At 68.8% G+C, this 57,671-nt stretch carries 50 protein-coding genes (1 of these 50 running past the window's edge); 17 read left to right on the top strand and 33 right to left on the bottom strand.

The window, feature by feature from the left end:
- Positions 1–43 precede the first annotated feature (43 nt).
- The 3 genes from dmpG to ACWFRB_RS00015 are packed head-to-tail and all read right to left on the bottom strand — an operon-like array spanning position 44 to position 2,834.
- Positions 44–1,072, bottom strand: coding sequence for a 4-hydroxy-2-oxovalerate aldolase (gene dmpG / locus ACWFRB_RS00005; RefSeq protein WP_452637917.1), 1,029 nt, complete (start codon positions 1,070–1,072; stop codon positions 44–46).
- Positions 1,069–2,013: an acetaldehyde dehydrogenase (acetylating) gene (locus ACWFRB_RS00010; RefSeq protein WP_452637918.1), complete on the bottom strand. Its 945-nt coding sequence runs from the start codon at positions 2,011–2,013 to the stop codon at positions 1,069–1,071. The genes dmpG and ACWFRB_RS00010 overlap by 4 nt, the downstream gene beginning before the upstream one ends.
- Positions 2,010–2,834 (bottom strand): 2-keto-4-pentenoate hydratase, encoded by an 825-nt coding sequence (locus ACWFRB_RS00015; RefSeq protein WP_452637919.1) that lies wholly within the window; start codon positions 2,832–2,834, stop codon positions 2,010–2,012. The genes ACWFRB_RS00010 and ACWFRB_RS00015 overlap by 4 nt, the downstream gene beginning before the upstream one ends.
- A 69-nt stretch (positions 2,835–2,903) precedes the next feature.
- Here ACWFRB_RS00015 and ACWFRB_RS00020 point away from each other — a divergent pair, with 69 nt between their 5' ends.
- The 5 genes from ACWFRB_RS00020 to ACWFRB_RS00040 all read left to right on the top strand — a co-directional run bounded on the left by ACWFRB_RS00020 (position 2,904) and on the right by ACWFRB_RS00040 (position 7,991).
- Positions 2,904–3,665, top strand: a complete 762-nt coding sequence (locus tag ACWFRB_RS00020; protein WP_452637920.1) for an IclR family transcriptional regulator — start codon at positions 2,904–2,906, stop codon at positions 3,663–3,665.
- A 115-nt stretch (positions 3,666–3,780) separates the two neighbouring features.
- Complete coding sequence (locus ACWFRB_RS00025; protein ID WP_452637921.1) at positions 3,781–4,458, top strand: PaaI family thioesterase; 678 nt, start codon at positions 3,781–3,783, stop codon at positions 4,456–4,458.
- Positions 4,459–4,576: 118 nt separating this feature from the next.
- Positions 4,577–6,940, top strand: a complete 2,364-nt coding sequence (locus tag ACWFRB_RS00030; RefSeq protein ID WP_452637922.1) for an ATP-binding protein — start codon at positions 4,577–4,579, stop codon at positions 6,938–6,940.
- 207 nt (positions 6,941–7,147) lie between these two features.
- On the top strand, positions 7,148–7,432 hold the full coding sequence (locus tag ACWFRB_RS00035; protein WP_452637923.1) for a hypothetical protein: 285 nt from the start codon (positions 7,148–7,150) through the stop codon (positions 7,430–7,432).
- Positions 7,433–7,439: 7 nt separating this feature from the next.
- The gene (locus tag ACWFRB_RS00040; RefSeq protein WP_452637924.1) at positions 7,440–7,991 is read left to right on the top strand and encodes a TetR/AcrR family transcriptional regulator; all 552 of its coding nucleotides are present in this window, start codon (positions 7,440–7,442) and stop codon (positions 7,989–7,991) included.
- Between the two features lie 36 nt (positions 7,992–8,027).
- Here the strand turns inward: ACWFRB_RS00040 and ACWFRB_RS00045 are convergent, their stop codons facing one another.
- The 3 genes from ACWFRB_RS00045 to ACWFRB_RS00055 form a co-directional block, all read right to left on the bottom strand.
- A complete protein-coding gene (locus tag ACWFRB_RS00045) occupies positions 8,028–8,759 on the bottom strand; it encodes a MerR family transcriptional regulator (RefSeq protein WP_452637925.1) in 732 nt (243 codons plus the stop codon).
- Between the two features lie 126 nt (positions 8,760–8,885).
- Entirely contained in the window at positions 8,886–9,377 is a 492-nt protein-coding gene (locus tag ACWFRB_RS00050; RefSeq protein ID WP_452637926.1) for a carboxymuconolactone decarboxylase family protein, read from the bottom strand.
- A 107-nt stretch (positions 9,378–9,484) separates the two neighbouring features.
- Positions 9,485–10,918, bottom strand: coding sequence for a serine hydrolase domain-containing protein (locus tag ACWFRB_RS00055; protein ID WP_452637927.1), 1,434 nt, complete (start codon positions 10,916–10,918; stop codon positions 9,485–9,487).
- A gap of 220 nt (positions 10,919–11,138) precedes the next feature.
- Here ACWFRB_RS00055 and ACWFRB_RS00060 point away from each other — a divergent pair, with 220 nt between their 5' ends.
- Together ACWFRB_RS00060 and ACWFRB_RS00065 are read left to right on the top strand one after the other, a co-directional pair.
- Positions 11,139–12,734: a GMC oxidoreductase gene (locus ACWFRB_RS00060; RefSeq protein ID WP_452637928.1), complete on the top strand. Its 1,596-nt coding sequence runs from the start codon at positions 11,139–11,141 to the stop codon at positions 12,732–12,734.
- A gap of 58 nt (positions 12,735–12,792) precedes the next feature.
- A complete protein-coding gene (locus ACWFRB_RS00065; protein WP_452637929.1) occupies positions 12,793–14,127 on the top strand; it encodes a lipase family protein in 1,335 nt (444 codons plus the stop codon).
- A gap of 19 nt (positions 14,128–14,146) precedes the next feature.
- Here the strand turns inward: ACWFRB_RS00065 and ACWFRB_RS00070 are convergent, their stop codons facing one another.
- From ACWFRB_RS00070 to ACWFRB_RS00110, 9 genes are all read right to left on the bottom strand, one after another.
- The gene (locus ACWFRB_RS00070; RefSeq protein WP_452637930.1) at positions 14,147–14,824 is read right to left on the bottom strand and encodes an SDR family oxidoreductase; all 678 of its coding nucleotides are present in this window, start codon (positions 14,822–14,824) and stop codon (positions 14,147–14,149) included.
- 33 nt (positions 14,825–14,857) lie between these two features.
- A complete protein-coding gene (locus ACWFRB_RS00075) occupies positions 14,858–15,619 on the bottom strand; it encodes an ABC transporter permease (RefSeq protein ID WP_452637931.1) in 762 nt (253 codons plus the stop codon).
- Positions 15,616–16,584, bottom strand: coding sequence for an ATP-binding cassette domain-containing protein (locus tag ACWFRB_RS00080; RefSeq protein ID WP_452637932.1), 969 nt, complete (start codon positions 16,582–16,584; stop codon positions 15,616–15,618). Before ACWFRB_RS00080 ends, ACWFRB_RS00075 begins: the two co-directional genes overlap by 4 nt.
- A 42-nt stretch (positions 16,585–16,626) precedes the next feature.
- A complete protein-coding gene (locus ACWFRB_RS00085) occupies positions 16,627–17,748 on the bottom strand; it encodes a sulfate/molybdate ABC transporter ATP-binding protein (protein WP_452637933.1) in 1,122 nt (373 codons plus the stop codon).
- Positions 17,745–18,587 (bottom strand): ABC transporter permease, encoded by an 843-nt coding sequence (locus ACWFRB_RS00090; RefSeq protein WP_452637934.1) that lies wholly within the window; start codon positions 18,585–18,587, stop codon positions 17,745–17,747. The genes ACWFRB_RS00085 and ACWFRB_RS00090 overlap by 4 nt, the downstream gene beginning before the upstream one ends.
- Complete coding sequence (gene modA, locus ACWFRB_RS00095; protein WP_452638311.1) at positions 18,584–19,384, bottom strand: molybdate ABC transporter substrate-binding protein; 801 nt, start codon at positions 19,382–19,384, stop codon at positions 18,584–18,586. The genes ACWFRB_RS00090 and modA overlap by 4 nt, the downstream gene beginning before the upstream one ends.
- Positions 19,385–19,401: 17 nt before the next feature.
- A complete protein-coding gene (locus ACWFRB_RS00100; RefSeq protein ID WP_077039980.1) occupies positions 19,402–19,806 on the bottom strand; it encodes a TOBE domain-containing protein in 405 nt (134 codons plus the stop codon).
- Between the two features lie 59 nt (positions 19,807–19,865).
- Entirely contained in the window at positions 19,866–20,447 is a 582-nt protein-coding gene (locus ACWFRB_RS00105) for a molybdopterin-dependent oxidoreductase (RefSeq protein ID WP_452637935.1), read from the bottom strand.
- A gap of 87 nt (positions 20,448–20,534) precedes the next feature.
- Positions 20,535–24,701, bottom strand: coding sequence for a molybdopterin-dependent oxidoreductase (locus ACWFRB_RS00110; RefSeq protein ID WP_452638312.1), 4,167 nt, complete (start codon positions 24,699–24,701; stop codon positions 20,535–20,537).
- Between the two features lie 281 nt (positions 24,702–24,982).
- Here ACWFRB_RS00110 and ACWFRB_RS00115 point away from each other — a divergent pair, with 281 nt between their 5' ends.
- The 3 genes from ACWFRB_RS00115 to ACWFRB_RS00125 all read left to right on the top strand — a co-directional run bounded on the left by ACWFRB_RS00115 (position 24,983) and on the right by ACWFRB_RS00125 (position 28,457).
- Positions 24,983–25,195: a TOBE domain-containing protein gene (locus ACWFRB_RS00115; protein WP_027502128.1), complete on the top strand. Its 213-nt coding sequence runs from the start codon at positions 24,983–24,985 to the stop codon at positions 25,193–25,195.
- 93 nt (positions 25,196–25,288) lie between these two features.
- Positions 25,289–26,926, top strand: a complete 1,638-nt coding sequence (locus ACWFRB_RS00120; protein WP_452637936.1) for a GMC family oxidoreductase — start codon at positions 25,289–25,291, stop codon at positions 26,924–26,926.
- A gap of 31 nt (positions 26,927–26,957) precedes the next feature.
- Positions 26,958–28,457, top strand: coding sequence for an aldehyde dehydrogenase family protein (locus ACWFRB_RS00125; RefSeq protein WP_452637937.1), 1,500 nt, complete (start codon positions 26,958–26,960; stop codon positions 28,455–28,457).
- 54 nt (positions 28,458–28,511) lie between these two features.
- On the opposite strand, the gene ACWFRB_RS00130 is transcribed toward ACWFRB_RS00125, so the two are convergent.
- The 8 genes from ACWFRB_RS00130 to ACWFRB_RS00165 all read right to left on the bottom strand — a co-directional run bounded on the left by ACWFRB_RS00130 (position 28,512) and on the right by ACWFRB_RS00165 (position 38,982).
- Positions 28,512–30,011 (bottom strand): MDR family MFS transporter, encoded by a 1,500-nt coding sequence (locus ACWFRB_RS00130; RefSeq protein WP_452637938.1) that lies wholly within the window; start codon positions 30,009–30,011, stop codon positions 28,512–28,514.
- A 192-nt stretch (positions 30,012–30,203) separates the two neighbouring features.
- Positions 30,204–30,983, bottom strand: coding sequence for a hypothetical protein (locus ACWFRB_RS00135; protein ID WP_452637939.1), 780 nt, complete (start codon positions 30,981–30,983; stop codon positions 30,204–30,206).
- Positions 30,926–31,354: a hypothetical protein gene (locus ACWFRB_RS00140; RefSeq protein WP_452637940.1), complete on the bottom strand. Its 429-nt coding sequence runs from the start codon at positions 31,352–31,354 to the stop codon at positions 30,926–30,928. Before ACWFRB_RS00140 ends, ACWFRB_RS00135 begins: the two co-directional genes overlap by 58 nt.
- A 209-nt stretch (positions 31,355–31,563) precedes the next feature.
- Complete coding sequence (locus ACWFRB_RS00145) at positions 31,564–31,749, bottom strand: hypothetical protein (RefSeq protein ID WP_452637941.1); 186 nt, start codon at positions 31,747–31,749, stop codon at positions 31,564–31,566.
- Between the two features lie 7 nt (positions 31,750–31,756).
- Positions 31,757–32,530 carry a thioesterase II family protein gene (locus ACWFRB_RS00150; protein WP_452637942.1) on the bottom strand — a complete coding sequence of 258 codons (774 nt, stop codon included), beginning with the start codon at positions 32,528–32,530 and terminating at the stop codon, positions 31,757–31,759.
- A 2-nt stretch (positions 32,531–32,532) separates the two neighbouring features.
- The gene (locus tag ACWFRB_RS00155) at positions 32,533–36,924 is read right to left on the bottom strand and encodes an aminotransferase class I/II-fold pyridoxal phosphate-dependent enzyme (protein WP_452637943.1); all 4,392 of its coding nucleotides are present in this window, start codon (positions 36,922–36,924) and stop codon (positions 32,533–32,535) included.
- Positions 36,921–37,208, bottom strand: coding sequence for an acyl carrier protein (locus ACWFRB_RS00160; RefSeq protein ID WP_452637944.1), 288 nt, complete (start codon positions 37,206–37,208; stop codon positions 36,921–36,923). Before ACWFRB_RS00160 ends, ACWFRB_RS00155 begins: the two co-directional genes overlap by 4 nt.
- A gap of 37 nt (positions 37,209–37,245) precedes the next feature.
- Complete coding sequence (locus ACWFRB_RS00165; RefSeq protein WP_452637945.1) at positions 37,246–38,982, bottom strand: fatty acyl-AMP ligase; 1,737 nt, start codon at positions 38,980–38,982, stop codon at positions 37,246–37,248.
- Between the two features lie 210 nt (positions 38,983–39,192).
- On the opposite strand from ACWFRB_RS00165, the gene ggh reads away from it, so the two are divergent.
- The 3 genes from ggh to ACWFRB_RS00180 all read left to right on the top strand — a co-directional run bounded on the left by ggh (position 39,193) and on the right by ACWFRB_RS00180 (position 42,333).
- Positions 39,193–40,533, top strand: a complete 1,341-nt coding sequence (ggh, locus tag ACWFRB_RS00170; protein WP_077039987.1) for a glucosylglycerate hydrolase — start codon at positions 39,193–39,195, stop codon at positions 40,531–40,533.
- Between the two features lie 106 nt (positions 40,534–40,639).
- Positions 40,640–41,515 (top strand): TIGR03619 family F420-dependent LLM class oxidoreductase, encoded by an 876-nt coding sequence (locus ACWFRB_RS00175; RefSeq protein WP_452637946.1) that lies wholly within the window; start codon positions 40,640–40,642, stop codon positions 41,513–41,515.
- A gap of 74 nt (positions 41,516–41,589) precedes the next feature.
- Positions 41,590–42,333, top strand: coding sequence for a glycoside hydrolase family 25 protein (locus tag ACWFRB_RS00180; RefSeq protein WP_452637947.1), 744 nt, complete (start codon positions 41,590–41,592; stop codon positions 42,331–42,333).
- Between the two features lie 28 nt (positions 42,334–42,361).
- Here ACWFRB_RS00180 and ACWFRB_RS00185 read toward each other — a convergent pair whose 3' ends face one another.
- Together ACWFRB_RS00185 and ACWFRB_RS00190 are read right to left on the bottom strand one after the other, a co-directional pair.
- Positions 42,362–43,474 (bottom strand): serine hydrolase domain-containing protein, encoded by a 1,113-nt coding sequence (locus ACWFRB_RS00185; protein WP_452637948.1) that lies wholly within the window; start codon positions 43,472–43,474, stop codon positions 42,362–42,364.
- A gap of 168 nt (positions 43,475–43,642) precedes the next feature.
- Positions 43,643–45,721: a PhoX family protein gene (locus ACWFRB_RS00190; protein WP_452637949.1), complete on the bottom strand. Its 2,079-nt coding sequence runs from the start codon at positions 45,719–45,721 to the stop codon at positions 43,643–43,645.
- Between the two features lie 203 nt (positions 45,722–45,924).
- Between ACWFRB_RS00190 and ACWFRB_RS00195 the strand changes: the two genes are divergently transcribed.
- The gene (locus tag ACWFRB_RS00195; RefSeq protein WP_452637950.1) at positions 45,925–47,082 is read left to right on the top strand and encodes a Rieske 2Fe-2S domain-containing protein; all 1,158 of its coding nucleotides are present in this window, start codon (positions 45,925–45,927) and stop codon (positions 47,080–47,082) included.
- Between the two features lie 67 nt (positions 47,083–47,149).
- Here ACWFRB_RS00195 and ACWFRB_RS00200 read toward each other — a convergent pair whose 3' ends face one another.
- The 5 genes from ACWFRB_RS00200 to ACWFRB_RS00220 form a co-directional block, all read right to left on the bottom strand.
- Complete coding sequence (locus ACWFRB_RS00200; RefSeq protein ID WP_452637951.1) at positions 47,150–47,890, bottom strand: amino acid ABC transporter ATP-binding protein; 741 nt, start codon at positions 47,888–47,890, stop codon at positions 47,150–47,152.
- A gap of 3 nt (positions 47,891–47,893) precedes the next feature.
- Positions 47,894–49,696, bottom strand: a complete 1,803-nt coding sequence (locus tag ACWFRB_RS00205; protein WP_452637952.1) for an ABC transporter substrate-binding protein/permease — start codon at positions 49,694–49,696, stop codon at positions 47,894–47,896.
- Between the two features lie 64 nt (positions 49,697–49,760).
- Positions 49,761–50,555 carry an LLM class F420-dependent oxidoreductase gene (locus ACWFRB_RS00210; protein ID WP_452637953.1) on the bottom strand — a complete coding sequence of 265 codons (795 nt, stop codon included), beginning with the start codon at positions 50,553–50,555 and terminating at the stop codon, positions 49,761–49,763.
- 86 nt (positions 50,556–50,641) lie between these two features.
- Entirely contained in the window at positions 50,642–51,469 is an 828-nt protein-coding gene (locus ACWFRB_RS00215) for a class I SAM-dependent methyltransferase (RefSeq protein ID WP_452637954.1), read from the bottom strand.
- Positions 51,470–51,490: 21 nt separating this feature from the next.
- A complete protein-coding gene (locus tag ACWFRB_RS00220; protein WP_452637955.1) occupies positions 51,491–52,702 on the bottom strand; it encodes a low temperature requirement protein A in 1,212 nt (403 codons plus the stop codon).
- A 232-nt stretch (positions 52,703–52,934) separates the two neighbouring features.
- On the opposite strand from ACWFRB_RS00220, the gene ACWFRB_RS00225 reads away from it, so the two are divergent.
- The gene (locus ACWFRB_RS00225; protein ID WP_452637956.1) at positions 52,935–53,807 is read left to right on the top strand and encodes an alpha/beta hydrolase; all 873 of its coding nucleotides are present in this window, start codon (positions 52,935–52,937) and stop codon (positions 53,805–53,807) included.
- Between the two features lie 21 nt (positions 53,808–53,828).
- On the opposite strand, the gene ACWFRB_RS00230 is transcribed toward ACWFRB_RS00225, so the two are convergent.
- The 3 genes from ACWFRB_RS00230 to ACWFRB_RS00240 form a co-directional block, all read right to left on the bottom strand.
- Positions 53,829–54,512, bottom strand: a complete 684-nt coding sequence (locus ACWFRB_RS00230; protein ID WP_452637957.1) for an Rv1157c family protein — start codon at positions 54,510–54,512, stop codon at positions 53,829–53,831.
- A 155-nt stretch (positions 54,513–54,667) separates the two neighbouring features.
- Positions 54,668–55,090 (bottom strand): YybH family protein, encoded by a 423-nt coding sequence (locus ACWFRB_RS00235; protein WP_452637958.1) that lies wholly within the window; start codon positions 55,088–55,090, stop codon positions 54,668–54,670.
- Positions 55,080–55,748, bottom strand: a complete 669-nt coding sequence (locus ACWFRB_RS00240; protein WP_452637959.1) for a maleylpyruvate isomerase family mycothiol-dependent enzyme — start codon at positions 55,746–55,748, stop codon at positions 55,080–55,082. Before ACWFRB_RS00240 ends, ACWFRB_RS00235 begins: the two co-directional genes overlap by 11 nt.
- 156 nt (positions 55,749–55,904) lie before the next feature.
- On the opposite strand from ACWFRB_RS00240, the gene ACWFRB_RS00245 reads away from it, so the two are divergent.
- Both ACWFRB_RS00245 and ACWFRB_RS00250 read left to right on the top strand, forming a co-directional pair.
- Positions 55,905–56,978: an ABC transporter ATP-binding protein gene (locus ACWFRB_RS00245; protein ID WP_452637960.1), complete on the top strand. Its 1,074-nt coding sequence runs from the start codon at positions 55,905–55,907 to the stop codon at positions 56,976–56,978.
- 146 nt (positions 56,979–57,124) lie between these two features.
- Positions 57,125–57,671, top strand: partial view of an ABC transporter substrate-binding protein gene (locus ACWFRB_RS00250; RefSeq protein WP_452637961.1) — the start only. 731 nt of this gene lie beyond the right edge of the window; 547 of the gene's 1,278 nt are visible here — the first part of the coding sequence; the start codon lies at positions 57,125–57,127; the stop codon falls past the right edge of the window.

Here is a 57,671-nt window from a genome sequence, read left to right on the forward strand (position 1 = left end):
GTGACCGAAACGGTCACAGCGCCCGAGAGGAGGAATGCCTGGGTCAGGCGGTGGCGCCCTCGCGCTCCGCGACCAGGTTCAGGGCGATGTCGACGAGCATGTCCTCCTGGCCGCCGACCAGCTTGCGCTTGCCTGCCTCGAGCAGCAGGGTGCGGACGTCGATGCCGTAGCGGGCAGACGCAGTCTCCGCGTGCCGCAGGAAGCTCGAGTACACACCGGCGTAGCCGAGGGTCAGGGTCTCGCGGTCGACGCGCACCGGCCGGTCCTGCAGCGGACGGACGATGTCGTCCGCGGCGTCCTGCAGGGCGAACACGTCGCAGCCGTGCTTCCACTCGTACAGGTCGGCGACCGCGATGAACGGCTCGATCGGGCAGTTACCCGCGCCGGCACCGTGTCCGGCGAGGGACGCGTCGACACGGTAGACGCCCTCCTCGACCGCGACGACGCTGTTGGCCACCGACAGCGAGAGGTTCTCGTGGGCGTGGATGCCGATCTCGGTGCCCTCGTTGAGGACCTCCTTGTAGGCGCGGACCCGGTCGCGGACCCCGCCCATGGTCAGGCGTCCGCCCGAGTCGGTGACGTAGACACAGTGCGCGCCATACGATTCCATCAGCTTTGCCTGCTTCGCGAGCTCCTCCGCGGGCGCCATGTGGCTCATCATCAGGAAGCCCGAGACGTCCATGCCGATCTCGCGGGCGGTCTCGATGTGCTGCGCGGAGACGTCGGCCTCGGTGCAGTGCGTCGCGATGCGCACCGACCGCACGCCCAGCTTGTAGGCGTGCTTGAGCTCCTCGATGGTGCCGACACCCGGCAGCAGCAGCGTGGTCAGCCGAGCGTTCTTGATCGAATCCGCCGCGGCCTCGATCCACTCCCAGTCGGTGTTCGAGCCGGGACCGTAGTTCACCGATCCGCCGGCGAGACCGTCGCCGTGCGCGACCTCGATCGCGTCGACGCCCGCGGCGTCGAGGGCGGTGACGATGCGCTTGACGTCCTCCGGCGAGATCCGGTGGCGCACCGCGTGCATGCCGTCCCGGAGGGTGACGTCCTGGACGAAGATGGTGGGGTTGCTCATCGGGTGGCTTCCTTCTTCTGTGCGATCCGCTCCGCGATCTGCTGTCCGGCGGAGGTCATGATGTCGAGGTTGCCTGCGTAAGCGGGCAGGTAGTGTCCTGCGCCCTCGACCTCGAGGAAGATCGACACCTGGTGGGTCGGGCGGTTGCCGTCGACGACCAGCGTCTCGACCGGCTGGTCGGCGGGGATCTCGGTGATCTGGACCTGCTGCTTGAGGCGGTATCCGGGGACGTAGGCCGAGACGTCGCCGACCATCTTCTCGATGGACTGGCGGATCTCGTCGTGCGTAGCCGGGTCCGGCGCGTCGACCAGGCAGAACACCGTGTCGCGCATGATCAGCGGCGGCTCGGCGGGGTTGAGGATGATGATCGCCTTGCCGCGCTTGGCGCCACCGACGGACACGATCGCGCTGGACGTGGTCTCGGTGAACTCGTCGATGTTGGCGCGGGTACCCGGGCCGGCCGACTTGGACGCGATCGACGCCACGATCTCGGCGTACGCAACAGGGACCACCCGGGAGACGGCCGCAACCATCGGGATGGTGGCCTGGCCACCGCAGGTGACCATGTTGACGTTCGGGGCGTCGAGGTGGTCGTCGCCGTTGACCGCGGGGATCACGAACGGGCCGACGGCGGCGGGGGTCAGGTCGATCATCCGCTTGCCGAGCGGGACGAGACGGTCGTTGTTCACGACGTGTGCCTTCGCCGACGTCGCGTCGAAGACGATCTCGATCTCGTCGAAGTTCGGCAGGGCGACCAGGCCCTCGACGCCCTCCGCGGTGATCGGCACGCCGAGCTTCGCGGCCCGTGCCAGACCGTCGGAGGCGGGGTCGATACCGACCATCGCGCCCATCTCCAGGTACTCCGAATGGTTGAGCACCTTGATCATCAGATCGGTGCCGATGTTGCCCGATCCGATGATCGCGACCTTGACTTTGCTCATGCTTCCTTCTCTCCCACGAAACGGGCGGTCACGGTGCCGAGACCGGACACGGTGACGGTGACGGTGTTGCCGGCGGCGACGGTCGCCATCGGGCCGAGGGCGCCGGACAGGATGACCTGACCGGCGAGCAGCGGCTGGCCGAGGTCGCGCGCCGCGCGGGCGAGCCAGACCACGGCCTCGATCGGGTCGCCGAGGCAGGCGGCGCCGTTGCCGGAGGAGACCTCCTGGCCGTCGACGGCCATCGACATGACGACGTCGACCGGTGCGACCTCGTCGAGGGTGCGGCGCTCGGTCCCGAGGACGTACACGCCGGACGACGCGTTGTCGGCGACGGTGTCGCCGAAACGGATGTCCCAGTTCTCGATGCGGCTGTCGCATACCTCGAGTGCGGCGACGGCGTACTCGATCGCGCCCCGGACCTGGTCCGCGTCCAGCGGGCCGTCGGCCAGGTCGGCGCCGAGCACGAAGCCGACCTCGCCCTCGATCTTCGGCTGGATCAGCAGGCTCATCGGGATGTCGGCGCCGTCGGGGTACGCCATGTTGTCGAACAGGACGCCGAGGTCGGGCTGGTCGACGCCGAGCTGCTGCTGGACCGCGACCGAGGTCAGGCCGATCTTGCGGCCCACGACCTTGGCGCCGGCCTGCTGCCGGAGATCGTTGACGCGCTGCTGGACGGCGTAGGCGGCGGCGAGGTCGTCGGCGCCGATCAGCTCCCGCACCGGCGCGCATGGCGCACCGGCCGCGGCGGCGGCCGCGAGGCGGTCCGCGGCGGCGGCGATGTCGGTCTCGCTCGCCGCGATGGAGTTCGTGGGCTGGCTCATGGCCCCCACTGTTACGGGATCCGTGCTGCCGAACCAGCCCTTCGTCTCACTCAGCGATACGCTCGAACGATGACGGCCGCCGCGAACCTCGACACCGTGCTCGGCAAGGCGGTGACGATCCTGCGCGCCTTCCGGCCCGACGACCACGCCCTCGCCCTCGCCGAGCTGGTGCGCCGGACCGGACTGCACAAGGCGACCGTGCACCGTCTGTCCGGCGAACTGGTCGCGAACCGGCTCCTCGACCGCGTCGACGGCGGCTACCGGCTCAGCGGCGGGCTCTTCGAACTGGGGATGCGGGCGTCCCTCGAACGCAGCCTGCTCGAAGTCGCGATGCCGTTTCTGCAGGACCTGTACGAGCGGACCCACGAGACCGTGCACCTCGGCGTTCGGGAGGGTCACGACGTCGTGTACATCGCGAAGATCGGCGGCCACCGCCAGGCGAAATCCCCCTCCCGGGCCGGCGGTCGGAATCCGTTGCACTGCACTGCTATCGGTAAGGCCATGCTGGCGTATGCAGCACCGGGGATCCAGCGGGAGGTGCTCTCGTCGCCGATGGCCCGGCGCACGGCGCACACCGTGGTGGCACCAGGACTGCTGCGCCGCCAGCTGACGCGGATCGTGGAGACCGGCGTGGCGTTCGAACACGAGGAATCCGCGCTCGGCCTCAACTGTGTGGCCGCGCCGGTGCTCGGACAGGGTGAGGAGCCGCTCGCAGCCATCAGCGTCACCGGGCCGACCGGACGGTTCCGGCCGGAGAGTCAGGTCGAAGCCGTACGCGCGGCGGCCGCGGGGCTGGGGAGCACCTTGGCGCGGCGCGAGCGGCTCCGGTAGCGCGCGGAACGTCGTCCGCACCGTATGTAGAGTGCACATCGCACCGCATGACGCTCCGTGCACCAGGACCGTTGCCCTCGTGCCCGGTGTCGACTTACCGCATTAGTGAGGCACTGTGACTGACTCGATCGCTCACCAACAGCAGTTCTACGTCGCGGACGGAATGTCCGACGACGAGATCGCGCGGCAGGCGGACCTGTACGGGCCGCTGACCGCCAGCGTCAGGGAGCTGATCGAGATCGCCCTGCTGACCGAGGTCGACGACCAGGAGGTGCGTGCCGCGCAGGAGCACATCGAGTCCGCCAAGCGGTTGCTGCGGCAGCGGGCGATACCCGGACCGTACGGCGTGCGCTGGGGCGCCTCGGGCCAGAAGCGGGCCTGGGGCAACGCCGCGGCCGGGCTCCGCAACGCGGTCGCGCCGCCATTGGTCGTCGAGTGTGAACCGGACGGTCGCGCGTGGGCCGACTTCCATCTCGGTGCCGCCTACGAGGGACCGGCAGGACTGACCCACGGGGGTGTGTCCGCCCTGGTGCTCGATCAGGTTCTCGGTGCGGCGGCCGAGGCCGGTGGTGCTCCCGGCATGACCGGGACGCTGACCCTGCGCTACCGCCGCCCCACCCCGCTCGGCGCCCTGCACGCCGAGGCGCGTATCGATCGCCTCGAGGGCGTCAAGACCATCGTCACCGGGCATCTCGCCGGGCCGGACGGTGTCTGCGTCGAGGCAGAGGGGGTCTTCATCCTGCCGCGCTGGGCTCGGGGCAAGGACAGCGCCACGGTCTCCGATCCGGTCTGAGGGTTCATCCGCAACCCGATGATCACGAGTGCGCAGCACGGTTGCCGCCTTGGATACCGTCCTGACCTCCTCGGGGTAGCGTAAAACACATCAAATCCGGTGAACCAGAGGACGTGCGATGACGACCTCCGTGAAGGACAGGCCAGGAAACCTGCCGCTGGAGCTGACCAGTTTCGTCGGTCGGCGGCACGAGGTGGCCGAGGCGAGGCGGTTGCTGGGGAACTCGCGGTTGGTGACGTTGGCCGGGATCGGCGGGGTCGGCAAGACCCGGTTGGCGTTGCGGGTCGCCGGGGATTCGCGTCGGGTCTTCGCCGACGGGGTGTGGTTTGTCGCCCTCGGCGACCTGCACGATTCGGAGTTGTTGGCGGAGACCGTTGCCGCCACACTCGGGTTGCCGGATCGCCCGGGACGGTCGGTGTCCGGCGCGCTGGTCGATCATCTCTGTTCCAGGCAGATCTTGTTGGTCCTGGACAACTGCGAGCACGTGCTGGGCGCGGTCGCGGAGTTGGTGCAGACGCTGCTGCGAGCGTGTCCGGAACTGCGCATCCTGGCGACGAGCCGCGAGCTTCTAGGGGTGGACGGGGAGCGGGTGTTGCGGGTGCCGCCGTTGACGGTGCCGGATTCAGAGCAGAGCACGCCGCTCGAGGCGTTGCCTCGGTACGAGTCGGTGGCGCTGTTCGTGGCGCGGGCGGGCGCCCGGCTGCCCGACTTCGTGCTCACCGACGGCAATTGTGCTGCGGTGGTGGGGATCTGTGGTCGGCTGGACGGGTTGCCGTTGGCGATCGAGTTGGCGGCGGTGCGGATCAGGGCGATGTCCGCCGAGCAGATCCTGCAGCGGCTGACGGACCGCTACCGCCTGTTGACGGTCGGTTCCCGGGTCGCGCCGTCCCGGCAGCAGACGTTGCGGTCATGTGTCGACTGGAGCTACGAACTGTGCGACCCGCGCGAGCAGAAGCTGTGGGCGTGGTTGTCGGTGTTCGTGGGTGGTTTCGAGCTGGATGCGGCCGAGAGCATCTGTCCCGAGGAGCTGGTCGCCGACGATTTCCTGGACGCGGTGGCTTCGCTGGTGGACAAGTCGATCCTGGTCCGCGAGCAGGTTTGCGACGTCGTGCGCCTGAGCATGGTCGAGACGATCCGCGAGTACGGCGGGGAGAAGCTGCGAGAGTCCGGCGAGCACCACACCGCTCGGTTGCGGCACCTCCAGTGGTATCTGCGCTTGGTGTTGCGGACCGAGTACGAATCGATCGGCCCCCGTCAGACCGACTGGATTGCCCGACTCGATCGGGAACAGCCGAACCTGCGCGAGGCGCTGGCCTTCAGCCTGACCACACCGGTCATCGATACCGATCCTGACACCAATGCGGTCCTCACCAACACCATGTTCGTTGCGTTCTGGCTGTCCCGCGGCCACCTGGCAGAGGCCAGGCACTGGATGGACCGCTCCCTGGCGAGCGCCGTCACCGCGCAGCCCAAGGAACGCCTGAACTCGCTGTACAACGACACCGTATTGGCGGGCATGCAGGCCAAACCCGATGACGCGGCAGCACGAGTGGCGCAATGCGGCGAGCTCGCAGCGCAATTGGGAGATCCGGAGTCACTCGAGACCGTGAACTACGCGCGCGGCTATCTCGGGTTGTTCAGTGGCGACCTCGCCGGCGCGGTCGAACCGTTCCGGGCCGCCCTCGCCAGCGCCCGGGAGCGGGATGAGGTCGGCCCTGCCCCGAAGAGGCCCGGATACGAGATCACTCGCCAGTTGGCCGGACTCCTCGGCCTGGCGGCAGCGAGCGGACTGTCGGGGGACGAGAAGACGGCCGCCGACTGCCACGAGCGGATTCTTGCGCTCACCACCCCACGGGGAGAGTCCTTCTTCCGCGCGCATTCTTCGTGGGCTCTCGGCCAGACAACGTTGCAGGCGGGAGACCTCGATAGGGCAACCACGCTGATCGAACAGGCGCTGCGGCTGAGCCGGCCGATCAACGACCCGGCGATGACGGGCTGGTGCCTCGAGTCCCTGGCCTGGATCGGGATTCGAGCAGACGACCCGACGCGTGCCGCCGTCCTGATGGGTGCGGCCGACACGCTCGCGCGGACGGTGGGAAGCGCGTCGGTGACCCTCACCTTCCTGCAGGGGAATCACGACGAATGCGAGCAACTCACCCGCGCCGCACTCGGGGACCGCGCCTACGGTGAGGCATTTCGCGCTGGTGGCGCCATGAGTGTGGACGAGTCCGTGGCGTACGCGCTCGGGGACAGCCACAGCGACAAGCCCCGGGCGACACCGGTCGCCTCCGTGTTGACCCCACGCGAAACCGAGGTCGCACACCTGATCGCCGCGGGCCATTCGAACAAGGTGATCGCCTCGACGCTTGTGATCTCGCCCCGCACCGCCCAGGGCCACGTCGAGCACATTCTGTCCAAACTCGGGTTCACCTCGCGGACACAGGTCGCGGCCTGGGTCGCCGAGAACCAATCGAGTCCGTGAAGCGGTTGCTACGGCAGCGGATGATCCCCGGGACCGTGACGAGGGGATGGCTGATTTCACCACTGGTGGTGATGGGCATTCGTACATCGACGAACGAGACTTGTAGGCGGCGGCGCGGACACGATCCCTCCGAAAATTTCTCTGGCGCAGCCGCTTCCGCTCCGAGACCCCGGGGTGGTTCGCCGACCCCGAAAGAGCGTGATCGCCGTGGACAATGCAGCAGCACATACCATCGAACCGCGGGATTCCCGTCGTGGCGTCATCGGTGGCATCGCCCAGTTCCTGATCCTGCTCGCCCTGCTCGGTGCGGTCACGTTGTGGGCGGGTCGAGTGGCCTCCCATGAGGTGTCGGCGCCCGTGGGCGGCGCCGAGATCGACACCGTTGCGCCCGGCGGCCTTGGGCCGCGGCACCTCGATCCGGGGACGGGAGTCATCCAGTTCGACCTGACCCCGGACACCGCGGAGGTGTCCACGGCCGGGGCTACCCGATAATGGTTGTGTGCGGTCCCGGAAGAAGGTCTTGGATGCCACGCTCGGGCTGATCGAGAGCGATGGCTTCGGAGGCGTCACCATCGCAGCTGTCGCCCTCGCCGCCGGCGTCACGCGGCAGACCGTGTACTCCATCTTCGGGTCCCGTGAGGAACTCGTATCCCAGGCCGTCGGCGGCCTCGCCATCCAGGTTCTCGGCGACATCCGCGCCCGGCTGGAATCGGTCGACTCACCGTTCGAGTACGTGCTCGAACTCATAGTCGCCGGCCGGGCGGCGGTCCGCGACCATCCGGTCCTGACCACCCTGCTCGAGGCGGACGGCGACAACCCGCTGTTCGACTCCGGCATGATTGCGCGCGCCAGACCCATTGCCCGCGAACTACTCTCCCCACTCGCCGATCGGGAGCCGGATCTGCGGCCGGGCCTGGACGAGATCGTCGAGATCGCGCTTCGGCTGGGGATCTCGGTGATCCTCTTCGACGACGACACCGTCCACAGCGACGACGACCTGCGTGCGTTCCTCACCCGCTGGCTGCGGCCCGCGATGACCTCCGGCGCCTAGGGATAGTCTCCCAACCTGAGCTTCCCGGTCCCGCTGCTATGAGTTGGGTGAGCCCTTCACGAGTTGGGCGAGGCGGTCCCACGCCGGGGACGAGGCTCCCGGCTGGGACAGTGCCGCCAGTCTGGCGATGGTCGGGTTGTGAACGGGGCGGGTCTCGGACCGGCTGTCGTGGTTGGCGAACCAGTTCCGGGTGCGGTCCGCGAGGGCGGGGAGACGGGGATCGCTGGGCGACCAGTCGTAGGCGGCGTCATGTTCGAGGTAGACGAGGCGGAACTCGGGATCGGTGATGAGTTCGCGTTTCTCGTCGATCCACACGGCGGCATCCTCGGGTGAGGCTGTCTGCATGAGGATCCAGCCATCGCGTTCCAGTCGCAACTGGCGTTCGCTGACGCCGAGTTCGCGCAGATCGTCGAGATAGTCGGCGACGTCCTGGGTGACGAAAAGCCTGTCGCCGCCGCGTAACTGGGTGAGTTGACCGCGGGTTCGCCGCAGCTGCGCGATGCGGTCTCGGAGGTTGCGATCGATCTCGGCGATGGCTGCGGTGAGCGCGTCCGGGCCGGCGTCGAGGAGGTCCTTGATACGGGCCAGTGGCACGCCCGCATCGGCCAGTGTCCTGATCTTGACGAGGTCGATGGCGTCTTGGGCGGTGTAGCGCCGGTAACCGGACGAGTCGCGATCGGGCTCGGCGATCAGACCGCGCTCGTGATAGTGGCGGACGGCTTTGGTGGTCACCCCGGCGTAGTCCGCGAGCTGGCCGATCGTGATCATGCTGGACATCCTTCCACTGGGCGCTCGGCGCCGCGCCGCTCGCGGGCCGGCCGATGGCGGGGCTTCACCCCGGGAGGGTGCAGCCCCGCCATCGGCGATGAGAGCCCTCGTGGCGGAGCGATCAGGTCAGTCCCACTGCTCGTCCGCCAGCGAGGCGACCGGCTGGGGCTTGCCGATCAGGGCCAGGGCGATGAAGAAGTTGATCTGGCCGATCGCGATGGTGAGGGTGGCCAGCGCCTTCTCGTCGTAGTGCCTGGCGGCCTCCGCGTACAGCTCGTCACTGACGCGCTCCTTGCCGCGCGGGGCGGGCTGGAGGACCGCCTCTACAAGGGCAAGCGCTGCTCGTTCGGCCTCGGTGAAGTACGGGGCGTCCTGCCAGGACGACACGGCCGTGATGCGCTCCTCGGACTCCCCGGCCTTGCGGAGGAAACCGGTGTTCAGGATGGTCAGGTAGGTGTTGCCGACGATCTGCCCGGCGCGCAGGTGAACCAGGCTCATCGTGGCGCGGGGAACCGAGTGGTTCCCGGTCGCACGGAACAGGGCAGCGCTGATGTCCTTCAGCTCCGGCACGAAATCGCCGGGGTTGGGCATCCGTGAGATGGAGGCGGTGTTCGTCATGGCGTCTGTTCTCCTTCGGTTGGGGTCTACACATCACTGACGGACGGGGCGGCGGGAATGTGACAGGTTCCGGGAAATCTCTTTGCTGCGACGCGAATTCCTGGCGGTCAGGCCCGTCGGGTCAGGCGGCCGCCGCCGTTGCGGAAGCGCGCCTGGCCGTCGCGGACGTCGTGGTAGGAGACGAGCAGCAGTCGCAGGTATCCGTCGAACGCCTCGAGTGGGTATCCGGCGGGTGCGAAGAGGCCGGGCCGGATCGGCACGTAGCGCTGCGGCGGGGCGGAGGTCGTGCCGCCGGCGAACTCGGTGAAGATCCGGTCTTGCGATTCGTCCACCGGTTCGTAGGTCACCCGCTCCTCCAGCTGTCCTTCGACGATGCTGACGTCGATGCGGAGCTGATTGGAGCGGTAGGTGCCCACGTACGGGGTGAGATCGACGTCCTGTTCCAATTCGTTTATCACCGTGGGGATCTGGACGCCGAGATGCTCGCTCAGGAGCCACTGCAGGATCTGGTCCTGCAGCATGATCGCCCCAGGCGTATTACCGAAAGCGGTGAAGACCAGGTCGTGTTCGGGCACGACGCACAGGATGGACACTCCGCCCGGCGACGCGCCCGACATGGCGAGGACGGTTGTGTCACCGAACGGGTACAGCACCCAACCCAGGCCGATCGGCGGGACGTTCGGGCTGGCCATGTCGTAGGCGACCTGCTGCATCAGCGCGGTCGACTCGGTCGAGAGAACCCTTGTGCCGGAAGGGGACACGCCCCCCGCGAGGTGAGTGCGTCCGAATGCGAGCAGGTCTGCGACGGTGCCGATCGGCGTGCCGCCTGCCGGCCCCCAGGTGTCGGGCAGCGTGAACATGCCGGTGGGGCTGGCTGCCATGGTCTCGGGGTCATTGAAGTGGCCGACCGCGGTGCTGCGGAGGATGGCCTGCTCGGCGGAGGTGCTGGAGTCCCGCATGCCGACCGGTGCGTAGACATCGCGCTCGAGCAGGTCGGGGAAGGGCAAGCCGGTCACCACTTCCAGCAGACGTCCCGCGACGATCATGCCGCCGTTGGAGTAGCTCAGCTGCTCGCCGGGTTCGAACAGGGTGCCGCAGTTGCTCGCGAGGCCGTCGGCATAGACCTTCAGGGCGTCGCGGCCCTTGGCATCGGGGAAGAACAGGTCAGCGTCGATGCCGTTGGTGTGCGAAATCAGGTGCCGGACCGTGATGTTGTCCGCCGCACCCGGTGCGGTCAGGGCGAAGTCGGGTAGGTACTTCACCACCGGCACGTCGAGGTCGAGGAGTCCGAGCTCGACCTGTCGGAGGACCAGGGTGGTGGTCAGGACCTTGGTGACGGATCCAAAGAGGAATCCGGTGTCTTCGAGCATCGGTGCGCCGGTGGCTATGTTCGCGCTGCCGTGCGCGACGACGATCTGCTCGCCTGCGTGGTGGATGCCTGCGACGAAACCGGGAACGTTGTTCGACTCGCAGTAGGCGGCGGTCTGCTCGCGGATCTGGGCTTCGACGGTGTGCAAGGCGTTGTTGTTCATGCGATCCATCGTCGAACCTTGCCCTAGGGGCAATGTCAAGCCCCGAGCAAAGAAGCCCGTGCAATCCAACTTCTTGACACTTCTCAGTCCAAGTGTCTAGTTTTAGCTCGCTCTTGGGGGTGAGTCCGATCACTCCGCCTGCCTTGCCGACCGGCTGCACGTGACGAGCCGGGCGGGCCGAGGCCGATCGTTCGTCGAGTAGTCGTATCCGTGACTGGGGGGAACTGCTGTGCCCGAGATCAAACGCCGGTCCTTCCTGGCCGGTGCCGCCGCGGCGGGAATCGCATGGGCGACACCGCGCACTGCCCAGGCCTCCCCCGGGATCGCGGCCAGGGTCGGCAACGTTCCGGTGACCCGCGAGGAGCACCGCGTCGTCGTGATCGGCTCGGGATTCGGCGGCGGGGTGACGGCGCTGCGCCTGGCCGAGGCCGGCGTTCCGGTTCTTGTGCTCGAACGCGGGATCCGTTGGCCCACAGGGCCGAACGCCGAGACCTTTCCCCATCCGACGGCGCCCGACAAACGCATTCTCTGGCACCGGTCCGCGCCGGAGCTGTTCGGCAGGCCGGTCGCCCTCGAGCCCTACACCGGGCTGATCGAGGCAGTCCCGGGTGAGAACATGACGGCGCTGTGCGCCGCGGGTGTTGGCGGCGGTTCGCTGATCTACCAGGGGATGAGCCTGCAACCCGCGGAGGCGGTGTTCAACACGCACTTCCCGGAGGAGCTCGACTGGGCAACGATGGGCAGGGTCCACTACCCCCGGGTCGCGCGGATGCTCCGACTCGCCGTTGCCCCCGACGAGCTCGTCGACAGCCCGAGCTACCTGGCGCCGCGCATGTTCGCGGAGAACGTCCGGCGGGCGGGACTGCCGCTGTCGAAGATCCCGATGCCGATCGACTGGAACTACGCACTCGACGAGATCCGCGGCCTGATGAAGCCGTCGTACACCAACGGTGACGGCGCGCTCGGGGTCAACAACGGCGGCAAGCACTCGGTCGACGTCACCTACATCGCGGCTGCCGAGGCGACCGGCCGGGTGACGGTGCAGACCCTGCACGAGGTCACCGATGTCGAGCGGGCGCCGGACGGCCGCTGGACGGTCTACGTCGACCGGATCGACACGACGGGCAGGGTGCTCGAGAACAAGATCCTCACCACCAGCGCACTGGTGATGGCGGCGGGCAGCCTCAACACCACCACCCTGCTGGTGCGTGCGGCGGCTCAGGGTCGCATCCCCGACATGCCCGACGGGCTCGGCGGCGGCTGGGGCACCAACGCCGACCGCATCTACGTATGGACAAGCCTGGAGCGCGAATTCGGCGCCACCCAGGGCGGACCGGTCGTCTACGGCAGCTTGAACTGGGCCGACCCGTCCAGTGCCCACACGGTCATCCAGGCCTCGATCCCGTCGCTCTCCGTCGACGTGCGCAGCACCATGCTGGTCGGCTACGGCGTCAGCGAGGGGCGCGGCAGTGTCGTCTACGACTCGGTCACCGACTCCGCGGTGCTGCGTTGGCCGAGGGATGGTGACTCGGCGATCCAGAACGGCCACATCGGGCCGACGGTCCAGGCGATCGCCGGATCGGCGAGCGTGCTCACCGACACCAATGCGGTGTTCCCCTCGACCTGGCACCCGCTCGGTGGCGCGTCGATGGGTCCGGTGTGCGACCTCGAGGGCCGGGTGCACGGTCAGCCGGGCCTGTACGTGCTCGACGGTGCCCTGATGCCGGGCAACACCGCCGCGTGCAATCCCTCGATGACGATCGCCGCGGTAGCCGAGCGTGCGCTGGACCGCATCGTCGCGCGAGATGTCGGTGCGGTGATCTGACCCGCGCCTGAAGCATCCGAGCGATCTCGCCCCGACCACACGAGCGGAAAGCCACGCCATGACCATCTCGCCCCGACACCGCCCCTTCCAGGCCCCGCAGCTCACCAAGATCGCGGCTGTCGCGCTGATCGGCTGCGTGACAAGTGCCTTCGCCCTCATCGGGTCAGGCCCGGCACTCGCCGATCCGGGTACCGACTTCTACTCGCCGCCGGCTCAGCTGCCGCAGGCCGAGGGCGCGATCCTCCGCACGGAGGCGATGCCGTTGTTCGCGTCGATTCCCGGCGCCGACGGGAGCTGGCCGGCAGCGGCGCAGCGCGTCATGTACACCTCACGCCTGCAGGACGGTTCGCCGACCGCGGTGACCGGCACCTTCATCGAGGGGAACCATCCGTGGCGCGGATCCGGACCGCGCCCGACCGTGGTGATCGCCCCCGGCACCGCCGGTCAGGGCGACCAGTGCGCGATGTCACGCGCCTTCGCCGCCGGGATGTACGCGACCACCGATCCGCTGTCGCTCTCGGCCAACCAGGAAGCGCTGTCGGCGGGTGTGTGGACCGCGCTGGGAGCGCGGGTCTTCGTCACCGACTACATCGGGCTCGGCACACCGGGCGTCCACACCTACGCCAACCGGGTCGAGCAGGCCCACGCCGTGCTCGATGCCGCCCGCGCCGCCAACACCCTCGGCGGCAGTGGCGTATCGACACCGCTTGCGCTGTGGGGGTATTCGCAGGGCGGCGGGGCCGCGGCGGCCGCGGCGGAGCTCGCGGATACCTACGCCCCCGAGCTGAACGTCAAGGGCACCTGGGCAGGCGGGCCGACCGCGGACCTGGAACGGGTGCTCGAGCAGATCGACGGGAACCTCATCGGGGGCGCCATCGGGTTCGCGATCAACGGCTTCGTCGCACGCAATCCGGAACTGGCCTCGATCCTCGACGAGCGCCTCACCCCCGCCGGGCGGGCGGTGCTCGGCGACCTCGGCACCGAGTGCATCGCGGACGTGATGGCCCGCCAGCCCTTCCTGCGGACCGATGCGTACACCAAGGACGGCAAGTCGCTGCTCGAGAACATGCGCAGCGCACCCGAGGCCACGCGCGTTCTCCGTGAGCAGCGTCTTGGCACCCGTGCACCGCAGGGTCCGGTGCTGATCACCAGTGGCCGCAACGACGACACCGTCCCCTACGGGCAGGCAAGGCAGCTGGCCCTCGACTGGTGCGACCGCGGCGCCGACGTGACGTTCCGTACCAACGACCTGCCGCCGATCGCGCCCGGCACCACCTTCGCCAATCACTTCGGCCCGGAGCTCATCGACGGCTACCGAACCAACGGCGCCGTCTCGTACATCCTCGACCGGTTCAACGGGATCCCGCTGAACCCGGGCTGCGACCTGACATGAGGGTCCGCGGCGGAACGTCCTACCGTGCGATCGGGCGCAGGATGATCTCGGTCGGATGTGCGTCGCGCGGCGTCTCGATCGCGCCCCGCACCGCGCCCGCGACGGTGCCGGCCTTGAGGAACTCGCCCGGGTCGTACGCGCCGCCCTCGGTCCCGATGATGTCGCGCTGCATGTCCGTGTCGATCCGTCCCGGGTGGATCGAGGTCACCCGCAGGGCGGGCTCCTCCAGCCGCAGCGCATCGCCGAACGCGCGCAGGGCGAACTTGCTGGCCGCGTAGGCGCCCCAGCCGGCGTTGGCGCGGATCCCGGCGCCCGAATTGATCAGCACCACATGCCCGTTCGCGGCACGTAGTGCGGGCAACAGCAGGCGGGTCAGTTCCGCGACGGCCACCACGTTCGACTCGAACGAGCGGCGCCACGCCTCGGCTGGGGTCTCGGCGATCGGGCCGAGCTCGGCCACACCCGCGTTGTGCACCAGGACGTCGAGGCTCTCGATTCCCGCCGCCGCGGCGGCGACCGCGTCGTGCTCGGTGAGGTCAGCAGGCAGGCCGACGGCACCGGGCAACTCCGCGAGTATCGGCTCCAGCGATTCGGGGCTGCGAGCGCCGAGCAACAGGTGGTGGGTGGGCGCGAGCTCGCGGGCGATGGCGGCGCCGAGCCCGCGGCTCGCCCCGGTGATCAGTGCAGTCGGACGCATGGAGTCGAGGCTAGCCGAACTGCCACGGGCGCCCTATGCGTTCTCCTTGGCAAAGGTGCGGGCCCCGATCAGGCCCAGCACCAGAGCGAGGCTGACGGTGACGAGGGTGCCGATGTAGACGTCGGAGGACCCGAAGTCGCCGCGGAACAGGGCGCGGGCGGCGTCGACGGTGTGCGAGAGCGGGTTGAGCCGCGCCAGGGTCTGCAGCCACCCGGGGCCGAGGGTCATCGGCAGCAGGATTCCCGAAAGCAGCAGCAGCGGAACCGAAACCATGTTCAGCACGGAGGCCAGCGAATCCTCGGAGCGCGTCGCCAGGGCGAGCGCGTACGAGGCGGAGGACATCCCGGCCGCGATGATGGCGACCAGGATCAGCGTCAGCACGAAGCCGAGCGGGTTGGGCCGCAGGTCGAAGAGGACCACCGCCACCAGGGTCAGGATGGAGGCCTGGACCATGAGCACCACCATGTCCTTGAGCACCCGGCCGAGCAGCAGTGCCCCGCGGCTGGCCGGGGTGACCCGCTGCCGCTCGATGATCCCGGCGCGCAGCTCATAGACCATGGCGAAGCCCGCGAACATCGAGCCGAACAGTCCGATCTGCATGATCAGTCCGGGCGTGAACACCAGCCAGGGGTCGGTGCCCGCGCCCATCGAACCGGCGACGCCCTCGAGCAGCGGACCGAACAGCACCAGGTAGAGGATCGGCTGGGTCAGCCCGATCAGGACCCACAGCGGGTTGCGCAGGTTCGCGCGCAGATGCGCCCAGAAGATCAGCCCGGTCTCGTTGAAGAAGGTCATGCTTGGTCTCCATCCCGAAGGGATCGCCCGGTCACGGTCAGGAACACGTCGTCGAGGCTGGGTCGTTTGACGGTGAGCGAACCGGGCACGATGCCTGCCCCCTGCAGCGCGTGCAACAGGGGGATGACCGCCGCGTCACCGTGCTCGACGGTCAGGTGCACGTGATGGCCCTCGGTCAGCTGCGAGCGCAGGTCGAGGGCGTCGTCGGCGACCGCGATCGCGCGGGCCGCCAACTCGGGGGCGATCTCGAGGCTGATCACGTCGCCCGAGATGCGCCGCTTGAGCTCGTCCGGGGTGCCCTCCGCGACGATCTCCCCGTGGTCCATCACCAGGATGCGGTCGCAGAGGGCGTCGGCCTCGTCGAGATAGTGCGTGGTGAGCACGATCGTGGTGCCGCGGTCGCGCAGGGAGCGGATGTGGTCCCACAGGTTGGCGCGGCTCTGCGGGTCCAGGCCGGTGGTCGGCTCGTCGAGATAGATGAGATTCGGCTTGTGCACGAGTCCGAGCGCGATGTCCACCCGTCGGCGTTGACCGCCCGAGAGCTGCTTGCACTTTCGGCCGCCGAGCCCGTCCAGGTCGAGGGCGGCGAGCAGCGCCTCGGCGTTCGCGACGGCAGCGGCCTTGCTCAGCCCGAACAGCCTGGCCTGCAGGATCAGTTCGTCGAGGACCAGCTCCTCCTCGTTGGTCGACCCGCCCTGCGCGACGTATCCGATCCGGGAACGGACCCCGCGTGGATCCCGGCGCAGGTCCGCGCCGGAGACCGTGGCCTCGCCCGCGGTCGGGTTGATGAGGGTGCTGATCATGCGCAGCGTGGTCGTCTTGCCCGCACCGTTGGGACCGAGCAGTCCGAGGATCTCGCCCTCGTACACCTGGAAGTCGATGCCCTTGACGGCCTCGACGGGTCCGGTCTTGGTCGAGAACGTGCGCGCGAGTCCCGAGACGCTGATCATGGCTGGGATGCTCATGGGCCCACGATAAGCAGACCCACCGACATCCGGCGACCGATATCAGCGCGCCAGGGCGGGATGCAGCTCCATTTCCTGGGTCTTGACCACGAAGTAGACGTGCTGCCCCGGGGCGAGGTCGAGGTCGGCGACCGCGGCCGCCGTGACGTCGGCGGCTGGGCCGGTGCTGCCGTCCGGATGGTCCGCTCCCCTGACCCGGACGGTGGCCCCGTGCACGTCCAGCTCCGCGATGGTCACCGCGATCACGTTGCGGGGGCTGGCGTGCGGCGGCGGCTCGAGGTGCACGGCGACCGCGCCCGGCCGGAACAGGGCGACGGCGTCGGACCCCACCGTGGTCTCGCCGATACCGGACAGTGTTGTGCCCCAAGAGGTCCGGAGAAGTCCCGGCTCCTCGATCGTCCCGGACACCAGGTTGACCCCCGCCATCCGGGCGGCGAAGGCGCTGCGCGGCGAGGTCAGCACGTCGCGCACGCTCCCCCGTTCGACGATCCGCCCGGCCTCGAGGACGACCACGTGGTCGGCGAGCGCGAGGGCGTCGAGCAGGTCGTGCGTGACGAGCACGGCGGTGCGCTGTTCCTCCCGCAGGATCCGGCGCAGCAGTCGACGCACCGCGGGCGCCGAGCCGACGTCGAGGGCAGCCATGGGTTCGTCCAGCAGCAGCAGTCGCGGGTCGGCGGCGAGGGCGCGGGCTATCGCCACTCGCTGGGCCTGCCCGCCGGACAGCTGCGACGGCCGCCTGCCCGCGAGTGGTTCGGCCTCCACCTCGCGGAGCCATCGCTCGGCGATCCCGCGTGCCGCGGAACGGGTTTCGCCCCGGCTGCGCGGGGCGAACGCGACGTTCTCGGCGACGCTCAGGTGCGGGAACAGCAACGCCTGCTGCGAGAGCATTGCCACGCCGCGCGCGTGGGCGGGTACGAATGCCCCCGATGCCGTGTCGGTGAGCACCCGTCCCCCGAGCTCGACGCGGCCCCGGTCGGGCCGGACCAGCCCGACGATCAGCGAGAGCAGCGTCGACTTGCCCGCCCCGTTCGGGCCGAGGACGGCGAGCACCTGCCCGGGTTCGAGGTCCAGGTCGAGGTCGACGCCTCGATGGTCGAGGCGGGCATGGACCAGGAGCCCGTCGTGGCAGGACGCAGGCGCCGTGGTCCCGGCGGCCCGGTTCACAGCACACCGCCGGACCGGCGCCTGCTGGTGCCGATCACGATCAGCGCGGCGACCAGGACGAGCAGCAGGGACAGCGCCACCGCGGCCTCCGGATCGGTCTCGCGCTGCAGGTAGATCTCCAGGGGCAGGGTCCGGGTGACGCCCTGCAGCGAGCCCGCGAAGGTGAGGGTGGCGCCGAACTCACCGAGCGAGCGCGCGAAGGCCAGCACGGCGCCGGAGATCAACCCGGGCAGCACGAGCGGGAGGGTGACCCGGCGCAGCACGGTGGTCGGCCGGGCGCCGAGGGTGGCGGCCACCGTCTCGTAGCGCCTGCCTGCCGTGCGCAGCGCACCCTCGAGGCTGACGACGAGGAACGGCAGCGCGACGAAGGTCTGCGCGAGGACCACCGCGGTGGTGGTGAACGCGATCCGGATCCCGAAGGCCTCGAGCTGATGCCCGAGCAGGCCCTGCCTGCCGAAGGTGTAGAGCAGCGCGATACCGCCGACGACAGGCGGCAGCACGAGCGGGAGCAACACCAGCGAGCGAAGCACCGACTGGCCGGGAAAGCTGCTGCGGGACAGGACGAGCGCCATCGGGACCCCGATGAGCACGCACAGAACCGTGCTCGCAGTGGCGGTTCGCAGGCTCAGCAGCAGTGCGGCCCTGGATGATTCGGAGGTGACGAGAGGCACGAAGTTGGCCCAGTCGATCTCCAGCAGCATCGCCACCAGCGGCAGGATGACGAAGCAGGCGCCCAGTAGAGCGGGCAGGTACAACCATCGGGGCAGTCCCACCGCGACCTCGCCCCCTGGTCCCCGGGAGCGGGTCACGGTGCGGAGCACCACCCCGATGGGGGTCATGGTGCGGCGAATCCCGCCCCGGCGAGCACCTGACGGCCGGTGGGCCCGGTCACGAGTTCGACGAACTCCGCTGCGGTGGGGCTGTTCTCGGAGCTCTTGAGCTCGGCGATCGGGTATGTGTTCACGGCACCCGAGGACTCGGGGAACGGGATCGTGGTGACGGCGGCACCGGCGCCCGCGGCGTCGGTGACGTAGACCAGCCCGGCGTCCGCCTGGCCGGAGGTGACCTTCCCGAGCACGTCGGTGACCGAGGACTCCTCGCTGACCGGCGTGATGTCGGTGCCGGTGGCCTCCTCGATCTTCTGGGTCGCCGCCCCGCACGGCACCTGCGGCGCGCACACGACCACCTGGTTGCCCGGGTTCGCGAGATCGGCGAAGGTGGCGATGTGCTTCGGGTTGCCGGGCGGGGTCACGATGGTGAGCGTATTGGTCGCGAAGTTCACCGGGGCGGTGGCGGTGAGCCCGGCTTCGACGGCCTTGGTCATGTTCTTGGTGTCGGCGGAGGCGAACACGTCGGCGGGCGCACCCTGGGTGAGCTGGGCGACCAGGTCGGACGAGCCGGCGAAGCTGAACTCGACGTTGGTGCCGGGGTGCTCGGCCTCGAACTTCTCGCCGAGCTCGGTGAACGTCTTCTTCAACGAGGCCGCGGCGAAGACGGTGATGTCGCCGCCGACCGGGGAGGCGGCCGCGGAGGTGGTGGCCTCCCCGGCCGGCTCGGAGTCCGAGCTGGAGCAGCCTGCGACGAGGGTGGCGGCGGTCAGCGCGGCGAGCGCGGCGGCCGTCGGGCCGACGCGCATCGCGCGGGAAGTGCGGGTCAAGACATTCCTCCTGGGGTTTCGACGATCACGGTGGTCGCCTTGACCACCGCCACGGCGACCTTCCCGGGCTCGAGCCCGAGTTCGGCCGCGGATTCACTGCTCATCAGCGAGACGACGGTGAAGGGGCCGCACTGCATCTGGACCTCGGCCATCACCTTGTCGGCGGTCACCTTGGTGACCAGGCCGACGAGGCGGTTGCGGGCGGAGCTGCCGACCCCGAGCGGGTCCGGCGGGGGCGTCGCGTGCTCGCGGGCGAAGTCGGCGAGAGCCTTGCCGTCGATGACCTTGCGCCCCGACTCGTCCTTGGTGGCGGCGAGGCTGCCGCCGTCGATCCAGCGACGGACGGTGTCATCGCTGACCCCCAGCAGCGCGGCCGCGTCCTTGATCCGTATGGACGACACGTGAATCCTTCCGTTGGAACGGCTTTCGATGCCGTTGGTATCCGTGAGCGTTGTGGTGATCAGTTCACGCCGAGGTCGAACACCCGTAGCTCGGTCAGTCCGCTCACGTAGCGACCACCCTTGCCGTCGCCGGGGACCACCAGCCGTGGCTGCTCCAGCGGCCTGCCGTCCTCCGCATAGGCCACGAGCACCGGCGTCGCGGCGAAATCCGGGGCGAACTCGCCCCAGGACACGGCCGCGCGGTATCCGTCCGATCCCGTCGCCAGCACGGCCAGCCGCAGGGCGGGATTCTTCGCACTGGGGTCGGTGACGACGCCGAGGCTGTTCACGACGTCGGCGAGGGCGGCACCGTCGTAGACGTGCGACTGCCTGCCCTTGCTGCTGTCGAACTCGACCGCCTGGGTCTGGGCGGGAAAGGACCGCAACCGCTCCGTGGTCAACGTGACCGGTTCGCGGACGGCGCCGACGATCCTGACGCCGCTGGTCTGCTCCACGGCCGCTTCCCGGGCGACGGAGGCGGAGGAAACCGGCCCCGCCGCGGACACGACGACCACCCCCTCGTCGGACGAGCAGGCGGAACCGACGGCCGCGACGCCCATCAGGAGAAGGGCAGAGAAGATCCTGTTCCGCGTTCGCGTCATGCTATGAACTCTAGAACAGGGTTTGCGTTGATTCGATACATGATTCTCCGCAACTGCGGTTTGGATTGGTTCAGAATCGCCGTTGGGTCAGTAGACATCACGCACGTACCTCTTGTCGGCGGACAGGGACCGCACGTAGGCCTTCGCCTCTTCCGGGTCGAGGCGCCCGTGCTCCCCGGCTATCTCGACAAGGGCCCGGTCCACATCCTTGGCCATTCGGCTCGCGTCCCCGCAGACGTAGAAGTGGGCGCCGTTCTGGAGCCAGTCCCACAGTTGCGCGCCGCGCTCGAGCATCCGGTCCTGGACGTAGACCTTTTGTTCCTGATCGCGCGAGAACGCCAGCTCGAGCTCGGTGAGGAAGCCGTCGCGGTGCATCGACTCGATCTCGTCGCGGTAGTAGAAGTCGGTCGCCGCGTGCTGCTCGCCGAAGAACAGCCAGTTCGGCCCGGAGTGCCCGAGCGCGCGGCGCTCGTGCAGGAACCCGCGGAACGGGGCGATGCCGGTGCCGGGGCCAACCATGATCATCGGCGTATCGGAACCGCTCGGCGGTCGGAAGTGGCTCGACTTCTGCACGTAGATTCCGATCTGCCTGCCCTGCGCGTGATCGGCCAGGAACGTCGAGCACACCCCCGTGCGCGCGGCGCCCGCGACGTCGAAACGCACCGCGGAGACGGTCAGCTGGACCTCGTCGGGGTTGTGTTTGGAGCTCGAGGAGATCGAATAAAGCCGTGGCTGAAGGGGTTTGAGTGCGGTGAGCCATTCGTTCGGGTCGGCGCGGGTGGGTAGCTCTGCGAGCACGTCGACCGATTGGCGTCGCCAGATCCACCGCTCGAGGTCGGCCTTGTTCTCGGGCTGGAGCAGGGCGCCGAGATTCTCGTCTCGGGTGCGCTCGGACACGAAGCGGAGCAGATCCGGGGTGATCCGGGCGATCTCCAGACGTTCGGTCAGCGCGGTCCGCAACGACATCTCCCCGTATCGGGGGACGTCCACCACGGACTCGCCGTTCGAGCCGGTGACCGACAGCCACTCGTCGACCAACTGCTCGCTGTTGCGCGGCCACACCCCGAGCGCATCGCCGGCGTCGTAGGCGAAGTCCGGGTCGGAGGTGTCAAAGGCGAACTGCCGCACATCCTTCGATGATCCGGCCCCGCTGAGCGCGACGTTCGTGACCAGCGTCGTCAGCAGCGGGTTCTTCTTCCCGAACGGGGCGATCGCCGGCTGCACCCGAGGTGCGGGCGCCACCGCAGGCGCGGGCGCGGGTGCACCGACGGAGACCAGGCCCCGCTCGCGGACCTCCTCGACGGACAGGGCGGTCAGGACGGTGTCGAGCCAGGCCGCGGCCGAATCCTCGTAGTCGGGTTCGCAGTCCACCCGCGGAGCGATCCGGGTCGCGCCCAGCTCGACCATCCTGGCATCGAGCTTGCGGCCGTGCCCGCAGAAGTCGTCGTAGCTCGGGTCCCCGAAGGCGAGCACCGAGAAGCGGGTCTGCGCCAGCTGTGCGGCGCCCTCGGTGGTGAGCGCGGTCCACAGTCCGCTGCCGTTGTCCGGCGGATCCCCGTCGCCGGCCGTGCTGGTGATCAGCAGCAGCTCGCGCACCTCGGGGAGGGCGCTGTGGTCGTACTCGTCCATGCCGTGCAGCGAGGCCGGGTGGCCCGCCGCTGTCACCTGCGCGGCACAGGCCGTGGCGAACTCCTCCGCCGTTCCGGTCTGGGAGGCCCAGAGGATCACGACCGGCGGACGCTCGGGCGTGGGCGCGGCGGCACCCTGTGACGCCGGTGCGGGTCGGGGCGCGGCCACGGCGAGCTCGGTGGCCATGCCGCCGGGAACCGGACTGCGCGAGAACATCCCGGCCAGCAGCCCGTCGATCCACGCCCGGTTCTCCGGCTCGAACGGCGCACTGGCGGGCAGCGTCGGCACGCCTGTTGCGCGGCGGGCCCCGTCGGACCCGAGGGCCGTGAGCATGCCGCCGAGATACCGCCGTTCGAGGGCGCCGAATGCGGCCGCGGGCTCCGCGTCCAGCCCGAGGATGCGGGCGAGAGTGTCGACCTGGGGCAAGGTTGATTCCTCCGTGCGGGGCGCTGCGGGCTCGGGGCTCGGAACCCCGGCGACCTCCAGCGGCGATTCGTCGTCGACGCCGGAGGGCACTCGTGTGAGGGTCACGGCGCAGGCCTTGAACTCGGGCTGCTGGGAGATGGGGTCGATCGCGTCGTTGGTGACCGCATTGATGCTGAGGTACTCGCCGAACGCGTCGTTCCAATGGAAGGGGGCGAAGCAGTTCCCCGGCCGGACCCGGTCGGTCACCACGGCGGGCAGCACCGCGCGGCCGCGCCGGGAGGCGACCTCGACCCGGTCGCCCTCCGCGATCCCGAGCCGGTCCGCGTCCTCGGGGTGGACCTCGACGAACGGTCCGGGGTTGAGCTTGTTCAGCTTCGCGACCTTGCCGGTCTTGGTCATCGTGTGCCACTGGTGCGGGAGCCTGCCGGTGTTCAGCAGGATCGGGTAGTCGTCGTCGGGCATTTCCGACGGCTCGATGTGGGGGCGGGCGAAGAACACCGCCCGGCCGGTCGACGTCGGGAAGGCCACCCGCGGGGTCGTCCCGTCCTCGCGCACCAGCAGCGTCTGGCTGACTCCGTCGTTGAGGTAGCGGATGGGGTTGCGGTCCTCCTCGCGGCCCGGCGGAGCAGGCCACTGCACCGGGGTCTCGCGGAGCCGGTCGTAGCTGATACCCCGCAGGTCGTAGCCGGTCTTGGGGTTCCAGAAGCCCTTGATCTCCTCGAAGATCTCCTCGGCCGAGCCGTAGGTGAAGGCCTCCGCGTAACCCATCTCGCAGGCCACCCTTGCGATGATCTGCCAGTCCGGCAGGGACTGCCCGACGGGATCGAGGGCCTGCCGGAACAGCGTCAGGTTCCGCTCGGAATTGACCATCACCCCGTCCGACTCGGCCCACAGCGCGGCGGGCAGCATGATGTCGGCGTAGTCGTTGGTCTCGGTTTCGAGGAAGGCGTCCTGTGCGATCACCAGTTCGGCGGTCTCGAGGCCCTCGATGACGGTCTTTCGATTGGCCACCGTGGCAACGGGATTCGTGCAGATGATCCAGCACGCCTTGATCTCGCCCGCCGCCATCCGCCCGAACATCTCGATGGTGCCGCCGCCGACCTCCGTGCGCAGCGATCCCCGCGGGATGCGCCACCGGTCCTCGACGAACTCCCGGTCCGCGTCGGCGATCGCGGACCGTTGTCCGGGCAGGCCGGGCCCCATGTAGCCCATCTCGCGTCCGCCCATGGCGTTGGGCTGGCCGGTCAGTGAGAACGGGCCGCTGCCGGGCTCGCAGATCGCACCGGTGGCCAGGTGAAGGTTGCAGAGCGCGTTGGTGTTCCAGGTGCCGTGGGTGCTCTGGTTGAGCCCCATCGTCCAGCAGCTCATCCAGTTCCGCGCGGATCCGATCCACTCGGCGGCCTGGCGGATCCGGTCCTCGGGGATGCCGGTGATCTCGCTGACCCGCTGCGGCGAGTAGTCGTCGAGGAAGCTCGGCATGACCTCCCAGCCCTCGGTGAACTCGTCGATGAACTCCTGGTCGGTGTGTCCGTTCGCGACGAGCAGGTGCAGCAGGCCGTTGAGCAGCGCGAGGTCGGTACCCGGCTTGATCTGCATGAACAGATCGGACTTCTCGGCCGTCGTCGTGCGCCGCGGGTCGACGACGATGAGTTTTGCCCCGGCCTTCACCCGGTCCATCAGCCGAAGGAACAGGATCGGGTGGCAGTCGGCCATGTTGGCCCCGATCACGAAGAAGACGTCCGCGTGATCGAAATCCTGATAGGAGCCGGGCGGGCCGTCCGCGCCGAGGGACAGTTTGTAGCCGCTACCCGCGCTGGCCATGCACAGCCGGGAATTCGACTCGATCTGGTTGGTGCCGATGTAGCCCTTGGTGAGTTTGTTGGCCAAATACTGTGCCTCGAGCGACATCTGGCCGGAGACGTAGAGTGCCACCGCGTCGGGGCCGTGCTCGTCGACGATCGACCGCAGCCGCCCCGCCGCCTCGCTGATCGCGGCGTCGACGTCGCGGGGCTGGGGCGGCTCACCCCGCGACGGGCGGACCTGGGCGCTGTCCATGCGCCCCCCGGCGGCGAGCATGTCGGCCGTGGTGGCGCCCTTGGTGCACAGGCGTCCGGAGTTGGTGGGATGCGACTTGTCCCCGGCGGCCTTGGCGACAAGGCGCAGTCCGGTCGTGGCGTCTCGGCGGACGTCGAACGTCATGCCGCATCCGACTCCGCAGTATGCGCACACCGTCTTGACCACGGAGTCGGCCTGCTGCTCCGTCACCGCCCCTCCTTCCGGTCACAGTCGGTGCCAGGCACCCGGTCAGGCGACCGCCGCGGGTCGCACGCAAATCTTGATCCTCGGGTATTTCGGGGAGTGAACTCCGCTGTTGCCGATATATGAACTAGTTCTCTCCGCCAATGCGGTTTCATGTGTGCCGGTCCCCGTGCCACCTTCGGTAGCGTGGCGTGGTCATCCCATCGACCTGGAGGCCGTTCATGCGTCTGTCCACCCGCAACCAGCTGACCGGGGTCGTCACCGAGGTAACCGTCGGCGCCGTGATGGCGACCGTGAAGGTGCGCCTCGACGGCGGCGAGCAGATCGTGACCGCCTCCATCACCAAGGAGGCCGTCGAGGAGTTGGGTCTCGCGCCGGGGGTGCCGACGACCGTTCTCGTGAAGTCGACCGAGGTCATGCTCGCCGTCGAGTGAACGGCTGTGGCGGCCGCGAGGTGTTCCTAGACTGGGTGGTGCGATGAGACGCCCGTCACATTGCGGCGGCACGACCGAGGTCGAGGAGCATCCGTGGCTGGAGAAACCGCATCGGAGCAGGCTGGGTTGGAACAAGACGTGTTCAACTACGTCATCGTCGGGGCGGGTAGCGCCGGATGCGTGCTGGCGGCCCGTCTGACGGAGGACCCGAGCGTCTCCGTGCTGCTGCTCGAGGCCGGTGGCGAGGACGTCGCCGACGAGATCAAGATCCCGGCGGCCTTCCCGAATCTGTTCAAGACCAAGTGGGACTGGAACTACGAGACCACCCCGCAGAAGCACCTGGACGAGCGCCGCGCGTACTGGCCGCGGATGAAGGCGCTGGGTGGCTGCTCGTCGATGAACGCGATGATCTACATCCGGGGCAACCGCGCAGACTACGACGGCTGGCGAGACGAGCACGGTGCGCAGGGCTGGGGGTACCAGGATGTGCTGCCGTACTTTGTTCGCGCGGAACATAATTCGCGCCTATCGGGCCCGTATCACGGCACCGACGGCCCGCAGCGTGTTGAGGATCGCCGCTACACGCACGAGCTGACCGACGCCTGGGTCGCCGCCGCCGTGTCGGCGGGGATCAAGCCGACCGAGGACTTCAACGGCGCCGAACAGGAGGGGGCGGGCCGGTACCAGGTCACCTCCCACAAGGGCAGACGCTGGTCCACCGCTGACGGCTACCTCAGGCCGGCGCTCGGGCGGCCGAACCTCACCGTGCGTACCGGCGCTCACACCACGCGGGTGTTGCTGCGCGGAGACCGCGCCGTCGGTGTCCGTTACCTGCGTGGCGGTATCGAGGGCACCGCCCATGCGTCCGTCGAGGTGATCCTGAGCGGCGGGGCCATCAACAGCCCACAGCTGCTGATGCTCTCCGGTATCGGCCCCGCCGAGCACCTGCGTGAACTGGGCATCGACGTGGCGGTGAACCTGGCGGGGGTCGGGGAGAACCTGCAGGACCACCCGGTCACCCCGATGCTGTGGAACACGAGGAACACCACCGACCTGGCCGACTTCTCCACCCCACTGCGGCTCGCGCAGTGGCAGGCCACCGGGCGCGGACCGCTGGCGTCCAACGTGGGAGAGGGCGGTGCCTTCTTCGCCAGCCGTGACGGTCTCCCGGCGCCGGACCTGCAGATCCTGGTGGCCGCCTCCGGCTTCTACGACAACGGCCTCAGGGAACCGGTGGGCAAGAGGTTCACGGCCGGGGTCACCCTGGTCGACGTCGCCAGCCGCGGCCGGCTGCGGCTACGTTCGGCGGACCCGTTGTGGCGGCCCGAGATGGACCCCGCGTACTTCGAGGAGCAGGTCGACATGGATGCGATGCTGGCCGGCTGCAGGCGCGCCGTCGACATCGCCGGTGAGTCCGCCATCGCGGCGTTTCTCGACGGGCCGAGTCTGCCCAACCGGATGGACAGCGACAGCGATCTCGCCGATCACATCCGCGCCTGGTGCCAGACCCTGTACCACCCCGTCGGCACCTGCGCGATGGGCGACGGCGAGGACTCCGTGGTGGATCCGCAGCTGCGCGTCCACGGGGTCGAGGGGCTACGGGTGGTCGATGCCTCCGTGATGCCGACCGTGCCCCGCGGAAACACCAACGCCCCTACCATGATGATCGCCGAGAAGGCCGCGGACCTGATCCTCGGCAAGTCGGCGATCGACACACCGGTACCGCGATGACCATCTCTACCAACAGATTCGAGGACATCACATGACCACGCTCGAGACCGACCCCACCACCGATGCGGGTGCCACCTTCGACTCGTTGGATCCCGGGACGGGTGAGGTCGTCGGCACCTACCCCGTGCAGGATGCGGAGGCGGTCGCCGCGACGGTCGAGCGCGCGCGGGCCGCGGCGAAGTGGTGGTCCGGGCTGAGCTTCGCGGAGCGCCGGACCCGCCTGGACGCGTGGGCCGGAGTGCTCACCCGCCGGATCGCCCAGCTGGCCGAGGTGATGCACGCCGAGACCGGCAAGCCGCATTCCGATGCTCAGCTCGAGGCCGTGATGGCGATCGGCCATCTCGCCTGGGCGGCCAAGAACGCACCGAAGGTGCTGGGGCGCAAGCGTGTTCCTTCGGGCCTTGAGATGATCGACCACGCCGCGAGCGTGGAGTACCTCCCTCTCGGGGTTGTCGGCGTGATCGGGCCGTGGAACTATCCCGCGTTCACGCCGATGGGCTCGATCGCCTATGCGCTCGCGGCAGGTAACGCGGTGGTCTTCAAGCCCAGCGAGTTCACCCCGGGCGTGGGGGCCTGGCTCGTCGACACCTTCACGCAGGTGGTTCCGGATCATCCCGTGCTGCAACTGGTCACGGGTCTCGGACCGACCGGGGAGGCCCTGTGCCGCTCCGGCGTCGACAAGCTCGCGTTCACGGGGTCGACCGCCACCGGCAAGAAGGTGATGGCCGCCTGCGCGGACACCCTCACGCCGGTGGTCATCGAGGCGGGTGGCAAGGACGCGCTGCTGGTGGACGCCGATGCGGACCTCGACGCCGCCGCCGACGCGGCGCTGTGGAGCGGTATGTCGAATGCGGGGCAGACCTGCGTCGGCACCGAGCGGGTGTACGTGCACGAGCGGGTGTACGAGCCGTTCCTGGCCAAGCTCGTCGCGCTCGCCGATGGCGTGCGGGCGGGCACCGATCCCGAGGCGAAGATCGGCCCGATGACCATGCCGACCCAGTCCGGTGTGGTGCGCAGCCACGTGCTCGACGCCATCAACCGGGGCGGCCGCGCCGTGGTCGGTGGCCCGGACTCGGTGGGAGACAGGCTGGTCCAGCCGACCATCCTCGTCGATGTGCCCGAGGACTCGATCGCGGTCACCGAGGAGACCTTCGGCCCGACGCTGACGGTCGCGCGGGTTCGCGACATGGACGAGGCGATCGAGCGCACCAACGCCTCGCGTTACGGCCTGGGGTCGGCGGTGTTCAGCAAGCGTCGCGGCACCGAGCTCGCCCGCCGGATCCGGTCGGGGATGACGGCGGTGAACTCGGTGATCGCGTTCGCGGCGATCCCCTCGCTGCCGTTCGGCGGGGTCGGCCAGTCCGGCTTCGGTCGCATCCACGGCCCGGACGGGCTCAAGGAGTTCACCTACTCGAAGGCCGTCGCCCGCAGGCGGATGCCCGCGCTGATGGCGCTGACCAGCTTCACCCGCACCGCCAAGACCGACAAGATCCTCACCACCATCGTGTCTCTGCGGCACGGCCGGGGGTGAACTGAACCGCCGTTCGCGCCCCTGAAGGGTTACCCCTTCAGGGGCGCTGAGCAGCTACGCCACAGGTGCGGTGGCTGTGTGGTCTCCCGTGCCGTCTGCCGGTTCCACCGAGTCAGCCGGCTTGCGAACGAAGAGGCATGCCGCGATCAGCACGAACGACAACATCCCGGCGACGAGAAAGACCGACCGCACGCCCTCGACGATGGCCTCGGGTGAATCGGCAGGCTCGCCGGATCGCGAGGCGACCACCGTCATCACGGTGACGAACAATGCCGTACCCGCGGCACCGGCAACCTGCTGGAACGTGCCAACCACCGCCGAACCGTGCGCGTAGAGGTGAGGGGCAACCGATCCCAATCCCGACGTCATCAGCGGTGTGAACGTCGCCGACAGACCAAGGCACAGAGCCATGTTCGACAACAGCAGCCACCACAGCGAGGTCGAAGTGCTCAGCGCCGTCAGCATCCACACGCCGATGCTGACGAGGATCGATCCGGGGATGACCAGCACGAGTGGACCCCGCCGGTCGTAGACGCGGCCCACGATCGGTCCGGCCAGACCCATGAGAAGGCCGCCGGGGAGTGTGATGAGACCCGTCTCGAACGGGTTCAGGTGAATCACCGATTGCGCGAAGTACGGGACGATGATGAAGGTGCCCATCATCGTTCCCATGCCGACCAGCATCGCGACAACAGAGATGGTGAACTGCCGGTAACCGAACACGCGCAGGTCCAGCAGGGCGCGATCTTCGCGTTGCAGCCTGGTCTGTCGGGCGATGAAGCCGAACAACGCGGCCGCACCGATGAGGAACGGCACCCACACCGGGGTCGTCGAGGATCCCTGCGCCGATTCGCCGATACTCACCAGGCCGTACACGAGTCCACCGAATCCGAGTACCGCGAGTGGGACCGACAAGAGGTCGATGCGCGCCGTCGTGGTCTCGGACACCGAAACGAGGAATCGTGCGCCGACGACCAGTGTCACCAGTGCGAACGGGGCCACGAATCCGAAGATCCAACGCCATCCGAAGTGGTCGAGGATGAATCCCGACACGGTGGGGCCGAGGGCAGGCGCAACCGCGATCACGATGGAGATGTTGCCCATCATCGCCCCCCGGCGAGCGGGCGGTACCAGCGTCATGATCGTTGTCATCAACAGCGGCAGCATGATGGCCGTCCCCGATGCCTGCACGATGCGGGCGATCAGCAGCACACCGAAGCCGGGTGCGACGAACGCGATGAGAGTTCCCGCCGTGAACAGCGACATGGCGAGCGTGAACAGGGTGCGGGTGGGGATGCGCTGGATGAGATAGCCGGTGAGCGGGATGATCACCGCCATCGTGAGCATGAACGCGGTTGTGAGCCACTGCCCCACGCTCGGGGGTACGCCCAACTCGACCTGCAGGACCGGGATGGCGATGGTCATCACCGTCTCGTTGAGGATCACCACGAAGGTGGCCACCAACAGGACACCGATCACTCGGAGGTGGCGCCGATCTATTCGGTCGCCGGCGACCGCGACCTCATCGGTCTCGAGACGGGTGGACTCGGTCACGGTGGACCTTTCGGATGGTGGGAACAGGGGTCACGCCGGCGGCCGACGGGACAGTGTGGGGATGGATACCGAACTTACTGGTCTCTTAAGCGGCCTGCCACTCTATTTTCGGTGCCGGGTTCGTTACCGGAGGCGAGGCATTGAATCCCGCGACTGCGCCCGAGTTGTAGGCCGAGTGATCTCAGTTCGTCGTCAAGCGATCGCGGGCGGTGTCGTGATAGCGAGGCTCTGTGTTGGTTGGTCGGGTGTGGTGCCGGTGACGCGCTTGTACCAGCGCGATATTCGAGCGAGACGACCGAGCGCCGTGTTTGCCGCCTCCTGGCCCTCCTTCTGCCCCGGCAGGTTCACCAGCCGTCCATGGCGCTTCTTCAGTGCGGCGTGCAAATTGGGGCGTGCGGATGAGCCGGGCAGCCGGCTGGAGGTTTGCTCGCGCAGCCCCACTGCGATCAATGCCGGTGGTAAGAACGCGAACCATGCGATCCCGGCAGTGAGGCCGAGCTTCAGCGGAACTCCGGCCCCCGAGGTCCAGGCCATCCCAGCTATCCAGACCAACGACAGATACCAAAATGCTCCGACGAAGGCGCAGTTCAGAAAGCTGAAATGGTTCTTGGTGACAAAGTGAAGAACTCCTCCATAGGTGGAGAACACCGTCAGTGCCACCGAGAAAGTGCCACACACCATCGCAATGCCGAGTTTGACGAGACGTTCACCACCCGTACTTGACTCGGTGGTCGTGGTGACGAGGACTATCAGTGGTGCAGAGGTGAGCGCGACGACCTTCGCGAGATCCCACAGTGTGGTGGTGACGGTCGTGTTCCTGGTGGTGTTCCACCGTTTCGCGAGCAGCTCCGATGCCGCGGCGTCGCGTTTGCGGCTCGCATCACCTACCGCCTGGTTGATCGCCGGGTCGGAATTCAGAACGGATTGCATGTCGATCGCGAACACGGCGATGACGACGGCAGCGATCGCCACGGCGAGCTGACCGACGCCGATCTGTCGGGGGCGCCGTGCAGGAGCGTCGCGGCACCCGTTGTCATGGCAATGAAGCCGAGCGGGCCGGCGACCTGGCCGAGGAGCCGTCGTCGCGCATGTGCCAGATTGGCGAGTGGGCCGGATGGTTTGATCTGCCATGCCACCACGTGCAGGGCGATCATCAGGGTCGCCAGCAGGCTAAGCACGGTGGCGCCGTCGCCGAGATCGACGGTGAAGGCGAACCGGGGGGCCACCGGGTCATCGTCGCTGGGGTCGGTGATACGCAACCACCACGCGATGAGTGCGACGATGCCTGCGAGGCTCGCGTATCCGACCACGCCCATGACGGCGTAGACCGCGATATCGCGCACGGATCTCTCGTAGTTGTCTACGACTTGCTCGGCGTCGTAGCCGATGGCCTCCGAATCGTGAATGTCCGTCACTATTCCCCCTGGTCGAGTGGCGCCCCCCCTGGCAACCTGTCGAGAGATTGCCAGAGGGCTCTGACATGTTCCGGTGACTACTCAAGCGCGCGAGCGGTGCCCCCGACATTCGCTCCCGGTACGCACTTGGGCACCGCCTACGAGATCGCGGCCCATTTCACGGGGGTTGGATGGACCGTCGCCCGCCTGTACCTGAAGCCGCCGACCTTCAGGTGGCTCGTCACGCCCGCGCCGAACACCTCCGCCGCGACGAGGAACAGAAGTGCAGCGGTGAGGACGAGGCGCGGACGCGCGACGACGGCGGTGGCGAGGCGTCTGAGCATGATCCGATCACTCCTTGCGGGCGGCGGCGCGCGCGTACCCGCGGAGCAGCGGCCGCAACCGGCGGAAGAGTTCGTCGGGCGACCCGTCGAGGTAGAAGTGATCGCCCTCGAGGATCTGCGGGTCGGTCGGGTGGGTGGTGTGTCGGCTCCAGGCGCGGAGGTCGAGCTCGCCCACCAGTGGATCCGCATCGGCGCCGAACAGGTGCATCGGGCAGGCCAGCGGCGCCTCGCCGGGATCCCGGTGGTCCGCGCACATCCGGACGTCGTCCCGGATCACCGGCAGCGTCGCCTCCAGCCAGGCGGGCCAGCTGAGGATCTCGGCGGGCAACCCGCCGATGGCGGTGAGGAACCGCGCGAGAAGGGCGTCGTCCAGGTGGTCGATCGGTGGCAGCGGCTCAGGCAGGTGCGGGGCCGCGTACGCCGAGAGCAGCAGCGCCTCGGGTAGCCGGTGTCCGCCCGCGTCGCGACGGCGCGCCAGCCGGTAGGCGACGAGTGCGCCCATGCTGTGCCCGAAGAACACGTGCGGGCCCGAGAGGTGTTCGGCGAGATGGTGTTCGAGGTCGTCCAGGAGCAGCTCGAGGTCGACGAATCGCTTGTCCCCCGCGCGCCTGCCCCGACCTGGTAGATGCACGGGGACGACGGTGACGTGGGGGCCGAGGGCGCGATGCCACGCCCGGTACATCGACGATTCGCCGCCGGCATGATGGAAGCAGAACATCCGCAGCGCCGTATCGGATCCGACCTCGTCCTCGAGATACGGCGTCAGGGGCGCGGTCTCCATGATCAGTGCCCCTCGTCCAGCAGGGCGAGCTCCTCGGCCGTGGTCTTCACCGTGTAGCGGATCTGATCCTCGGTGTGGCACGACGTCACGAAGAAGCGCAGCCGGGCCTGATCCTCCGGCACCGCCGGATACAGGATCGGGTTTACGTTGATCCCCCGTGCGAGCAGCGCGTTGGACAGTTTCAGGGTCTTGATCGAATCGCCCACGATGCAGGGGATGATCGGGGTGTCGCAGCTGTCGCCGGTGTCGAGCCCGGCCTCGACGGCCAGGGTGAGGAAGAGCCGGGAGTGTCGGTGTAGGCGCTCGAAAAGCTCTGGCTCGGAACGCATCTGCCGCATGGCGGCCAGCGAGGCGGCGGCGTTCGACGGTGTCATGCCGACGCTGTAGATGAACCCTGGCGTGGTGTATTTGAGGTATTGGATCAACGCCCGGCTGCCGGCCACGTAACCCCCGCATCCCGCCAGGGCCTTCGACATCGTCCCGGACCACAGCTCGACGTCGGCGCGGTCGACGGCGAAGTGCTCGCCGATACCGCCGCCGGTGGACCCCAGCACCCCGACGCTGTGTGCCTCGTCGATCATGAGCAACGCGTGATGCTTGCGCTTGACCGCGATCACGGCAGGCAGATCCGGGATGTCGCCGTCCTGGCTGTACACGCCCTCGATGAGGATCAGCACCCGGCGAAATCGCGGCCGGATCTCGGTGAGGATGGCGTCGAGTGCGGCGTGATCGTTGTGCGGGAACGACCTTCGGGTGGCGCCGGAGAGTTTGCAGCCCTGCAGGATGCTGTCGTGGGCCAGGCTGTCGTGGATGACGAGGTCGCCCTCGCCGACGAGGTGACCGATCACCGTCACGTTGGTGGCGTGGCCGCTGACGAGCGCGATGGCGTCCTCGGTGCCGAGCAGCGCGGCCAGCTCGGCCTCGAGCTGCCCGTGCAGGGGCTTCTCCCCGGAGATCAGCCGGCTGGCCGAGCAGGAGCTGCCGTAACGGGCTACCGCATCCTGCACCGCGGAGACGACGTGCGGGTGGCCCGACATGCCGAGGTAGTTGTAGCTGGAGAAGTTGAGGACCTCTTCCCCGCCGATGATCGAGGTGTCCCTGGTGATCCCGTCGTTGACCAGGAAGTACGGGTTGGACAGGCCGTGGGCCTCGCCGAGGGCCAATCGATCGGCGATCTCCCTGACCTCGGGGAACTGCTCGATGAGGTACGTCTCGGCCGCGATCTCGTCGGTTGCTGCGATCGGCGGGACGACCTGCGGTGCGGACCCCGTGTCGGCTGCCCGGTCCGGCGCCGCCGGGTCGGGTACCGCCCCGAGCTGCGCGGACACCAGGGCCACCAGGTCGCCCACGGTGCTGGTCGGCGAGAACCAGGCGGGCTCGGCGCTGAGTTCGGGAAACCTGCGGGCCAGCCCGGCCACCAGGTCGGTCACCATGATCGAGTCGAAGCCGAGCTCACCGGACATCGTCTGAGAGGGCCGCAGCGTGATCGCGGAATAGCCTGCGATCCTGGCGATCTCGGCGCGGACCGCCGCGGCGACGGTGTCGGCGGTGACCTCGGGTGCCGGGGAACCGGGGAGCGCCTGCGGCCGGGCCACGGCGGCGGCCGCGATGGCAGGTGCGGCGCCCGTGGCCGCCGGGACGGACCCGGCGGCGGCGAGCAGCGCGGTCTGTTCACGGAAGAGGGAGATCAGGTCGTCCATGGTGGTGTCCTCGGTATGAAGGGTGGGCGCGGTGGTGGCCGCGGCGTGTAGGGGTGCGAGGGTGCCCGCGGGTGACTCTTGTTCCGGTGCTGTCGGATTCGTGGAGGGATGCGTCCAGTAGCGATGGGTGGTGTCGAAGTCGTAGCCGCCGAGCGGCATGCGAACGCGCTGCTCCGGTTCGTACAGGGCATCCCAGCTCGGGTTGTGGCCGTCCCGGTACAGGGCCGCGACGACCTCCGTGAGCTCACGCCCCGTCGCCGCCGGACCCGGGCAGGGAACGAGGCAGGTGAGTTCGGGGTTGGCGCGGGCGACCATCGGTGCGAGTACGCGCCTCGGCCCGAGCTCGATCAGGTGGGTGGGGCCGCTTTCCATCCCGGCCGCCAACGCATCGCCGAACCGGACCGTCCCGCGGATGTGCTCGGTCCAGTAGTCGGCGTCCATCGGATCGTCGAGGCCGAGGAGGCCTCCGCGCAGGGTCGAGTAGACCGGGATGCGGGGCGGCTCGAAGGTGCAGTCTGCGGCGACGGCGCCGAACGCGGCCGCCATCGGCTCCATCAACGGGGAATGGAACGCATGGGAGACGGACAGCGTCCGGACGGACACGGAGCGGGCGGTGAGTTCATCGGCTATCCGCGCGAGGGTCTCGGCGGCGCCCGAGAGCACCAGCTCGCGAGGGCCGTTGACGGCGGCGACCGCCGCCATGGGCTCGTTCGCGAGGAGATCGGCGATTTCCGCCACGGCGGCGCGGACGGCGAGCATGGCGCCGCCGGTGGGGAGCTGCTGCATGAGCCGTCCCCGCGCGACGACCAGCCGGCAGGCGTCGTCGAGACCGAACACCCCGGCGAGCGTCGCGGCCGCGTATTCGCCGATGCTGTGGCCGATGACCCACGACGGTTCGACGCCGGAATCGGTGAGTGTCAGTGCCAGCGCATACTGCATCGCGAAGACGGCAGGCTGTGCGTGCTCGGTCCGATCGAGGTCCTCCCCGCCCAGCATCAGGTCGCGGATCGACCGGCCCAGGTGCGGCGCCATCCGTTCGTCCACCTCGGCGAGCGCACGCCGGTAGCTCCCGGACTCCGCGTGCAGCGCATCGGACATGCCCCGGTACTGCGATCCCTGGCCGGTGAACAGCCACCCGGTGCTCACTCCCCCGGCCAGGCCGGTCGCGGCGGCGAACCGGCCGTCGTCGGTCACCAAGTCGCGTAGGTCCGAGATCGCCTGGTCTCGTTCCCGCACCGGCAGGGCCAGGCGATGGCGCCCGGACGACATGATCTTGTTGCTGGACCAGCACATCTGCGCCAGCCGCCCCTCGGGCAGTCCGCCGAGATCATCGGCGATCCGGGCCACGTTGCGCCGCAACCCGTCCCGGCTCGCCGAGGAGACGGTGAGTACTCCACCGCCGGGGCATTCGGAGGCCGGTGCGCGTTCGGGTGCGCTGCCCAGCAGCATGTGCGCGTTGGTGCCGCCGATGCCGAAGCTGCTCACGCCGCCGTAGACCGCGCCCTCGGGCAGGGGCAGCGCCTCCGTGAGCAGGCGGAGGCCGTGGTCGGCGAGGCGCAGGCGTGGATTCTCCTGTGCACCGAATCGACTGGGCGGCACGGTACGTCGGTGGAGGCTCAGTGCCGCCTTGATCAGCCCGGCGACACCAGCGGCGCCCTCGGTGTGGCCGAGGTTGCCCTTGATCGAGCCGACTGCGCACGGCTGCGACCGCGGCACGGCATGCAGATGGCCGAGTGCCTTGGCCTCGATCATGTCGCCGAGCACGGTCCCCGTGCCGTGGGCTTCGACGAAGGCGACCTGCTCGGGCCGCACGCCTGCGCGCCGGTATGCCTCGCCGACGACCTGCTGCTGCGCCCATCGACTGGGCGCGGTGATCCCGTTGCTGCGGCCATCGGAGTTGACCGCGCTGCCCTTGATCACCGCATAGATCGGAAGTCCCTCGCGTTGAGCGTCATCCAGGCGGCGCAGCGCGAGCACGGCGACCCCTTCGCCGCGGCCGATGCCGTCGGCGTTCTCGCTGAAGGGCTTGCAGCGCCCGTCGGGTGCGGAGAGTCCGGCCTGGGCGTAGAAGATGTTGAGGGTGGGCGTGAGGATGATGTTGACCCCGCCCGCGAGGGCCTGATCGCACTCGCCTGCCCGGAGCGCCGCGCAGGCCATGTGGACGGCGACGAGCGAGGACGAGCAGGCGGTGTCGACCGACACGCTCGGTCCCCGGAGGTCCAGTTGGTAGGAGATCCGGTTCGCGGTCATGAAATATCCGTTGCCGGAACCGAGTTGGGGTGTGATCTTCGCGTAGTCGCTCAGGTGCAGGTTCGCCCATTCGTTCGCCATCACACCGACGTACACGCCGGTGTTCGAACCGGCCTGGGCGCGCGGATCGAGCGTGGCGTCCTCGAGCGCACGCCAGGCGGCCTGGAGCATCAGTCGCTGCTGCGGATCCATGGCCTCGGCCTCTCGCGGGGCGATGCCGAAGAACTCGGGGTCGAAGGCGTCGGCGTCGGCCAGGAAGCCGCCGCTACGGTTGTTGACCGTGCCGGGGCGGCCCTTCGGGTCGTAGAAGTCGTCGGCGCGCCACCGCTGCGCGGGGACCTCGGTGATGCCGTCGCCACCGTCCATCAGCAACGCCCACAACGCTTCCGCGTTCGGGGCCTGCGGGAATCGGCAGTCGAGTCCGACGATCGCGATGTCGCTCATGATGCCGCCGCCTCCGGTTCGAGTTCGCCCGCGAGGTACCCGGCGATCGCCGTGATGGTGGGGTAGTCGAAGACCAGGGTGGCGTCCACGGGGATCCGCCACTTCTCCTCGACCTCGCCGCACAGGCTCAGCGCGGACACCGAATCGATCCCGATCTCGGCGAGTGGGGTCGTCGGATCGATGTCCGGGGCGGGTACGTCGAGGTAGCAGGCGACCCGCTCGACCAGCCAGTGCGTGATCGGCGTGAGAGCGTCGGCGGCGGGGGTGGGGATCGTTTTGAACATGGGAGTATTCCTCGTGATTCGGGTTGGTCGGCCGCGATTACGCGGCGGCGCGCAGGCGTTGCACGGTCGGGGCGATGTCCTCGTGGAGCAGCGCGTGGACCCGGTTCTCCAGGAACGACGTGCGCATCGCGCGGCGCTGAACCTTGCCGCTGGTGGTGCGGTGCACTCCGCGGCGGCCGACCAGGACCACGTCGGGGGCGGGCACGTCGAAGTGTCGGGACACCGCGACCTTGATCAGCGACGTGACCTCGGCGAGCGTCATGCCGTCGAGCAGCGTCTGCTTGACCTCCTGGATCACCAGTAGTCGCTCCTGCCGACCGGCGTCGATCGAGAGCGCCACCCCGGCGGACCCCGCGAGAGCGGGATGCACGTCGCGGACGACCTCCTCGATGTCCTGCGGGTACAGGTTGCGCCCGTTGATGATCAGGAGATCCTTCAGCCGGCCGGTGACGAAGATGTGGCACTGGTGGCGCAGGCCGAGGTCCCCGGTGCGCAGGTACGCCCCCTCCCCCGCCAGCTCGGCGCCGAACTTCGCCTCGGTCTCGTCCGGGCGGTTCCAGTAGCCGGCGGTGACGCTCGCTCCCCGAACCCAGATCTCGCCGACTCGATTGTCCGGCAGCGCTATTCCGGTGTTTGGGTCCACGATGCGGATGTCGAGATCCCGCGGGGGTCCGCTGCTGACCAGCCGGACGCCGGCGTCGTCGGCGGTCAGTACGGCCACGTTGCGCTCCAGGGCCGCCGCGTCGACGTCGATGCGGAACGGCGGTTCGCCTGCCCGGCTCGCGGTCGCGAGCAGCGTCACCTCGGCCATGCCGTATCCGGTGACGAACGCGTTCGGCGGGAAGCCCGCGGTCCCGAGCCGTTCGATCACGGCGTCGAGGGTGCGGGATCGGATCGGCTCCGCACCGTTGAGGGCAACCCGGAGCGAGGACAGGTCGAGGCGGGCCAACTGCTCGTCGGTCGCGCGCCGGGCGACCAGCTCGTATGCGAAGTTCGGCGCGACGGTGAACTCGGCGCGGTAGCGGTCTATCAACTCCAGCCAGCGGACCGGGCGCTTGAGGAAGGCCAGTGGGGACATCAGCGCGGCGTCGGCCCCGGCATAGAGGGGCAGCAGCATCGAGATCAGGCCCATGTCGTGGAAGTGCGGAAGCCAACTGACCCCGGTCGAGGCACCGTCGAATCCGACAGTTTCTGCGATGGTCGCCTCGTTGTGCAGCAGGTTGCCGTGGGTCACCATGACGCCCTTGGGTTCGCTCGTCGAACCGGACGTGTACTGCAGGAAGGCCACCGTGTCTCCGTCGAGTTCTGGCATCCGCCATGCTTCGGCGTCGCCCAGGTCGTCGCCGTCGGTGCACACGCAGGACACCGCCTCGGCGTGCCCGTTGTCGGCGATCCACGCGGTCAGGAGCTCCGCGTAGGCGGAGGTGGTGAGGACGAGGCCGATGTCGGCGTCGTCGAGCATCCCGGCGACCCGCTGCGTGCTCTGCTGGTCGTGTGGCAGCGGGGCGGGCACGGCGATGACTCCCGCGTACAGGCAGCCGAGAAAGGCGGGCAGGAAATCGATGCTGTCCAGGTACAGCAGTAGGACCGGTCGGTTGGCCTCCGGACGCTGCGACAGCCAGGCGGCCATGGCCCTGGCCCTGCGGTCGATCTCGCGAAAGCTGAGAACCTCCTCGACCAGTTCGAGCCCGACCTCGCGGTGGTAGGCGTAGGAACGGGTGTCGCCGTGAATGTCGGCCTTGGCGCGGACATGTGAAACGAAATCGGGATACACGGGGGCTCTTTCCTCGGGGTGCACGATGCGGTCGAATGACGAGTTCGGGGTGCGCTGGGAACGTCCTCAACACTTGTTGGCCGCGGCCCCGGTGACTACGACCCCTTGGGGTGGTGCGACGGACCCCCGGGTGTGGGCATTTCTCACCAAGGAAGGCACGAGAGGTCACCCCGACGGGCGCAATCGCCGCGGCGGACGCAAACTAGGACGATGGCCGCCGATCCCGGATTCATCCCGACCCAGCTCGCGGCCCGGGCCGCGTACCTGCTGCGCGGCAACGACCTGGGCACCATGACCAGTGCGGCGCCGCGGCTGTACCCGCACATGTGGAGCTGGGACGCGGCGTTCGTCGCGGTCGGGCTGGCGCCGCTGAGCGTGGAGCGGGCCGTTGTCGAGCTGGACACGCTGCTGTCGGCACAGTGGGGCAACGGGATGATCCCGCACATCGTGTTCGCGAACGGGGTCGACGGGTACTTCCCCGGACCCGCGCGCTGGGCCTGCGGCGACCTGGCGGCGACGGCCCCCGTCGTCCCGCAGACCTCCGGCATCACGCAGCCACCGGTGCACGCGATCGCCGTCCAGCGGATCCTCGACCACTCCCGGAGGCACGGCCGCAGCACTCGGGCGGTGGCCGAGGAGTTCCTCGACCGGCGCTGGGGCGATCTGGTGCGCTGGCACCGGTGGCTCGCGACCGCCCGTGACCCGAAGGACAACGGACGGATCAGCCTGTACCACGGCTGGGAGTCCGGGATGGACAACTCGCCGCGCTGGGATGCCGCGTACGCCAACGTGATTCCTGGGCCGGTGCCGCCGTACCTGCGTGAGGACACCGCGATCATCTCCGACCCAACGCAGCGGCCGTCGAACGCCGAGTACGACCGCTACCTGTGGCTGCTCGAGGAGATGAAGCTGGCGCGCTACGACGATGCGGAGCTGGCGTCCACGATGAGCTTCGCCGTCGAGGACGTGTTCGTGAGCGCCGTGTTCTCGCTCGCCTGCGACGTCCTCGCCACCATCGGCGAGGAGCATTCGGCGCCGAAGTCCGACGTCAGGGACCTGCGGTACTGGGCCGAGAAGTTCCAGCGGGGCACCATCGCGACCACGGACCCGCGTTCGGGCGCCGCCCGGGATTTCGACCTGCGGTCGGGGCGGTGGATCCCCACCGAGACGCTCGCGATGTTCGCCCCGCTGCTGTGCGGCGGGCTGGACCGCGATGCCGAGCGCGCTCTGGTGCGGATCTTCGAGGGACCGCGGTTCTGCGGTCACCCGGATCTCCGGTACGCGGTGCCGCCGTCGACCTCGCCGGTCTCGGGCGACTTCCGGCCGCGCGAGTACTGGCGCGGCCCGGTGTGGCCGGTGATGACCTGGCTCTTCTCCTGGGCGTTCGCCCGCCGTGGGTGGGCCGAGCGGGCCAGGCACCTGCGGGCGGAGGGCCTGCGGCAGGCCGCCGACGGCAGCTTCGCCGAGTACTACGAGCCGTTCACCGGCGCGCCGCTGGGGAGCATGCAGCAGTCCTGGACCGCGGCCGCGGTGCTGGACTGGCTGGGCTGAGCCCACTCGCCGATTTCGTCTCGCTGGGCGGGAGGTCGGGATCCGGTACCCCGGGTGCGTCGGGTCAGGTATGACGTAGACCACACCGGACCGAAGGAGCAGGGCTGTGCGATTCACCTATGCCGAGGCCATGACCGACCCCGCCTTCTATGTGCCGCTCGCGCAGGCGGCGGAGGAGGCCGGCTATCACGGGATGTCGATCGCGGACAGCCTCTGCTATCCGAAGGAGTCCGATTCGGTCTACCCCTACACGCCCGACGGAAGCCGGGAGTTCCTCGAGAACAAGGCGTTCGTCGAGGCGTTCGTGCTCGCCACCGCGCTCGGGATGGCGACGACCACGCTGCGGTTCACCACCTTCGTGCTGAAGCTGCCGATCCGTCCCCCGGTCCTCGTCGCCAAGCAGGCCACCTCGGTGGCCTACATGATCAACAACCGGCTCAGCCTGGGCATCGGACTGAGCCCGTGGCCGGACGATTTCGAGGTGCTGGGCGTGCCATGGGAGCGGCGCGGCAAGCGGACGAACGAGGCGATCGACATCCTTCGCGGTCTGGTGAGCGGTGACTACTTCGAGTACCACGGCGAGATCTTCGACCTGCCCGCTATCAAGCTGAGCCCGGTGCCGAGCGAGCCCATCCCGATCCTCGTCGGCGGGCACAGCGACGCCGCGCTCCGGCGTGCGGTGGTCAGGGGCGACGGGTGGATGCACGCTGGCGGCGGTGACGAGGAACTCGACGTCCTGCTCGCGAAGCTGCAGCGGATGCGCCGGGCGGAGGGCACGGAGAACAGCCCGTTCGAGATCCACGTGATCTCGCCGCAGGCCTACACGGTGGACGGGATCAGGCGACTCGAGGACAAGGGCGTGACCGACGTGATCGTCGGCTTCCGCGACCCTTACAGCGTCGCGCAGGACACGGAGCCGCTGGATGCGAAGGTCGCAGCTCTGAGGGGCTATGCCGAGACCGTGATGTCGAAGTGCGGGTGACTCGCGGGAGCTGACGCCAAAAATTCATCCAGATTTCCGTGGTCGTGCCCGAAATATCGGTTTAGTCTCGGGCAATGACGTCGTCGAGTCGTAAGCGTGTCCGAGCCGTCACCCGCCTGGTGCCGGTACTGCTGGCCGGTGCCCTGGCCTTCACCGTGCCGGGGACCGCGAGCGCCGAACCGTACAACGGTCCCGACGTCGCCTCGTGGCAACACCCAGGCGGGTCGGGCATCGACTGGTTCGCCGTCCGCGCCTCCGGCCACGAGTTCGCGATGGTCAAGGCCACCGAGGGACTCTCGTACGTCAACCCGTTCTTCGTGCAGGACGGGATCGGCATGCGTGCGGCCGGGATGTCCCGCGGCGCCTACCACTACGCCGACGTCCGGCAGTCGCCCGAGGCGCAGGCTGCCTTCTTCGCGTCGACGTCGTTCCCGGTGATCGGGGGCGACGGACTGCCGCCGGTGCTCGACATCGAGGACTCCAAGGGCCTGCCGCCCGCCGCGGTGATCGACTGGACGCGCCGCTACCTCAACTCCGTCCAGGCGCTCACCGGCAAGCAGCCGATCATCTACACGTACCCGAACTTCTGGCGCACCGCGATGGCGAACACCGCGGAGTTCTCCCACTACCCGCTCTGGATCGCCGACTACAACGGCAAGGACGCGCCCGGCCCGCTGCCCGGCGGCTGGCGGAACTGGACGTTCTGGCAGTACACCAGCACGGGGCGGATCCCCGGCGTGAACGGCAACGTCGACCTCAACATCTACGGCGGGGGCCTCGGCGACTTCGGCAGCTCCGCCAACCCGTTCGGTTCCTGAGGTCCGCGCCCGCTGAACCGGGGGACGGTCAGCCGCAGATTGCCGCGTCCACGATTCCGTACACGGCGTCCTCGGAATCGGGGCCGAGGCCGTTGGTCACCGACGCCTCCATCCGCCTGCTGCCGTCGAGGGTGGTGAAGGCGAGGGTGGTGTAGCCGGGGATGCCTCCGCTGTGACCCCACGCGGTCTTTCCACAAGGGGTGTTCCTGGACAGCGCGCCCAACCCGTACCCGTGCCCGTCGGGGATGGACCGGGCCGAGGTCAGCTCGGCGAGCTGGGCGGGCCGCAGGAGACGGCCGTCGACCAGCGTGGTCAGGAAGAGGTCCAGGTCGGAGGTGGTGGAGATCATCTCGCCTGCGGCGCCGCCCCAGCTCGGGTCGAGTTCGGTGGTGTCCAGGGGCACCCCCGCGGCCGGGTGGTAGCCACGGGCATGCGGTCCGGGGATGAACACGCTGCCGCGCGGGGCGCTGGTCGCGAGCATCCCGAGCGGTGTGGTGATCCGAGCGGCGACCTCGGTGTCCCAGGATCGCCCTGTCACCTTCTCGATCAGCATGCCAAGCACGATGTAGTTGGTGTTGGAGTAGGCCCAGTCGGTGCCAGGCGCGTAGTCCAGAGGCTTGCTCGTCGCCAGGTCCACCAGCTCCTGCGGGGTGTAGGGCCGGAACCGGATGCCGAGGAACTCGCCGTCGTCCAGCGGGAGGGAATCGGTGTAGTTGTACAGCCCGCTGGTGTGCTGCAACAGCATCCGGACGGTGATGGTGTCGCCGTCGGGCAACAGTCCGGGCAGGTACCGCGTCACCGGCGCGTCCAGCTCGACCCGTTCCTCCTCCACCAGCTGCAGCAGCACGGTGGCGACGAACATCTTGGTCACGCTGCCGATCCGGAACCGGCCGTCCTCGGGAACCGCCCACGGCGTGCCGAGCACACTCGAACCGGCGGTGGCGGTCGCGGTCCGTCCGTCCCACGTCGTCCGGACCTGCACGCCGACCGCGCCGTTCGCGAGTATGCGGTCCATCGCCTGCTGCACCGCCGCGCCGGTGGCGGTGGTGGGTGCCTGCGGCTGCGCAGCCGCAGGCGCCGCGCCGACGAGCAGGGCGGTGGCCGCGGCGGCGAGCCCGGAGGCTACGGGTCTGCTTCTCATGCTGGGGTTCTCCTCGATTGTCGCCCGATAACTCTCGGCACCGACGCTATTGACGCGCGACGGGTGCGACGATCCCCCTGACTACCGGATCTGAGGTACAGCCTGCCCCACCCCGGACACGAAAGGGCGCCCTCCGGAAAACCGGAGGGCGCCCAGGGTTCGCGAGGGTCAGACGCCGACCCGTCCGCCGCCCGACTTCCAGGCCGCGACGACCGACGGCCGGGGCTGGCTGGTGCCGCCGTCCGGCCAGTGCGAGGCCGGCTTGTCGGCGCTGGCCCCGTCGAGCTCGCCCGGGTGCTGCACGCAGACCATCACGCGGGACTCGCCGACGATCGGCCCGCAGGTCTCGGCGCCCTTCGGGACGGTGAGGAACTGCTTGGTCTCGCCGCGCCGGTCGCCGTCGAGCACCACGCTGAACAGGCCGTCGTTCGACTTCAGCGCGTTGCCGTCGGTGGAGATCCACAGGTTGCCGTGCGGGTCGAACGCCAGGTTGTCCGGGCAGGAGATCGGGCTGACCTGCGTCTTGTCGAACCCGCCGAAGTAGGTGTCGGCGGCCGCGGGGTCACCGCAGACGAGCAGCAGGTTCCACGTGAAACCGGTGCCTGCGTGCTCGTCCTCGATCTCGAGGACCTGCCCGTTCTTGTTGTTGTTGCGGGGGTTCGGCTCGTCGGTGGCGGGCTTGCCCTCCTCGCCGCGCTTGGTGTTGTTGGTCAGCGCGACGTACACCTTGCCGGTCTTCGGGTTCGGCTCGAAGTCCTCGGGACGGTCCATCTTGGTGGCGCCCACCTTGTCGCCCGCGAGCCGGGTGAACACCGCGACCTCCTCCGGGCTCATCCCGTCGACCAGGGACTCGGCCTTGCCGTCCTCGCCGGTGCGCAGCAGCGGGATCCACTGGCCCTTGCCCGCGAAGCGTCCGGAGGACGGCAGCTTGCCGGAGCCGTCGATCTGGTCCGGCTCGTCGCCGGTCAGCTTGGCGACGTACAGCGTCCCCGCGTCGAGGATGGTCAGGTTGTGCCGCATGCTCGACTGTCCGTTGCCGGGCATCATCTTTCGCGCGGACACGAACTTGTACATGTAGTCGAACCGCTCGTCGTCGCCGCTGTAGGCGACCACGGTGCCGTCGTCGGTGACATAGATGGTCGCGGACTCGTGCTTGAACCGGCCCAGCGCGGTGTGCTTGATCGGGGTGGACGCCGGATCCCACGGGTTCACCTCGACGACGTAACCGAAGCGGTTCGCCTCGTTCGGCTCCTGCACGAGGTCGAAGCGGCGATCGAAGCGCTCCCACTTCCGCTCGCTCGCCCCGCCCTCGATGCCGTATCGCTTCAGCCTGGCGGCGACGGTCGGGTCGGTCACCTGATCGGCGTTCGCGAAGTACTGGTTGAAGTTCTCCTCGCCGGAGAGCACCGTGCCCCAGGGCGTGACGCCGCCGGAGCAGTTGTTGAGCGTCCCGGTCACCCGGGTGCCGGTCGGGTCGGCGGCGGTCTTGAGGAGGTCGCTGCCCGCGGCGGGGCCGGTCACCAGGAACTCCGAGTTCGCGGTGATGCGGCGGTTGTTCGGACCGAATTCCGGTGTGAGCCTGCCTGTTCCGGGCTCGCCCTTGACCTGAACGACGGACAGGCCGTGCGCGGCGATCGCGGTCTGGAACTGCTGAAGGGTGGGATTTGCGGGGTCGTAGCCGGTGAACATGAAGGGCTCGGTGGTGTACTCGTGGTTGACCACCAACAGGTAGGTGTTCGGCTGGCCCTCGACGGGGAGCAGGCCGGCGAAGTCGTTGTTGAAGCCGAACTGCATCTCCTGCGCCTGCGGCGTCTGGTTGGCGAAGTCGAACGCGGGCGCGCCGGGCAGCACCGGGTCGCCCCATCGGATCACGACGGCCTGCTCGTAGCCCTCGGGGACCACGACGGCGTCCTCGGTGTTCGGCGCGACCGCGGTGAACGCGGTGCCGGCCGGGGTCTCGCCGCCGCCCGCCGCCGTCGTGGAGCCACCGGCCGAGCCGCTGCCGGAGTCGTCGGAGCACGCGACCAGGGCACCGCCCGCACCGACCGCGAGCACCGCGACGGCGCCGGACTTGAGCAGCCCGCGCCGCGACATCGCGGCGCGCACGATGTCGCCGAAGTACTCACCGCCGGAGGTGTTCGGCACCTCGTGCGAGCAGGCATTGCCGCACTTGTACTGGCAGGTGATCGATGCCCGCGATGATTTGCCGTCGTGATTGACAAACAGCGCGAGGGGCTTCAGCTTCACGTGGTTCTCCTGGTCGAAGGTTCAACTCGGGTGACCGTAGAAGCAGTAAGCAAGGGCAAAGGAACGGCAAAGTGAACGACCGGACAATGAGGCGACCCTAAGTCCAGTGTCCTTGCCGCCCAGCGGGAAACGTCCTTGTCGCCTGGTCATGGGGGGCCGAGCATCGTTCGGATCGAAGCGAACTCAACCCCGGAGGAACATCAATGACGCTGAACTCCACCATCGCCGGCGGCGATGTCCGACAGATCGAGGCCGTCGCGGCCCCGACCCGGTTCGCCCGCGGGTGGCACTGCCTGGGACTGGCGCGGGATTTCCGCGACGGGAAGCCGCACTCGGTTGAGGTCTTCGGCACCAAGTTGGTCGTCTTCGCGGACAGCAAGGGCGAGCTCATGGTGCTCGACGCCTACTGCAGGCACATGGGCGGGGACCTGAGTCAGGGCTCGGTCAAGGGTGACTCGATCGCCTGCCCCTTCCACGACTGGCGCTGGGGCGGCGACGGCAAGTGCACCGGCATCCCTTACGCCCGCCGCGTCCCGCCGCTCGCCCGCACCCGCGGCTGGCTCGCGCTCGAGCGCAATGCGCAACTGTTTGTGTGGCACGACCCGCAGGGCAACCCGCCGCCTGCCGACGTGACGATTCCCGCGATCGACGGGGTGGGCAGCGACGAGTGGACCGACTGGACCTGGAATTCGGTGCTCATCGAGGGCTCGCACTGCCGTGAGCTCGTGGACAACGTCGTGGACATGGCGCACTTCTTCTACGTGCACTTCAATGTGCCGCGTTCGTTCAAGAACGTCTTCGAGGGTCACGTCGCCTCGCAGTACATGAGCTTCACCCCGCGTACCGACGTGAACGTGGACGTCGACTTCGGCGAGGACAGCATCACCCAGTCCGACGCGTCGTACCACGGCCCGTCCTACATGATCGACAGGTTCCACGCCGACATCGGTGCGCACGAGCCGCTCGAGGCCGTGCTGATCAACTGTCACTACCCCGTGACGTCGAATTCGTTTGTGCTGCAATACGGGATCATGGTCAAGAAGATGGCCGGGATGTCCACCGAGCAGGCCGACGAGATGGCCAAGGGCTTCGGCGACGGGACGATGGCGACGTTCGAGCAGGACATCGTGGTCTGGAAGAACAAGGCGAAGATCGACAACCCGCTGCTGTGCGAGGAGGACGGCCCGGTATACCAGCTGCGGCGTTGGTACAGCCAGTTCTACGTCGACGTCGAGGACATCACCCCGGACATGGTCACCCGGTTCGAGTTCGAGATCGACACCACCCGGTCCGGGAAGCACTGGGACGAGGAGATGGCCGCGAACCGGGCCGCCAAGGCGGCGGAGCCGGCGAACGCGTAGCGCCACGCCAACCGTGCGCGAGTCTCAACCCGATGGGGGGGAGACTCGCGCACAGGCGGCGCAGCCGCTACAACACCTGGGAGAGGAAGGCCTGCAGCCGTTCGGTCTGCGGGTCGTCGAAGAGCGCCTCCGGCTTGCCGGTCTCCACCACCACCCCGCGGTCCATGAACAGCACGGTGTCGGAAACCGAACGGGCGAAACCCATCTCGTGCGTGACGACGACCATCGACATGCCGCCGGACGCGAGGTCGCTCATCAGCGCCAGCACCCCCTTGACGAGCTCGGGGTCGAGCGCGGAGGTGGCCTCGTCGAAGAACATGATCTCCGGCTTCATCGCCAGGGCCCGGGCGATCGCGACCCGCTGCTGCTGGCCGCCGGACAGGTTGCCCGGCCGTGACTCCGCTTTCTGTGCCAGCCCCACCAGCTCGAGCTGCTCGAGGGCAACCGCCCGCGCCTGCTCCTTGGAGAGCCCACGCAGCTTGCGCGGGCCGAGCGCGATGTTGTCGATCACGGTGCGGTGCGGGAACAGGTTGAAGTGCTGGAACACCATGCCGATCCGCTGCCGCAGGGTGTCCGGGTTGTCGCCGAGCACCGACCGGCCGTCGAGCAGGATGTCGCCCCGTTCGGGCTCGTGCAGGCGGTTGAGCACCCGCAGCAGGGTCGACTTGCCGGAGCCGGACGGGCCGATGACCGAGGTGGTCTTGCCTGCGTCGACGTGGATGTCGACGCCGCGAAGCACCTTGTTCGTGCCGAAGGACAAGTGCAGGTCGGTGCCGGTCAGCGAGACCGATTTGGTCGCGGTGGTCACGGGCTATCCCCTTTCCACGACGATGGCTTGTTCGAGCGGGTCGAGTGTGCCGGAGGTGTCGGCCCTGCCGGTCCGCAGGCGCCGGTCGATGTAGTTCACCAGGTGGGTGAGCGGGATCGTCAGTGCCAGGTAGAACAGGCCGGCGGCCACCAGCGGCGACAGGTTGCCGGTCTGCGCGTTGAGGTCGCGTCCGACGGCGAAGAGTTCCCGCTGGGTCGCCAGCAGGCCGAGGAAGTAGATCAGTGAGGAGTCCTTGATCAACGAGATGAACTGGTTCATCAGCGCGGGCAGCACCCGGCGGACGCCCTGCGGGATCACCACCAGTGTCATCGCCCGGCGGTAGCTGAAGCCGATCGCGCGGGCCGCCTCCAGCTGCCCCGGCTCCACGCTCTGGATGCCGGAACGGAAGATCTCGCCGATGTAGGCGGCGGCCAGCAGGGCCAGCGCGGCGGCGCCGAGCCAGTACGGGTTGTTACCGGTCAGGCCCTTGACCACCGGTCCGACGCCAAGGCCGATGATCAGGATGATGACCACCGCGGGCAGCCCGCGGAAGACATCGGTGTAGACCCGGGCGGGCCAGCGCAGCCAGCGGGTGCGCGAGATGCCCGCGACCGCGAGCAGCATGCCCGCCACGGTGCCGATCACCCCCGAGGTGACGGCGAGGATCACCGTGTTCGGCAGGCCGGTCTTGAGTAGGTCCGGGATGGCCTTGCGGTACAGGTCCCAGTCGAAGAAGGTGGCGCCGAGCTGGGTGAGCGTCGACTGCTGGGCGGTCTGCGACTGCTCGGATCCCGCCGCCTCCGGCTTGGCGAGCGCCGCGAAGTCCGGCAGCTCCGGCGCGGGCGCCGCCTTGCTGCCCGGCTTCCAGCCCTCGGGCAGCTCGCGCGGCACCCAGTCCGAGTACAGCGACGCCCAGGTGCCGTCGGCGATCACCGCGTCCAGCCCGGAGTTCAGCGCATCGATCAGGGGCTGGTTGTCCTTGTTGACGGCCCAGCCGACGAAGTTGTTGAGGCTGAAGGTGTTCTGCACGATCGAGGTGGGGTCACCGGGCTTGATCGCGCCCTCGGCCTGCTGGGACGGGGCCACCCAGGCGTCGATCTGACCGGTCTTGAGGTTCGCGTACGCGGTGTTGTAGTCGGGGAACTTCACCGGGTCGAGGTTCAGGGTGTTCACGACGTAGTCGTCCTGGACGGTGCCCTGCACGACGCCGATCCGGGTGCCCGCGTTCAGGTCGGAGAATCCGTGGATGGGGCTGCCGTTCGGCACCACAAGCGAGAAGTAGCCGAAGTCGTAGCCGTTGGTGAAGCCGACCGTCTTGCGCCGCTCGTCGGTGGTGGTGATCGAGGACGACCCGACGTCGAAGCGGTTCGTCGCGACCTGCGAGAGCAGCCCGGCGAACTCGGTACCGGAGAACTCGATCTCCAGGCCGAGCTTGGCGGCGACGGCCTTGAGCAGCTCGTTGTCGTAGCCGGTGAACGTGCCCGAGGAATCGACGCAGATGCTCGGCGGGGCGTCGGACAGGGTGCCGACGCTGAGCTTGCCCGGCGTGGCCAGGCCGAGCGCGCCGATGTCGATCTGATCCAGCGGCTTGGTGCTCGGAGTGGTGTACCGATCCTCCGCGGCCGTGGCGGCGGCCGCGTCCAGGTTGGTGGGTGCGGCGGAGGCGCTGCCGACGCCGGGCGGGGCGCACAGGTCGGTGGCCGAGGTGGCCGAGTCGCCGCCACCACCGCACCCGGTCAGCGTCAACGCGAGCAGCGCCAGCAGGGCGATGAGCACCCGACTCTTCACGACATGTGGACGAACCATGCAGAGGAGCCTAGCGGCGCCGGGGGCCGGGACCCGGGAACCGTTTCGGTTCGGTGAAGGCCGGTCAGGCCAGGCCCTCGATCGGCTCGGGCAGCCGGTCGGCACGCCAGCGCAGCGCCTCCAGGACCGTGGACAGGTCGTAGTCGGGCCCGCCGGTGCCGACGGTGAACAGGGTCACGCCCGCGTCGAGGAAGTCCTGCGCGGCCTCCGGTCCGGGCCAGGCGACCGACCGCTCGATCCGCGCGGGTTCGCGGCCGACGGCCGCGCAGTGCTCGGCCAGCACCTGCGACTTGTGCCGCAGCGCGTCGAGGTCGGCGAAGCTGTGCCACACGTCGGCGTGCTCGGCGACCAGGCGCAACGTCTTGCGTTCGCCGCCGCCGCCGATGAGGATCGGGATGTGTCGGGTCGGCGCCGGGTTGAGCCTGTCCAGCCGCGCAGAGATCCGCGACAGGTTCTCGCCGAGCAGCTTCAGTCGATGCCCCGCGGTGCCGAACTCGTAGCCGTACTCGTCGTAGTCCCTCTCGAACCAGCCCGCCCCGATGCCGAGGATGAGCCGCCCGCCGCTGATGTGATCGACCGTGCGGGCCATGTCCGCGAGCAGGTCCGGGTTCCGGTAGCCGCCGCCGCTGACCAGCGCGCCGATCTCCACCCGCTCGGTCTGCTCCGCAAAGGCGGCGAGCATCGTCCAGCACTCGAAGTGGGCGCCGTCGGGGTCGCCGTAGAGCGGATAGAAGTGGTCCCAGGTGAAGACGATGTCGACGCCCGCGTCCTCGGACCGCAGCACCGCGTCGCGGATCAGGCCGTAGTCGGGCGCGTGTTGCGGCTGGAGCTGGACGCCGATGCGAAATCCGTGGGTCATCTGCACTCCTTGACTCGTCGAGGAAGGCCGGATCCCACCGTAGTCCGTGAGGGGCCGGCCCCGCAGTCCTCTGCAGGGTTGGGAGATCAGCGCCCTCTGACCGCACAGAGTGTGTACGACGCGGGGAGCCGCTCGGGGTTCTCGGCGAGCCGCCACTCCCCGCGCTCGTCACACACCATCGCGTCGGGCAGGGCATTCCAGGGAACGCTGTCGTGCTCGGTGAGCGCGGTGATCTCCATGCCTGCCCGGAGAAGCGCGGTCACGATCTCGCCGAGGCCGTGGTTCCACTCGTGCGTTGTGTTCGCCTGGAGCCGGATCTCCGTCTCGACGTACGTCTCCTCGTCCGTCCACACCAGCGGTTCGACCTGCTCGAAGTAGGGGTACCGCAGGGCGAGCACATCCGAGCGGGCGTCGTCGAGCGCCCACAGCACGGGATGGGCCTCGCGCAGGAACAGCCGGCCGCCCGGTCGGAGGAGCCCCGCAACCGTCTCGGCCCACCGCTCGATGCTCGGCAGCCAGCACAGCGCCCCGATTCCGGTGAACACCAGATCCTGCGACGCCGGACCGAGGATCGTCACGGCGTCGTATACGTCCGCCTCCACGAAATCGACCGGGTCCGCGGTGCGGGCGACCAGCTTGCGGGCCTCCGCCAGCGAGGCCCCGGAAAAGTCCAGCCCGGTCATCCGCGCTCCGAGCCGGGCCAGCGACACCGTGTCGGTGCCGATGTGGCACTGCAGATGCACTCCCGTCAGCCCCGAGATGTCGCCGAGCATCGGACGGTCGAACTCGACTACCGCGCTGACGAATTCGGGATCACTGACGAATCGCTCCACCGCATAGTCCGACGAGACGGCGTGCGCGGGTGCGCGTTCGTCCCAGTTCGCCTTGTTGATCTCTCGGTACTTTTCGCTCACGAGCACACCCTAGGCGCCGCGTCAGCGCCAGGTTTCGCGCCGCACGATCCGTGGCAGGCGAAGCAGCGGGAGCGGCCGGTGGGTGGTGACGATCCAGGCCTCGTATCCGTTCAGCGCGAGCAGGACCGCGAGGACCAGCGTCGCGGTCGCGAGGGCGGGGAGCAGCGGCGCCGCCACCGCGATCGCGCAGCAGGCTGCGGCCGCGGCAGCCCGCTGCACGGTGGCCGCGCCGAACATCCGCCACCTGGCATAGCAGAACCCGAACAGGTACAGCGCCACGCCGGGGGCGAGCAGCAGCTCGGGCAGCGAGTGCGGCACGGACAGCGGATAGGCGAGCAGCTTCTTCAGGCCCACCGCGATCATGATGATCCCGGTGACGTAGATGAGGTGCGCGTAGCTGAAGACATCGGTGACGATGCGAGCCTGCTCGGGACTGTGCTCCAGGCTGTGGCGGGCGGCGGGGGCGCCGTAGTGGAAGTACGTCCACCACAACAGGACGATGATGAGGAACGCGAGCGCGAAGGCGGCGTAGGTGGGCCCGTCGAGGTCGATCCCGGCGGCCTGGCCGCCGACCGCGACCACCGTCTCGCCCAGCGCGATGATTAGGAACAGCCCGAACCGCTCCGGCAGGTGCGCGGTCTCGATGCGGACGTGGCTCAGGCCCGCGGGCAGCACCCGCGGGGCGATCAGCTCGATCAGCGCGGCCGCGGTCCACGCGGCGATCCGCCACGGCCCCTCGAGGAAGGCGCCCAGTAGGAACAGCGGCGCGGCGACGAACGCCGACACGGCGAACGGCTCCAACCGGAGTCGGGCGGACCCGCCGGGAAGTCGGCAGGAAATGGCCCACAACAGAAGGCGGAGCACGACATACCCGGCGGCGAAGACCAGTGCACGGTCGCCGAACGCCTCACCAACGGCCACCGACATCAGGAGCCCACAGCCGGCGACGCTGAAGAGCGCCACCCTGCCCAGCGCCTGATCCACGAGGACGCCCGCCCGGTTCGCGAGCAGCGTCGTGCCCACCCACCCCCACCACAGCGGCATGAACAGCAGCAGCAAACGGGCCGCCTCGCCGATGTCGTGTGCGCCGGCCAGCGTCGTGGCGATCTGGGTGACCGCGAAGACCCAGATCAGGTCGAAGAACAGCTCGGCCCACGCGACCCGCTGCTCGGGTGGGGATTCGATCGGAGCGTCGGCCACCGAATCGGCGCCGTCGAGTGCAGGCTGGTCCACGCGGTCTCCCCCATCGCCGACTGGTACGGCGACGAAGTTTAGGGCCACACCTCATGGGCGGCAACGGCACTCCGGTCCAGCGCGACAATTCGGACATCGGGAAGAGTGCCGGTTCCGATGAGGTTGGCATGGGCGATGATCGTTGCCGCAGACCGATGCTCGGGCGGGAACGGACGTCGATGATTCAGCACGGCGCCGAACCCGGCGGCCGGCGAACTGTGGGGAGGTCACGATGGAGACGGAGCGTGTCGAGTTTCGCGCGGAGGACGGCACCAGCCTGGTGGGGGTCCTGCGCGTGCCGGCAGGAGCGACAAGGGCGGTGACGTTCACAGGCCCGTTCACCGGGGTGAAGGAGCAGGTCGTCGGAACGTACGCCGATGCCCTCGCGCGCGCCGGATTCGCCACGCTGGCCTTCGACCATCGGAACTACGGTGAGTCCGGCGGTGTGATCCGCAGGCACGAGGACGCCGCGGGCAAGGTGGCCGACCTGCGCGCGGCCGTCGGTCACCTGGGCGCACTGGGGTTCGGACGGATCGGCCTGACGGGCGTGTGCCTGGGTGGTGGGTACGCGCTCAAGGCCGCGGCCCAGGACCCTCGGGTGGCCGCGCTGGCCTGCGTGGCGGGCGCGTACCCCGGTGCCCCTGGCAGTTTCGCGCACCGCGGCGGTGATTACCGGGAAGCGTTGCGGGACATCTGGGATCGCGCGTGGACCGAGGGCGGTGAGCCGGTCTATCAGAAGGCGGTGACCGACGACGGCGGACCGGCGGCGATGATGGGCGCGGAGCCGTTCGAGTACTACGGAACGGACCGCTCGTACAGCCCCCACTGGGAGAACAGCGTCACCGTCGCGTCGGGATACCAGACGATGACGGTCGACACCCTCGCCGCCGCCGACCTGATCTCCCCCACCCCGCTGCTGGTGGTGCACGGCACCACCGATGAGTTCTGCAGTCCCGAGGGCGCTCAGGCCGTGTACGACAGGGCCGGCGAGCCGAAGAAGATCGTCTGGCTGCCCACCACCAACCACATCGACCTCTATGACATCCCGGAATTCGTGAACCCTGCCGTCGACGAGCTCACCGCATTCTTCTCCGAACACCTCTGACACATCGGTACGGCGGGTGGCTCAGGCCCGCACCACCCCGACCACCGGCGCGAAGTCGCACGGCGGCAGGCCCCAGCTCGTGTTGTCCAGGACGCTGCCGAAGACCACGAAAACGACGGTGCCCGTACCGGTTTGGAGGGTGTTGGACAGGGTGACGATGTAGTCGGCCGGGCGCTCCTGGAACATCGGCGCCCGGCCCGACTGCATGGTGTTCAGGTTGAGCCAGGCGACCTCGAGGTGGTCGGCCTGCCGGGGCGAGGACATCGCGGTGTTCATCGCGCTGAAGAACACGTTGACCTGCCCGGGCGCGATGGCGGGGACGGGCAGGTTCGTGTCGACCGCGGGTCCCGCGATCGCCTGGGCGATGCCGACCGAGTCGTTGTCCTCGCCGAAGCCCGGCGGAAGGCAACCCGCGGCAGTCGTGTCGTACAGGAATGGCTGGGCCCGGCCCTCGACCAGGTGCACCGACCTCGGGAAGTAGTTGTAGCGCGGCGTGCCGCTCGCCGCGCGCTCGATCGTCGTCGCGATGGATTCGGCGGTACGGGTGCTGATCGGCATCGCCGCCGACCTCAGGGCGGTGTGTACCGCGGTGATGTCATCGACCGGTACCGGCGCAGCCTGCGCGGGCCCAGGCAGGGCGAGCAGGGTGCCGAGGCACGCCACCGACACCGCGATCCGTCCACGCATCTTCCGACTGTCGTTCATGCTCTGCGATCTCCCCCTGGGTCAGCGAACGCGGTCCGACTGTCTGCGGGCCGAACCCGCCAACAGTCAATCGGCACCGGGCGGCCAGGAGTTAGCGGCGAGACCGAAACGTGACGAGCGGTACGAAATGTGTAGAGAAGAGGCCGTCGTGACCGTCACGCGCTGCCGGCGTCTTCCACCGCGTCGAAGTCGGGGAACGAGTGGTGTTCGTGGGCGATGACCCAGCCGCCGTTTTCGCGGCGCAGGCCCATCGTCACGCGCAGGCGGTTCTGGGGGCGTTCTGCGAGTTCCTGCGGTAGTCCACACCGCAGCAGCGCGTGCGCGAACGCGACGTCCTCCCCGGCGGTGACGTCGAGAGAGACGATCTCGAAAACCGCTCCCCTGGAATGCCACTCGAAGAACTGTGGCCAGGTCTCCCGGTAGGCGGGGAGGCCGCGGACGCCCTCGCACGGCGGCGGCACGTCGAACATGACGATGTCCTCGCTGTGGTCGGCGAGGACACCGCCCAGGTCCCCCTCGTGCACCGCGACGGCCCAGCGTTCGATCAGGGCTCGGATCTGTTCGGTGTCATCGGTCATGATCAGTCCTTCCCGTTGGACCGCTGTGTGAACCGCGGTGCCTGCTCGCCCCGCACCGATCGTGTGGAAGCTTCCGTCCGCAGAGGGCGAGGAGGATGTCCTGTGCGTGTCCGGTGACGGGCTTCCCCGATCCGATGGCGAAGTCCAGGTCGGTTGCCCGCAGCTCGACACCGTGCAGGTCAGTGCCGAAGTACTTCAGATTCTTGGTCGACAGGTCGCCCAGGACGACGCGTACGCGGTCAGCGGGCACCGTGCGGTCGAGCCCGAGCCCGGTGGTGATGTCGAGGCCGTGGATCACGTCATGCGACAACGCCCCCTCGTAGACGCCACCCGGTGGCTTCCATGGATGGTCAACGTTTTCGCGGAGCGACGCCACGAGTTGCCCTGAGGTCAGCTCCTCCGCGTCCTTCCTTGCCGCCCGGTCGGCCATCCGGTTGAAGTTGCCACCCGCCTTGGCGATCCCGAACACCACCTGCAGCATCGAATACCGGTACGCCATGGTCATGTGCGAGACGACCTCGCGGACCCGCCAGCCCTCGCAGAGCGTCGGGGAGTCCCAGGCCGCCTCGGGCAGCCCCGCCAGCAGTTCCGCCAGCTCCATCCGCTCCGCCGCGATCATCGGGCGGATCTGCTCCTGTGTCAGGTCACCACCGGTCATCGCACAATCTCCTGCCATCGGGCCCGTAGGGCGTGTGAACAGGTAGACCCGCCTCGACGGCGGAACTCATCGGGCTGCTCTGCGATACTGGCCGCGCACCACCCTCAACTCGGATCGTCCGGCACGTTCCTGCCGGTGAAGGGATCGATCGACACCATGGCGACAGTCACCTACGACTCCACCAGCTGCGTGTTCCCCGGCTCCACCACGCCGGCCGTGGACAAGCTGAACCTGCACATCGAGGACGGCGAGTTCCTCGTCCTGGTCGGCCCGTCCGGCTGCGGCAAGTCCACCTCGCTGCGCATGCTCGCGGGACTGGAGGAGGTCGACTCCGGACGCATCCTGATCGGCAACAAGGACGTCACCGGCACCGAGCCGAAGGAACGGGACATCGCGATGGTGTTCCAGAACTACGCGCTGTACCCGCACATGTCGGTAGCCGAGAACATGGGCTTCGCGCTGAAGCTGGCGGGCACCCCGAAGGCGGAGATCCGCCAGCGGGTGGAGGAGACCGCGAAGCTCCTCGACCTCTCGCAGTACCTCGAGCGCAAGCCGAAGGCGCTCTCCGGCGGCCAGCGTCAGCGCGTCGCGATGGGCCGCGCGATCGTGCGCCAGCCGCAGGTGTTCCTCATGGACGAGCCGCTGTCCAACCTGGACGCGAAGCTGCGCGTGCAGACCCGCACCCAGATCGCGCAGCTGCAGCGCAGGCTCGGCACCACCACCGTCTACGTCACCCACGATCAGGTCGAGGCGATGACGATGGGCGATCGGGTCGCCGTGCTCAAGGACGGACTGCTGCAGCAGTGCGCCTCGCCGCGCGAGCTGTATTCCCGGCCCGCCAACATGTTCGTGGCCGGCTTCATGGGCTCGCCCTCGATGAACCTGTTCACCCTGCCCGTCACGGACGGCGGCGTGCTGTTCGGCGACACCGTGATCCCGGTGCCGCGCGGCGCCCTCGCCCTTGCGCACGAGCCGGAGGTGGTGCTCGGCATCCGCCCCGAGCACCTGGAGCTCTCCGACCATGGCATCCCGATGGAGGTGGACGTGGTCGAGGAGCTCGGCTCGGACGCGTACATCTACGGCCGCACCACCCTCGCAGGCGCCCCGCACGAGGTGGTCGCCCGCGCCGACTGGCGCAACCCGCCGCAGAAGGGCCAGCAGGTTCGGCTGCACGTCGACCCCTCCGAGCTGCACTTGTTCTCCGCTGCGGACGGCCGCAGGCTCGACTAGATTCCTGACCGATTCAGGTTCGACGTAATGTCTCGGTTCGGCGGTGTTCCGTGCCACAGTAGGCAACGACACGGGCATCGGCGTCGCGCGATTCGTGCTGCGCCGGACCGACCGATCCGATCCACCGACTACCGGGGAGATACTCCATGGTTCTGAATACGAAGGCGGTCCGCCGTGCGGCGGTCGCGGCAACTGCCGCATCGCTGCTCGCGATCACCGGTTGCTCGAGCGACAGCGGCTCCGGCTCCGGCGACGCCTCGGCTGAGAACACCGGCGGCCGTGGTCCGATCTCGTTCGCGATGGGCAAGAACGACACGGACAAGCTCACCCCGGTCATCGCGAGCTGGAACGCCACGCACCCGGACGAGCAGGTCGAGCTCAAGGAACTCCCCGGCGAGGCCGACGACCAGCGCGACAAGCTGGTCCAGTCGCTGCAGGCAGGCAACTCCGACTACGACGTGATGGCGCTCGATGTCACCTGGACCGCCGAGTTCGCCGCCAACGGCTGGCTGCAGCCGCTCGAGGGTGACCTGGCGATCCAGACCTCCGGCCTGCTGCCCGCCACCGTCGCCAGCGCGACCTACCGCGACAAGCTGTACGCGGCCCCGCAGAACACCAACGCGCAGCTGCTCTACTACCGCACCGACCTGATGCCGACGGCGCCTGCGAACTGGCAGGCGCTCACCGACAGCT

It is taken from the genome of Rhodococcus sp. NPDC055112 (genome assembly GCF_053607505.1).

Coding starts and splice junctions, on each gene's coding strand:
- ACWFRB_RS00110 (WP_452638312.1), bottom strand. CDS start 24,701: ATGACGTTCGACGTCCGCCGAGACGCCACGACCGGACTGCGCCTTGTC.
- ggh (WP_077039987.1), top strand. CDS start 39,193: ATGGCCGCCGATCCCGGATTCATCCCGACCCAGCTCGCGGCCCGGGCC.
- ACWFRB_RS00125 (WP_452637937.1), top strand. CDS start 26,958: ATGACCACGCTCGAGACCGACCCCACCACCGATGCGGGTGCCACCTTC.
- ACWFRB_RS00055 (WP_452637927.1), bottom strand. CDS start 10,918: ATGGATCGCATGAACAACAACGCCTTGCACACCGTCGAAGCCCAGATC.
- ACWFRB_RS00245 (WP_452637960.1), top strand. CDS start 55,905: ATGGCGACAGTCACCTACGACTCCACCAGCTGCGTGTTCCCCGGCTCC.
- ACWFRB_RS00065 (WP_452637929.1), top strand. CDS start 12,793: ATGACCATCTCGCCCCGACACCGCCCCTTCCAGGCCCCGCAGCTCACC.
- ACWFRB_RS00180 (WP_452637947.1), top strand. CDS start 41,590: ATGACGTCGTCGAGTCGTAAGCGTGTCCGAGCCGTCACCCGCCTGGTG.
- ACWFRB_RS00155 (WP_452637943.1), bottom strand. CDS start 36,924: ATGAGCGACATCGCGATCGTCGGACTCGACTGCCGATTCCCGCAGGCC.
- ACWFRB_RS00030 (WP_452637922.1), top strand. CDS start 4,577: ATGACGACCTCCGTGAAGGACAGGCCAGGAAACCTGCCGCTGGAGCTG.
- ACWFRB_RS00075 (WP_452637931.1), bottom strand. CDS start 15,619: ATGACCTTCTTCAACGAGACCGGGCTGATCTTCTGGGCGCATCTGCGC.
- ACWFRB_RS00240 (WP_452637959.1), bottom strand. CDS start 55,748: ATGACCGGTGGTGACCTGACACAGGAGCAGATCCGCCCGATGATCGCG.
- ACWFRB_RS00105 (WP_452637935.1), bottom strand. CDS start 20,447: ATGACGCGAACGCGGAACAGGATCTTCTCTGCCCTTCTCCTGATGGGC.
- ACWFRB_RS00045 (WP_452637925.1), bottom strand. CDS start 8,759: ATGATCACGATCGGCCAGCTCGCGGACTACGCCGGGGTGACCACCAAA.
- ACWFRB_RS00115 (WP_027502128.1), top strand. CDS start 24,983: ATGCGTCTGTCCACCCGCAACCAGCTGACCGGGGTCGTCACCGAGGTA.
- ACWFRB_RS00230 (WP_452637957.1), bottom strand. CDS start 54,512: ATGAACGACAGTCGGAAGATGCGTGGACGGATCGCGGTGTCGGTGGCG.
- ACWFRB_RS00210 (WP_452637953.1), bottom strand. CDS start 50,555: ATGACCCACGGATTTCGCATCGGCGTCCAGCTCCAGCCGCAACACGCG.
- ACWFRB_RS00205 (WP_452637952.1), bottom strand. CDS start 49,696: ATGGTTCGTCCACATGTCGTGAAGAGTCGGGTGCTCATCGCCCTGCTG.
- ACWFRB_RS00225 (WP_452637956.1), top strand. CDS start 52,935: ATGGAGACGGAGCGTGTCGAGTTTCGCGCGGAGGACGGCACCAGCCTG.
- ACWFRB_RS00050 (WP_452637926.1), bottom strand. CDS start 9,377: ATGACGAACACCGCCTCCATCTCACGGATGCCCAACCCCGGCGATTTC.
- ACWFRB_RS00160 (WP_452637944.1), bottom strand. CDS start 37,208: ATGTTCAAAACGATCCCCACCCCCGCCGCCGACGCTCTCACGCCGATC.
- modA (WP_452638311.1), bottom strand. CDS start 19,384: ATGCGCGTCGGCCCGACGGCCGCCGCGCTCGCCGCGCTGACCGCCGCC.
- ACWFRB_RS00015 (WP_452637919.1), bottom strand. CDS start 2,834: ATGAGCCAGCCCACGAACTCCATCGCGGCGAGCGAGACCGACATCGCC.
- ACWFRB_RS00090 (WP_452637934.1), bottom strand. CDS start 18,587: ATGACCCCCATCGGGGTGGTGCTCCGCACCGTGACCCGCTCCCGGGGA.
- ACWFRB_RS00080 (WP_452637932.1), bottom strand. CDS start 16,584: ATGAGCATCCCAGCCATGATCAGCGTCTCGGGACTCGCGCGCACGTTC.
- ACWFRB_RS00235 (WP_452637958.1), bottom strand. CDS start 55,090: ATGACCGATGACACCGAACAGATCCGAGCCCTGATCGAACGCTGGGCC.
- ACWFRB_RS00185 (WP_452637948.1), bottom strand. CDS start 43,474: ATGAGAAGCAGACCCGTAGCCTCCGGGCTCGCCGCCGCGGCCACCGCC.
- ACWFRB_RS00020 (WP_452637920.1), top strand. CDS start 2,904: ATGACGGCCGCCGCGAACCTCGACACCGTGCTCGGCAAGGCGGTGACG.
- ACWFRB_RS00150 (WP_452637942.1), bottom strand. CDS start 32,530: ATGGAGACCGCGCCCCTGACGCCGTATCTCGAGGACGAGGTCGGATCC.
- ACWFRB_RS00195 (WP_452637950.1), top strand. CDS start 45,925: ATGACGCTGAACTCCACCATCGCCGGCGGCGATGTCCGACAGATCGAG.
- ACWFRB_RS00145 (WP_452637941.1), bottom strand. CDS start 31,749: ATGCTCAGACGCCTCGCCACCGCCGTCGTCGCGCGTCCGCGCCTCGTC.
- ACWFRB_RS00070 (WP_452637930.1), bottom strand. CDS start 14,824: ATGCGTCCGACTGCACTGATCACCGGGGCGAGCCGCGGGCTCGGCGCC.
- dmpG (WP_452637917.1), bottom strand. CDS start 1,072: ATGAGCAACCCCACCATCTTCGTCCAGGACGTCACCCTCCGGGACGGC.
- ACWFRB_RS00010 (WP_452637918.1), bottom strand. CDS start 2,013: ATGAGCAAAGTCAAGGTCGCGATCATCGGATCGGGCAACATCGGCACC.